This window comes from Klebsiella sp. JN_Kp122, assembly GCF_040062085.1.
Classification (GTDB): domain Bacteria; phylum Pseudomonadota; class Gammaproteobacteria; order Enterobacterales; family Enterobacteriaceae; genus Klebsiella; species Klebsiella aerogenes.
Genome location: NZ_JBEAHW010000035.1, coordinates 1 through 57,163, shown reverse-complemented (window position 1 = coordinate 57,163; position 57,163 = coordinate 1). Strand labels below are relative to the sequence as shown.

Genomic DNA, 57,163 nt, shown 5'->3' with positions numbered 1-57,163 from the left:
GAATACATTCAGACATTGTCACTCTCCACATATCTCTTTTAATGATCATCAGGCACCGGTAAATCGGCGAGCGAATGCCAGTCATCTACCGGGCGGCTAAATAAATTACGGGTGGTAAAATGATGAATTAACCACTGTTGATCTTGTTTAATAAATTCAATGACGAGCTCCGCGCTATTTAAATGCGAGCCGCCGCGGCGAAACGTTGAAGCCTGCAGCATTTTCCAGCGGCCGACCGCGCGGTTATTTTCGTCAACGCGAATATGCTCGGCCGTTAAATAATGTACGTTGATGGCGAAGTGTGACGGCTCGCTAATATAAGCGTTCATCATCCCGACGATCGCCGCTCTGCCGCAATGGCGCCCGAGCTTGTGTTGATATAATTCGCCGATGCCTTCCCAAATAGCCGTTTCGCTAAATAGCGCGCCAATTTGCCGGGCGGTATCCGGATGCGTCAGGTCATCACAGAGATGCATATACTGGCTGATGGCGTTACGGATCTGCACTACGGCTTCCAGCTTTTCCAGGCGTTGCAGCATTTCTTCATTCATTACCGGCTCCGTATAACTCATAAATAGCCTGGCTGCGGCGAGTGGCCGAAGAACATATTGCCGGCGTTGATGTACGTCAGCTCGCCCATAAAGGCGTGCTGGGTGATGACCATGGAGTCGCGGGCATAGCGCTGCAGCGGGCTGCGCATCGATATGCCCGGCATCCCGGCCAGTTTCAGCGCGCGGGTGGTAACCGAAGCAGAGACGCGGGTAATGTGGGTGGAAGAGAGGCGCATGGCGTTAATCCGCTCTTCTCCCGGTTCATCGCCGCGCAGAATCGCTTGCCAGACATCGTCGATGGCGTCGTAGAACCAGCAGCGCGCCGAACGCAGATCCGCTTCGCAGTGAGCGATTTCCATCTGCGCGAATTGGCGATCCGCCAGGCACGGCGCGCCGGTGACCGAGCTCTGGCGTTCGGCAATGGCGTAAATTTCTGATAACGCCGCGCGGGCGATACCCAGCGCGACCACCGACAGCACCTGAGTGGCCAGCGACAGTACCGGATAGCGATACAGAGGGCCTTCGAGGTTAAGTTCGCCGCCGCGAATAAAGGTCCATTCCTGCGGCACGAAGGCATTATTCAGCACTACGTCATGGCTGCCGGTACCGGAGAGGCCGACCGTATTCCAGACCGGATCGATGGTGAACTCCCCGGCGGGTAGTACCGCGATGCGCGGCAGCGGACGATCGCTGCCGTCATCGGTCAGAATACCCACGCCGATAAGTTCGGCGCCGCTGCAGCCGCTGGCGAAGCTCCAGCGCCCGCTGACGCGGTAGCCGCCATCCTGAGTCGTCGCTTTTTGCGGCGGGAAGATCCCGCCGGCAAAGACAATATCCGGCCCGTGGCGGTAAAGCTCATCGAGACTGCTCGGCGGTAGGCCGCCAAGATAAAACGGATTCATGCCGAAACTCGCCACCCAGCCGGCGGATCCGTCCGCTGTTGAGAGCGTTTCAATTAACTGACAAAACTCCGCAGGTGATATTTCATCGCCGCCGTAGCGTTTTGGCACAAGCGCGCGATAAACACCGATCTTTTTAAAGCGGGAAATAATATCCGCTGGGATATATTTCTGCTGCTCGAACTCCTCGCTGCGCTTTTTAATATCTGCGAGTAATTCGGCAAACTCTATTGTCGTGGCGTGCAGGGTCTTTTCCGCACGCGAAGTTGCAGAGGGGTTTAACATGCGATTTAGCCTCTTCCAGTTAATGAAAGTACGGTTTTATTATTTTAATTTTTCCAGCAAATACTCAGCGTAATTAAGTAAATCAAACTCTTTATTTTTATTGGCGACTAATTGCAGAGCCACCGGGCGATGATTAATTTCGCCAAGCGGAAGGCTCAGGGCCGGGTGGCCGCTTAAATTAAATGGGCGCACCAGGCGAGTCAGGTTGACCACCTTGAGCGGATCTGCCGCTTCTTCCAGCGTTGGCGGGCATTCCGGCAGGGTCGGCAGCAGAATCAGCGGGGTTTTCGCCAGTTGGGCATCCACCGCGGCGCTAAATTGCTGACGCACGCTTTCCGCAGCCTGCCGTTGCTGAGGGCCAATCTCCGCGCCGGCGCGGATCCGCCGGGCGACATCCGGCGCCAGGTTCGGCGCGTTGATGATGCTGTGAAACGCCAGCCAGTTTTCCTGGCTTATCACCGTAAGCCCGGCCTGATGCGCTTCGTTGAACCCCGGTAGTTCAGCGCTTGTCCATGCCAGCCCCGCCTGCTGCAGACGCGAGAAGATCAGTTGCTCAATTTCCGGCGTTGCCGTGCCTGCCAGATAGCTCATCGCGGGGACTTCCCGGCGCGCAGGAGGCGCTGATTCCCCCAGCGCTTTTGCCAGCGCCTGACGCAATGTGGCGATATCGCGGGCGAACAGGCCGACGCAGTCGAGCGAACTTTCCGTCGGCATGACCCCAGCGCGGCTCAGACGGCCAAAGCTCGGCTTCAGGCCAGCCACGCCGCAGCAGGCCGCGGGCATTCGCACCGAGCCGCCGGTGTCGGTGCCAACGGCGAAGTCGACTTCACCGGCCGCGACCACGGCGGCGGAGCCGCTGGACGAACCGCCGGGGATTAACTGCGGATAATGCGGATTGCGCGGCGTACCGCTATGCGGGTTGATGCCGGTGACGCCAAAGGCCAGCTCGTGCAGGGTGGTTTTGCCGCGCAGCTGGCAGCCGTTATCCAGCAGCGCCTCGACTACGGCGGCATGGCGAACGGCAGGAGGCGCATCCTGCAATACCGGGCTGCCGGCGCGGGTCGGAAAACCGGCAATATCGAGACTGTCTTTAACCGCAAACGTCAGCTCGCCTTCGCCAAGGGTGAAGCGCGAGATAAACCCGGATTCTGCGTTTTCTGCCTCTGTACGATGTTCAGTAACCATGTTTCACATCTCCGTGAGGGGGATAATTACCGCGCGAAATGACTAAAAAACGACCCGCTGGCGTTTGAGGTAATCTTGTCAGTAAAACTTGAAATTTCAAGTAATTTGTCACCTGTTTTTTACATCGTAATTGACGATAAGATGATGCTATGAAAGAGAGGTTGTTTTTTAACTCATTGATTTAAATCATTAAACATTGGTGTTTAAATTTTAATCTCTTGAAGGGCGTCACAAAAATAAATGAAAAATATAAGTTAAAAAAATGATAAAAAAGTGTGCGAAAAACGCAGGGGAGGGTAAAACAAAATGAATAACCATTTATAGTAAATGGTTATTTTCGCAGAGGATCAGTCATCGAGGTTGTGCAGAATGAGCGCCAGCACCTGATTCATCTTTTTTTCCTGCGCCGGGGTGACGCCCTTGAAGGCTTTAGCAAACACGGTTTCCGCTAATGCCCGGGCTTCGGCAACCTTGGCTTCACCGGCGGCGGTGAGTTCCGCTTCGGTGACCCGGCCATCGCTGACGCTAACGTGGGTCGTGAGCAGGCCATCATCGCGCAGACGGCCAACAATTTTGGTCACCGTCGGCATCTTACTAACGGCATATTCGGTGATCCGCGAAATACTGGCGCGGTGGTATTGGTGCACCAGCATCAGTACGCGGAAGCGGGAAAGGTCGATGTCGATTTTTTTGAGCTCGATTTCCATTAATTGGGTATAACGGGCGTAAACGTTAACCACCCAGAAGAAGGGGAACTCTTCTTTATGAAAGCGGCTTTCGTGGCTCTCTGGCGGGGTCGAAGAGTGAGTCTTATCCACAAGCATCTCCTTGCCTGATGACGATAGAATGTGCAGATGGTATGCGCATTTAGCGGTTATTGCAAAACGCAGTACTGCGAAAACCATGCGCTATGATGCCGGGAGGATGGTCTCTTTGTTAGCCGCGCGTTGTTCATCGTAGCAACCGCCTGTCGCCGGAGGTCACTCATTCTCCAGCAGACGCATAAATACCCGTAGCGCCTCGTCTAACTGCTGAAGTTGCGGGGCGGAAAGCCCCGTCAGCAGTTGTTGCTCATTCGCCACGTGGGTGGCAACCGCCTCATCGATCAGCGCTCGTCCCTCTGGCGTTAACGCGACCAGCATGCTGCGGGCATCCTGAGGATTTGCTAAGCGGGTAATCAACCCTCGTTTTTCCAGCGCCTTGAGGCGATGGGTCATCGTGCCGGAGGTAATCATCAGTGTCGAAAAGAGCTGGGTCGGCGACAGCACGAATGGCTCGCCGGCGCGGCGCAGCGTCGCCAGCATGTCGAACTCCCAACGTACCAGCCCGTGTTTAACAAACGCCGCCTCCACCCGCGGCTCCAGCAGCATGGCGCAGCGCTTGAGGCGGCCAATCGGCCCCATTGGGCTGCAATCCAGATCCGGGCGCTCGCGCTGCCATTGGGCGAGAATGCGGTCAACGGCATCCGTTGGCGGTAATTTGTCCATGTGTGCTCACTTGTCTTGATATCAAGATATTGATCGATACATACTTGCTGCACAATTTAACTTGATATGAAGATAAAATCATGGCCTTTTTTACTCGTCATCTGGCGGTCGATCTGCTGCTGACCGCGCTGGCTCCCGCCATCTGGGGAACCACTTATATCGTCACTTCGCAATTCTTGCCGCCGGACCGTCCTTTTATCGCCGCGCTGTTGCGCGTGTTGCCCGCCGGGATTGCGTTGTTACTGTGGAGCCGCCAGTTTCCGCAGCGCGGTGAGTGGTGGAAGCTGATCATTACCGGAATATTAAATATCGGCGCCTTTCAGGCGCTGTTGTTTATCGCCGCCTACCGCTTGCCCGGCGGGCTGGCGGCGGTGATCGGCGCGATTCAGCCGCTGCTGGTGATGCTGCTGGCCTGGTGCGTGGATCGCCAGCGTTCGCCGTGGCTGGCGGTGGTTTCCGCCTGCGCCGGGATCATCGGTATGGCGATGTTGCTGCTTTCTCCGCGCACGGTGCTGGATTCGTTAGGTATCGGCGCCGCTTTTCTTGGCGCCGTCAGTATGGCGCTGGGCACCTGGTTGTCGCGGCGCTGGGCGCTATCGTTGCCGGTTGTGGCGATGACCGGCTGGCAATTGTTGATAGGCGGGGTCGTGTTACTGCCCATCGCGCTGCTGGTGGACCCGCCGTTGCACAATATCACTCCATTACAGGCGGCAGGTTATGTCTGGCTGTGTGTGGCCGGAGCGATGCTGGCGTATGGATTATGGTTCCGAGGTATCAGCCGATTGTCGCCGGTGGCGGTATCGGCAATGAGCCTGCTAAGTCCGGTGACGGCGGTGCTGCTGGGGTGGATCTTTCTCGGGCAGAAAATTGAGGGGATGGCGCTGGCGGGCCTTATTGTGGTGCTGGCGAGTGTGCTCTCTATTCAGCGCGCGCTGGCGAAACGTTGACGTGAAAAAGCCCCATAAAGGGGCTCGACATTGCCGTGTTTTTTTACGTGGCGGGAGCCAGACCAGCCGTCCTGAGACGACCTGTCCGGCAGCTCCCTCTGCGACCATTCGGTTATTTAGACAGTTCCGCCGTCATGTGTACCTGATTACCGGTATAGGCTTCGGTAATGTGGTAAGAGGCGCCCTGATCTTTAGCGATAGCAGCGATTTTTGCTTCTGCGTTGTCCAGGGTATCAGAGGTCACGCTCACCGGGTGAGCCGCGAAGCTTGCGAAAGAAACCAGAGACAGCATACCAGCAGCAGCAAGTAATTTTACGTTTTTCATGGTGTTTATCCTTTTAACTTTTATGGTGGAAAGCGTTGTGCTTTCGATGGATTTATAATAAGTCTGCTAACTATAACGTACGTTGCAAAAAGTGCGATTTAGATCACATTTTTATGACGGTTTGATGACTGTAAATGGGATTTTTATTGAAAAAAACTGTGAAAACAGAATGTTATATCTCATCTTCGAGAGTGCTAATTTCCGTTGACCCGCGTTTAAGCCTCAACAGAATTTCGCCTGGCATTGATTGTGTGAATGGTTTGGTGGTTTTTTTGGCTTGTTGTGACCGCGATACTTCGCCCGCTGGCGAAGCATTGCTAACCATCGGCGCGCTACAGTGCGGCTTCATTCATTGCTGGAGGAAAAAACCATGATTGCGGTACTCTTTGAAGCACAGGTCACGCCAGCGCAGCAGGAACGATACCTCGCGCTGGCGGCGCAGTTGAAACCGCTGCTGGAAACCATCGACGGCTTTATCGCCATCGAGCGTTTTCAAAGCCTCAGTGCGCCGGGAAAGATTTTGTCGCTGTCGTGGTGGAGGGACGAACAGGCGGTGACGGCCTGGAAGCGCAATATTTGTCATCAGGCGGCGCAGCGGGAAGGGCGGGAGTCTATCTTTGCTGATTATCAGATTCGCGTGGCACAGGTACTGCGTGAATACCAGATGCAGAGTTCACGTTCTGCGTAACCAATATTAAGCGGAGGCAGTATGTTGCACCCTGCGGTTGTCATTGATGATGACGAAGCGCTGGCCGTCGCGATGGCGGCGGTTGCCTCGGCGATGGCTGACCCTTCACGAGTGAAAATACTCTGCGCGCTAATGGATGGCCGGGCATGGACGGCGACTGAGCTCTCCGGCGCGGCGGATATTTCGCCGTCGACCGCCAGCGCTCACCTTAGCCGTCTGGTCAACAGTCGCTTACTGATCTGCCTGGCGCAAGGGCGACATCGCTACTATCGGCTGGCGGGCGGCGATGTCGCCGGATTGCTGGAAAATATGATGACCATGGCGGGCAAAAGCGCAGTGCCGCTGACCACGCGAACGCCGGGAACGCTGCGTATGGCGCGTACCTGCTACGATCATCTGGCGGGTGAAGTGGCCGTCGCCATCTATGATTTTCTGCAGCAGCAAGCGTGGCTCACGGCAAATGGCACCGCGCTTACCGCGGCGGGGGAGGCGCATTTCGCCCGCTTAGGTATTACGTGCGATAGCGGATCCCGCCGCAAAGTATGCTGCGCCTGCCTCGACTGGAGCGAGCGCCGTTTTCATCTGGGCGGTGCCGCGGGCGCTGCCCTGCTGCAGTGGGGCGTGCAAAAAGGTTGGTTTATGCCGGTCCCGGGCTATCGCGAAGTGACAATCAGCGAGCCTGGGAAGCGAGCGCTGCGTCAGCACTTTGGCCTGGCGCTGTAGACCCGGCGACAGGATAGCCGTTCAGCAGTGATTCATATTGACGATTTGCTTATGCATCACCTGCGAGCTATTCATTCCCAGCTTTTTCATAATGTGAATGCGGTGGCTGTGTACCGTCTTATGATCGATATTCAGCAGCGAGGCAATTCGCTTGTTGTTATTGCAGGCGATAATAAGTTCCAGTACCTGCAGCTCTCTGGCGGTCAGCTTTCGCTGCGTGCGCAAATACCGGGTCTGCGGAGTTTCATCCTGCGTTCTGGTAATTGCCGAAAATGCGTCTAAAGAAGATTTTTCCGTCAGGATTAACAGGTTTTCCAGATCGATTAATTCCCGGCACAGATTGGCGATATCGCTTTTTACCATCAATACCAACAGTGTACAGCGCGAGAAATGAAAGCGCAGTTTGTTGAGTAATACGACCGTATCGGCGGCGGATATATCCTTGTGGATCATATTGAAGATCACCGTCTCAGCCAGGGGCGCGACGCCCCCTTGCACGATGTCCTGATAACTGGCCTGGGTGATATCCTGGTGAATATCGCTCAGATAATCATGAATAGATTGGCCAATGATATTGTCGTCAGTGTACAGCAAGATATTGTTCAAGGGCATTAAACTCTCTTCTTACGCTTGGCTTCCAGAATCAAATCGATCAGCGTTTTTTCTATTTTCTTCCTGTCATCGCTGCGGCGGAACTTAAACTGGCAGGAAATCTGATAGTAGTTTTCCGGACTCTTTTCTTCGCTATCCAGCGTGACCATCGCCACGTTCTTGATAATCAGATCAACGGTGATTTCGCCATATTCAGCCAGAGACAGAATGGCGTTTTTCAGCGTTGAGTTGTTGGCAAGGAATTTCAGATTTGGACTTTGTGCAATCAGCGCGCAGCCACCATCTGAAATATCTTTGATATCAAAAGCATAGTTTTCGCCATTTTTATGGCGCCCATGACAAAAGAAATCATTCTCATCGCGTAAACGAAATCGCGGATCTCGTCGTCTTTGTACAACCTGGATGCATTCCGGTAACGCAAATGCCACCTTATTGCTATTCTCCGCGCCGCCAGCGGAATTCTTCTGCCGCTGGGAGGTGAACTCGATCTTTCCTGAATCACTATGCAGAATAAATTTGAATTTATTCCCCGCAGGGATTTTGCTATCGCTCTGGATATGGAATTCGGCAAAATCTACACGCGCAATCTGAGTACTGATGCTTTTGTTATTAAAGAAAATTTCTATCTCTGTTTGCTTTCTCTGTTCCTCTCTGAAAATAGCAATGATTTCATACTTACTGGTTTTTATCGTTCCCTCTATCATGGGTAATCCTTGTTGAATCGTTACTGTGCATAGTTAATTTTTTTTACAGCAATAGCGACATACTGATTATGTTAACCAGATGTTTTTGTGAACGTTCGATGATATTGACTATCTTTGTAGCCAAATTGATTTGTATAAACGTCGAAGCCGATATTGTTTTTTCCTGTAATCAAGAGTGTTAACAAAAACCATGGAACAATACAAACGACAACAGCCTCCCAATTAGGAGGCCTAAGAAATAACGTAACTCAATGCAATTTATAAGGTTATTTCCTCGACGAGGAATCAGCATAACCCGATTTGTAGGATATATAGTGCCAGCAGAGATGGCCTAATTCCAGCTTAATATTAAGGGGATAGCCCTTCACGGCAAACGCCGTAAAGGGGGGAGTTGACGCCATCAACCGCTGATGCTATCCAGCTTCGCCAGTGCTCCGGCGGGGAGGGTAAGCGTTGCAGCGGCGAGATTTTCCCGTAAATGCGCCACCGATGAGGTGCCCGGAATCAGCAAAATATTCGGCGAGCGCTGCAGTAACCACGCCAGCGCCACCTGCATCGGCGTGGCGTCGAGCATGGCGGCAACCTCGTTAAGCTCTTGCGCCTGTAGCGGCGTAAAACCGCCCAGCGGGAAGAACGGCACGTAGGCGATGTTTTGCTGCGCCAGCGCGTCGATTAACGCGTCGTCACCGCGGTTAGCGATGTTGTACTGGTTTTGCACGCAGACGATGGGCGTCAGCTTCTGCGCATCGGCAACCTGTCTGGCGGTGACGTTACTCAGACCGATGTGACGAATCAGACCGCGGGCTTTTAGTTCCAGTAAGGTCGTTAGCGGTTCCTCCAGCGAACCCTCCACCGGGCCGTGGGTGCCGAGCATGCTGCGCAGATTGACCACCTCCAGCCTCTCCAGGCCGAGGTTACGCAGGTTATCTTCGACGGCCTGGGTGAGTTCCGCCGGCGACATCGCTGGTAGCCAATTGCCTTTCTCATCGCGGCGGGCGCTGACCTTGGTGACGATACACAAGTCGTCGCTATAGGGATGCAGCGCCTGACGAATTAGCTGATTGGTGATATGCGGGCCGTAGAAATCTGAGGTATCGATATGATTCACCCCGGCGGCGACGGCTTCTTGCAGAACGCGAATGGCGGCGTCGGGATCTTTTGGCGGCCCGAACACGCCGGGGCCGGCGAGCTGCATGGCGCCGTATCCAAGCCGGTAAACCTGACGGTCGCCTAAGGTCATGACCCCGGATAATGTTACGCTGGACATAATGACTCCCTCCGATGATAGGCAAGGAGTAAGTGTAATCCCGTCAGGGAGAAGCGATGGGCGAGAATGTTGGCAGAACGTGCGGCGACGCTGAAGGCGTCGCCGCGAGAGCGATTTAACTGAAGAACATCACCGAGACGCAGAGCAGGCCGACGATTAAGGTAATGAGATTACCCAGCGAACGGTAGGGCTTGAGCGCCGGAATGATATACGTCGACAACGTCGGCATGATGAACAGAATCATGGCGATAAGCGGGCCGCTGATGGCGTAAATCATCGAGATGGCGTTCGGATTGATAAAGCAGACGATAAAGGTCAGCGCCGAGACCAGCATAATCGACATGGCGCGGTTAAAGGCGCGGCTCTTACGAATGCCGAGCTGGCCGAGCGAGGTTTTAACGATTTCGCTGGCGCCTTCAATCACCCCAAAATAGGTGCCGAGGAACGATTTCGACATCGCGACCACCGCGACGATAATGCCGGTCACTGCAAGCCAGCCTGGCGCGCCCGGCGCCATGGAGAGCGCAGAGAGTATCGTCACCCCTTCATTACGCGCGGCTTCGATGTACGGCAGCGGAATGGACAGCAGGCAACTGAAGACAAAAAACAGCACGCTGGCGCAGATGATGGTGTAGGCCACCTTCATGATTTTTTTGCATTTACCCATGGCCAGCTCACCATATTTCTCCTGCTGATCGATAGCGAAGGTCGAAATAATCGGCGTATGGCTAAAAGCGAAAACCATCACGGGAATCGAGATCCAGATTTGGTGCCAGGTCTTTGCGTTCAGCTGCATCTGACTGGTGAGGTGTTCCGGTTGCCAGCTGCCAATCAGGTAGATGGAGAGGAACAGGAAACAGCCAATCAGCGGGAAGACGAGGAATCCCATCACTTTGATGGTCATATGACGCCCCATCAGGAAGATCAGATTCAGTACCAGCACCACGGCGAGGCTCAGCAGAGCGCGTACGCCAGGAGTCATCGCCACGTGTCTCGCCAGTTGTTCAGCCAGCGAATTAGTGATTGCCACGGCGTAGATCAGGATCACTACGAAGAAGGCGAGAAAGTACAGGCTGGTGATCAGATTGCCGACTTTTTTGCCGTAGTAATGATTGACCGCGCCGGTGATCCCTTCACCGGCCGCCACTTTGGCCGACAGGATGAATTGACACAGCGCTTTGTGCGGCCAGTAGGTTAACGGCCAGGCAACCAAAGCGGTAAGGAACAGCACGATGGCGCCGGCCGAACCGAGTTGAATCGGCAGGAATAGGGTGCCGGCGCCTACGGCAGTGCCATATAGAGCAAAACTCCATAGAGTTTCTTCTTTAGACCAAATTTTAGACATTATGCGAATTTATCAACCGTATAACCCAAAAAAAGGAGTGCAATTTACCACATTTATGAATCGTTTGCGGTGATAGTTTTCGGCGATAAATAAACCTGCGGATCGCCAAAGGGTTAGGCGATCCGCGCGATCGAGAACGTTAACTATTCGGCAGACTCTGCGGCTGACGATACTTCAGGACGCGCACGCGCAGCGTATCCCACGCCCAGTTAAAGAACATGGTGTAGGGCAGGAAGAACAGCATAAAGCCGATTTCCAGCATAAATGCCTGCACCAGCGACACGCCAAGCACCAGCGCGACGACGGTGACGCCGATGATGATAAAGCCGCACTCAAAGCCGATGGCGTGCAGCGCGCGCACCCGCAGCGTACGCGCCAGGCGTGAAACCGGCCACAGACGGTCGAAGGCGGCGTTATAGATCAGGTTCCAGACCATCGCCATGGTGGCGAGCAGAATGCTCAAGCCGCCCATTTCGACCACCGATCGTTGCATTAGCCAGGCGGCGGTGGGGGCCAGAATTAACGTGGCGAGACCTTCAAAGCTCACCGCGTGGAGTACGCGTTCCAGCAGTGTCTTACGCTGCAGGTGATTGGTTTTCATTTTTGGATACCTCTTGTCAGTTCTGTCATCCAGATTTACCCGGAATTTTATGGAAAAATGTGATAAACAAAAGATAGATTCCATCGATAAAGTAGATAGTTTATGCACTATTCTCCCGAAGCTCTCACCGCCTTTGTAGAAGCCGCCGCCAGCGGTTCGTTCTCTGCCGCCGCCCGGCGGATGCGTAAAAGCCAGTCCACCATCAGTACCGCGATTTCGAATCTTGAAACCGACCTGGGGTTGACTCTCTTCGATCGTTCCACTCGCCAGCCGACGCTAACCGCGCAGGGCGAGCAGGTGCTGGGCTATGTGAAAGCGATACTGGCCGCTAGTTCGCGGCTGGATGAGCTCGCCAGTTCGTTATCCGGCAATACCGAACCGCGGCTGACCTTCGTCTTGTCGGATACCCTGCACCCGGATGTACTGGAGGATTTGCTGGAACAGTTCGATCGGCGTTTTCCGCATACCGAGTTTGAATGCCTGATTGGCGAAGATGAAGACGTGGTAGATCTGCTGCAAAAAGAGCGCGCTCAGGTGGGGCTTATCGAAGCCAGGGACAGCTATCCGATGGAGATCGGCAGCATGCGCCTGCCGTTGCAAACGGCGATGGGGATTTATGTTGCGCCGGGGCATCCGCTGGCCGGTCAGGGGCGGGTTTTCTGGGATGATCTGCACGGCTGGCGTGAACTGCGGCTTAGCACTTATCTTGAGAGCGCGCCGGATCCTTCGCGCGGCCAGGTATGGTCGGCGCCCAACTATTTGCTGCTGCTGAGTATGGCGGTGCAGGGCTTTGGCTGGTGCATTTTGCCCTGCGCGCTGGTGGAAGAGTTCGCCGGTAGCGGCAAGCTTAAAGCGTTGAATATCGCCGGCTGGCCGCGGTCGATCTCGGTGGATCTACTATGGAACAAGCGTACGCCGCTGGGGGAAGCGGGCAGTTGGCTGCGCCAACACCTTGAAGGACAAGGCCGCGAGTCGTGACGGCGAACTTTGTGAACCGCCTCACTTTTTTTAAACAATTGCGAAATTTTTTGATAACAATTCTCTACTATAACGGCATCTATTGATGGTTCTTTGCGCAGAAGGTAAAGGATGAAAGATGTCGTGATCGTCGGCGCGTTGCGTACGCCTATCGGCTGTTTTCAGGGAACGCTGGCGCGTCACTCGGCGGTGGAATTGGGCAGCGTGGTGGTGAAGGCGTTAGTCGAGCGGAGCGGAATCGATCCGCAGTGCATTGATGAAGTGATCCTCGGTCAGGTGTTGACCGCGGGCACCGGGCAGAATCCGGCGCGTCAGTCGGCGATCCGTGGCGGGCTGCCGAATACCGTTTCGGCGATCACCATCAACGACGTTTGCGGCTCCGGGCTGAAAGCGCTGCACCTGGCGACCCAGGCCATCCAATGCGGCGAAGCGGATGTAGTGATCGCCGGCGGCCAGGAAAACATGAGCCGCGCGCCGCATGTGCTTACCGACAGCCGAACCGGCGCGCAGCTGGGCAATAGCCAGCTTATCGACAGCCTGGTGCATGATGGGCTGTGGGACGCTTTCAATGACTACCATATGGGCGTAACGGCGGAAAATCTGGCGCGGGAGTATGGGATCAGCCGTGAACTACAGGACGCCTGGGCGCTTAGCTCGCAGCAAAAAGCGCGGCGGGCGATAGACTCCGGGCGGTTTCGCGATGAAATCGTGCCGGTCGCCACCGAGCATAACGGCAGTCAACGGCTGGTGGATACCGACGAGCAGCCGCGGATGGATGCCAGCGCTGAAGGGTTAGCCAGCCTGATGCCCACCTTCGACCAGCTTGGGTCGGTGACCGCGGGTAATGCATCGAGTATTAACGATGGCGCGGCGGCGGTAATGATGATGAGCGAATCAAAGGCCCAGGAGCTGGGGCTGCCGATTCTGGCGCGCATTCGCGCCTTCGCCAGCGTCGGCGTCGATCCGGCGCTAATGGGTATCGCGCCGGTACATGCCACCCGGCGCTGCCTTGAGCGCGCGGGCTGGCAGCTGGATGAGGTTGACTTAATCGAAGCTAATGAAGCTTTTGCCGCCCAGGCGATCTCCGTTGGCAGAGTGCTGGAGTGGGATGAACGGCGGGTTAACGTTAACGGCGGGGCTATCGCCCTGGGCCATCCGATTGGCGCGTCCGGTTGCCGTATTCTGGTGTCGCTGGTACATGAAATGATCAAGCGCGATGCGCGTAAAGGGCTCGCGACGCTGTGTATCGGCGGCGGTCAGGGCGTTGCGCTGGCGGTGGAGCGCGCATAATACGATCTCGCGCCGTCTTCGGCGCGATGTCCAACTTCCTCGCCGATCTTCTTTTCTTCGTTTTTCTCTCTGATTTTCTCTCTTCGCGGTTATTTTTCAAAGATAACCTAAATCACTGTATTTATAGCTTTTGTACAGGTCACCAGTTCCTGGCGATGTGATCTGTTTTGCGTTTTTATCATTTTTAACCATAAAAAATGAAACGTTGTTTTAATTGTCGTTGAAAATGATTTTTCAGCGGTCTACTATGTGACCATCAGCAAAACGGAACTCTGTTTTATTTTTATGATGGGGATGTTCCAGGAGTTCTTCTTAACCTCAGAACCTTGCCTGTGGTGAGCAGGCCGTGAAAGAAAGGAACCAGATATGATTCTTGATGCATTCTCTCTTCAGGGGAAAGTCGCGGTAGTGACCGGCTGCGACACCGGTTTAGGCCAGGGCATGGCGGTTGGGCTGGCGGAAGCGGGCTGCGATATCGTCGGTATTAATATCGTTGAGCCGACGGAAACCATCGAGCGCGTTACCGCGCTGGGGCGTCGTTTTTTGAGCCTCACCGCCGACCTGCGGCAGATAGATGGTATTCCGCAGTTGCTTGAGCGCGCGGTGGCGGAATTTGGCCACATCGATATTCTGGTCAATAACGCGGGGCTAATCCGCCGTCAGGATGCTATCGAATTCAGCGAGAAGGACTGGGATGACGTGATGAACCTGAACATCAAAAGCGTCTTTTTCATGTCTCAGGCCGCGGCGAAGCACTTCATCGCTCAGGGTAACGGCGGCAAGATCATCAATATTGCCTCCATGCTGTCGTTCCAGGGCGGGATCCGCGTGCCGTCCTACACCGCCTCGAAAAGTGGCGTCATGGGCGTAACTCGCCTGCTGGCCAATGAATGGGCAAAGCATAATATCAATGTTAACGCCATTGCCCCCGGCTACATGGCAACTAACAATACCCAGCAGTTACGCGCCGATGAACAGCGCAGCGCGGAAATTCTCGACCGTATCCCGGCCGGCCGCTGGGGCCTGCCGAGCGATTTAATGGGGCCGGTGGTATTTCTCGCCTCCAGCGCATCCGATTACATCAACGGCTACACCGTGGCGGTAGATGGCGGTTGGCTGGCGCGCTAACAGACATAGTCAAACAACCCGCCAACCTGCGGGTTGTTTTCTGAACAATGATCGTCCATATCATGAGGTTTAAATAATCCATACTCGTTAGTAATGGAAAATAAAATACTCGCCATTCATCAGGGTTGTTTTGACGATCGGACAGCATTTTTTGCATAAGATAAAGTTTAATGTCCATCACAAAAACAATGCTGCCAGCCGTTTTATCCATATCTTCGCCATCTCCCGCCTGACACCTTAGCCCTGCGATCCCGTACTTTCACTGCACGCATACTCTGTTGAGGCAGGAAAAAAATGACTTCATTGACCACCGATCCGGGTTTACTCCCCAATGCGCAGCGCAACACCCGGCGCATGAACCAGTTTGTCTCCATTGCCGCCGCGGTGGCGGGTTTGTTATTCGGCCTTGATATCGGCGTGATTGCCGGGGCGCTACCTTTCATCACCGATCATTTCGTTTTATCCAGCCGTCTGCAGGAGTGGGTGGTCAGCAGTATGATGCTTGGCGCGGCGATTGGCGCGCTGTTCAACGGCTGGCTCTCTTTCCGTCTTGGCCGTAAATACAGTTTGATGGTTGGCGCGGTGCTATTTGTGGCGGGCTCTATCGGCTCGGCATTCGCCACCAGCGTCGAGATGCTGCTGGCGGCGCGTATTGTCCTTGGCGTCGCCGTCGGTATCGCCTCTTATACCGCGCCGCTCTATCTTTCTGAAATGGCAAGCGAAAACGTTCGCGGCAAGATGATCAGCATGTATCAGTTGATGGTCACACTTGGCATCGTGCTGGCCTTCTTATCCGATACCGCCTTCAGCTACAGCGGCAACTGGCGGGCGATGCTTGGCGTGCTGGCGCTGCCGGCGGTATTGCTGATTATCCTGGTGGTGTTCCTGCCTAACAGTCCGCGCTGGCTGGCGGAAAAAGGCCGCCATATCGAGGCCGAAGAAGTGCTGCGCATGCTGCGCGATACCTCGGAAAAGGCGCGCGATGAGCTGAATGAAATCCGCGAAAGCCTGAAGCTCAAGCAGGGCGGCTGGGCGCTGTTCAAAGTGAACCGCAACGTGCGTCGGGCGGTATTCCTTGGCATGTTATTGCAGGCGATGCAGCAGTTTACCGGCATGAATATCATCATGTATTACGCGCCGCGGATCTTCAAAATAGCCGGCTTTACCACCACCGAGCAGCAGATGATCGCCACGCTGGTGGTCGGCCTGACCTTCATGTTCGCCACCTTTATCGCGGTGTTTACCGTTGATAAGGCCGGGCGTAAACCGGCATTGAAAATCGGCTTTAGCGTGATGGCGTTGGGCACCCTGGTGCTGGGCTACTGCCTGATGCAGTTTGATAACGGTACCGCCGGCAGCGGCCTCTCCTGGCTATCGGTGGGAATGACCATGATGTGTATTGCCGGATACGCGATGAGCGCCGCGCCGGTGGTGTGGATCCTCTGTTCTGAGATCCAGCCGCTAAAATGCCGCGACTTCGGCATCACCTGTTCGACCACCACCAACTGGGTGTCGAACATGATTATTGGCGCGACCTTCCTGACGCTGCTGGACGCGATTGGCGCGGCAGGCACGTTCTGGCTTTATACCGCGCTGAACGTGGCGTTTATCGGCGTGACCTTCTGGCTGATCCCGGAAACCAAAAACGTGACGCTTGAACATATCGAACGCAAGCTGATGTCCGGGGAAAAGCTGCGTAACATCGGCAACTGATCACACGGATTCGCGCGGCAGCCACGGGCTGGGAACCTTAATGGTATCCCGATGGCTGTCGCCGTTAATAATATGCAGGGCGCTCAGGCGGCCAATTTCATAATGCGGTAACTGCACCGTTGACAGCGGCGGCAGGAACAGATCGCCAATCCCCACCATGTTGTCATAACCCACCACCGCCACATCTTCAGGGATTCGCAAGCCCTGCGCCAGCAACGTCTGGTAGACCATAAAAGCGATGCGATCGTTACCGCACACTACGGAATCAAACCGCGGTTTACCTTGATCAATATGGGCCAGCAACTGGCCGGGAATATCGCGATAGTGTTCGTCACCGTAGGTCATATAGCAGTGATCGAGCGTATCCGGATCGACCTGCGCCTCACGGCAGGCGCGTTCCATCCCCTGTCGGCGGCGTATCGTCGCCAGATGCCTGGCCGGAAGATGCAAACAGAGCGGGCGGCGATAGCCGGCGGCCAGCAGCGCTTTCACCGCGTCGTACTGGCCTTGCTCATCATCCGGAATATAGCTGGCGACGTTCTCGTTCAGGCTTTCGCAGTTGGCCAGCACGCAGGGCAGCGTCAACAATTTCGCCGGTAGCGGAACCTGGCGTAGCCCCATGGTGGTGTAAATGATGCCGTCCGGGCGGTGGGAAAGCAGCAGGTCAAGGATGGCATCTGGATTGTCATCCGAGAACATGTTAACCACAAAGCTGTTCCAGCCGTGGGCCCGCGCCGTCTCTTCGATAGAGAGCGTTATCTCTACCGAGAATGGAGTGGTCACCGTATCCAGCGCCAGCACGCCGATGGTGCTCGGCGTTGCCCGGGCGCCGCGAATTTTCTTCGCCGACAGGTCGGGGACGTAATTGGTCTGTTCGATAGCCGCCTGTACGCGGGCGAGCGTTTCCGCCTTCAGGCGCTCCGGGCTGTTCAGCGCGCGGGATACCGTCATCAGTGAGACGTTGGCTAGCTTCGCTACATCTTTCAGGGATGCCATGGTGATTACTCCGGTATACAACTAAGTCGCTGATGTAAAAGGATCATACGATAGTCTATCCCAGCCTGATGGTGAAGCATGGCGAGGAATAGTTGATCGCGATCTCATCTCCATTATGTTAACGTTAACTTTTGTGATTAACATCATGAATCGTCACAAAACCAGATGAGAGATGTTTTTTGTTAACGTTACCATTTGCGCATTACTCCAACACGAGAATGTCATGATGAAGATGCATCACTCTCACAGCTACCCCTTACTCAGTGCCTTACTGTTTTTCTTTTTTGTTACCTGGTCTTCTTCCGGCTCGCTGCTTTCCATCTGGCTACATCAGGAAGTGGGGCTGAAAGCTGGGGATACCGGCATTATCTACGCGGTGCTGTCGGTCTCGGCGCTATTCGCCCAGATTTGCTACGGCTTTATCCAGGATAAACTGGGGCTGCGCAAAAATTTACTCTGGTATATCACCGTCTTACTGATCCTTTCCGGCCCGGCCTATCTGCTGTTTGGCTATCTGCTGAAAATCAACGTGCTGCTTGGCAGTATTTTTGGCGGCATCTATATCGGCCTGACCTTTAACGGCGGCATTGGCGTGCTGGAGTCCTATACCGAGCGCGTAGCGCGGCAAAGCCAGTTTGAATTCGGCAAAGCGCGGATGTGGGGATCGCTGGGCTGGGCGGTGGCGACCTTTTTCGCCGGGCTGCTGTTCAACATTAACCCACAGCTGAACTTCGCCGTCGCCAGCTGTTCTGGTCTGGTTTTCTTCATGCTGCTGGCGCGGCTTAAGGTCTCTTCAGCGCCGCACGCCATGCAGGAGGCGGTCAGTGGCGGTAAAGTCACGCTGGAAGACGCGCTGCGCCTGCTGACGCTGCCGCGCTTTTGGGCGCTGGTGTTTTTCGTCGTTGGCACCTGTATTTACGGCGTTTACGACCAGCAGTTCCCGGTCTACTTCTCCTCGCAGTTCGCCACGCTCCATGAAGGGAACGCCATGTATGGCTATCTCAACTCCTTCCAGGTGTTCCTCGAAGCGGCGGGAATGTTCTGCGCCCCGTGGCTGGTCAATCGCATCGGCGCGAAAAACGGCCTGATCTTCGCCGGTATGGTGATGGCGATGCGCATGGTGGCCTCCGGGCTGGTGGAAGGCCCTGTTCTGATCTCGATTACGAAACTGCTGCACGCCGTGGAATTGCCGGTGCTGCTGGTGTCCATCTTCAAATACAACAGCCTGAACTTTGATAAACGCCTTTCTTCCACCCTGTACCTGGTTGGTTTCGCCTGCACCAGTTCGGTCATCGCCACCGTACTGTCGCCGCTGGCGGGCTATAGCTACGAAAAATACGGCTTCGCCGACTCCTATTTGATCATGGGACTGCTGGTGTTCTGCACCACCTTCATCTCCATCTTCCTGCTGCGATCCAATAAGCCCTCTTCGGATTCGCTCATGTCGCAGCCATCCACTATCTGACTGAAAAGAGAAATGAATATGATCTATTCCATTAGTAACGCGGAGCGGGAACTGCAGGCGAAAAGCGTGGATCTCAACCCGCGCTGGTATCCGCGTTATCACCTGGCGGGCCGTGCCGGTTGGATCAACGACCCCAACGGGCTGGTATGGTTCGACGGCTGGTACCACGCGTTTTATCAGCACCACCCGTATTCAAACCAGTGGGGGCCGATGCACTGGGGACATGCGCGCAGCAAGGACCTTGTGCAGTGGGAACACCTGCCGGTGGCGCTGGCGCCGGAAGGGCCGGAAGATAAAGACGGCTGCTTCTCCGGCTCGGCGGTGGTTGATGGCGATACGCTGGCGCTCATCTACACCGGCCATAAATTTCATGGCGATCCCGCGGATGAAAATAACCTGTACCAGGTGCAGTGCCTGGCGACCAGCCGCGACGGCATCCATTTTGAGCGCCAGGGGATGGTTATCGATACCCCGCCGGGGATGCACCATTTTCGCGACCCGAAAGTATGGCGTGAAGGTGAAAGCTGGTACATGGTGGTCGGCGCGCGGGTAGACGACGTCGGCCAGGTGCGGTTGTACCGTTCTGACGACCTGCGCCACTGGCAGGACGCCGGTATTCTTGCCCAGGCCGAAGCGGGGATGGGCTACATGTGGGAGTGCCCGGATTTCTTTGAACTCGATGGCAAGCGGGTGCTGATGTTCTCGCCGCAGGGGATGGCCGCGGACGGCTTTGCCCGGCGCAATTTATTCCAGAGCGGCTATCTGCTGGGGGACTGGCAGCCGGGGCAACCTTTTGTCCGCGAAGAGGCGTTTGTCGAACTCGACAGCGGTCACGATTTCTATGCGCCGCAAAGCTTCCTCACCCCCGATGGCCGACGAATTGTGATCGGCTGGCTGGATATGTGGGAGTCGCCGCTGCCGGAGCAGCAGGACGGTTGGGCCGGCATGCTGTCGCTGCCGCGTGAGTTAAGCCTCGGCGCTGATAATCGGCTGTTGATGCGCCCGGCAAAAGAGGTGGAAGTCCTGCGCCGCGACTGGTTCCCGTGGCCGGTCAGTTCGTTGAAGAATCAGCAGCTGACGATGGTAGAGCATTGTGAAACCATGGAGGTCAATCTGCATTGGGATATGGCCAATAGCTGCGCCGAGCAATACGGTTTGAGCTTTGGCGAAGGGCTGAAGGTATATGTCGACAATCAGATGCAGCGTCTGGTGCTGGAGCGTCGCTATCCGCAATATGGTTTGTGCGGCACCCGCAGCGTTCCGTTACCAGCCGGTTCGGCGCTGAAGCTGCGGCTATTTTTCGATAGCTCATCCGTTGAGGTTTTCGTTAATGACGGCGAAGCCTGCCTCAGCAGCCGTATTTATCCTGATGCCAAGCGCCGGGAATTAGCTTTATTTTCCTGGAGTGGTAGTGCGGCATTAATTGATGGCGGAGCATGGAACCTCTAATTAAATAATCATTAACCTGAATAACCCGTAAGCAAACGCTGGCGGGTTATTTAATATTCACCAAAATAATAAAACAATACCTTTAATATATAATAAGCAGGGTCTAACGATGAATAAAATCTGGGTTGGATGTCTTATCTCGTCTTTATTTATTCCCGCCGCCGGCGCGCAGCAAACGCTTTCGCTTGAGGAGCGTCTGGCGCAGATGGAGCAGCGCTTAAAAGCCACCGAGCAGCGGGCGCAAAACGCCGAGGCGGAAATCCGCGAACTGAAGCAACAGGAGCGCGCGACGGCTAAAAGCAGCGCGCCTGCGCCCGCGACGGTTGCCGCGCCCGCGCTGGCGGTGAATAAAGATGTCGATTTAAAATTTTACGGTGATGTTGAATTTAATATGGATGGCGCCAGCCGAACCGGCAGCCTGACCTCGGTAAAAACCAGCACGAATAAGAACTGGGCGCCGGGGGATAAAGAGCGCTGGGATATTAATGGGCGTATTTTGTTAGGGTTTGATGGCTTACGCAAAGGCGCTAATGGTAAATATTCCGGCTTTAGCGTACAACCGCTGGCGGATATGACCGGGAAAATGAATCTTGATGATGCCGTATTTTTCTTTGGTCAGGAAAATGACTGGAAAATAAAAATCGGGCGCTTTGAAGCTTACGATATGTTCCCGCTGAATCAGGATACGTTTATTGAATATTCTGGTAATACCGCCAACGATCTCTATAGCGACGGTTACGGTTATATCTACATGATGAAAGAGGGGCGCGGGCGTAGCAGCAGCGGCGGTAATTTCCTGCTGAGCAAATACCTCGATAACTGGTACTTTGAGCTCAACACGCTGGTGGAAGACGGTAGCTCGCTGTTTGTCGATCAAAACTACCACGGCAACGCGCTCGAAAATCATAAAAACGTGGTCTATGTGCGGCCGGTGGCGGCCTGGCAGTCCGGACCGTGGTCAGTGGCGGCGGCGGTTGAGAGTAATCTGGTGAACAATGCCTATGGCTATCAAAACCAGAACGGACGCTGGGTCGATCAGTCCAGCCGTACCGGCTACGGCCTGACCATGAGCTGGAATACGCTGAAAACCGATGCCGAGGATGGCATGGTGGTGAATCTCAGCACCGCTTATCTGGACGCGGCGGATGAAGAGGATTTCAGCGCCGGTATCAACGCGCTGTGGCATCGCGTCGAGCTGGGATATATCTACGCGCACAACAAAATCGACCAGTTCAACATGGCGGGGGTCAGCGGCGAGTGCGATGGCGACTGCGCGATTCTGACGCCGGGCCGCTATGACATCCACACGATCCATGCCTCCTGGCAACTGCCGAATATCATGGATATGCCGAACTTTAATATTTATCTCGGCGCCTATGCCTCATGGCTGGATTCGTCAGCCCAGCAGAGCGGGAACGAAGACGAACGCTACGGCGCGCGCGTGCGCTTTAAATATTTCTTCTGATGGGGTCGCCGCCCAACAGCAACAGTGGAAAGTTATCGGCAGGTTTGCTTCACTGGAGCAAACCATAAAGGAGCAGATAATGAAAACCATCGGCCTGCTGGGCGGCATGAGCTGGGAATCCACCATTCCCTATTACCGGTTAATCAATGAAGGCATTAAAGCGCGGCTCGGCGGCCTGCATTCCGCCAGCCTGTTGCTTCATAGCGTTGATTTTCATGAGATTGAAGCCTGCCAGTCGGCAGGGGAATGGGATCGCGCCGGCGAGATCCTCGCCGCGGCCGCGCTGGGGCTACAGCAGGCCGGCGCCGAGGGCATCGTGCTGTGCACCAACACCATGCATAAGGTGGCTGATGCGATTGAAGCCCGCTGCGAGGTGCCGTTCCTGCATATCGCTGACGCCACCGGGCGGGCTATCAGCGCTAAAGGCCAGCGTCGGGTCGCGCTATTGGGCACCCGCTACACCATGGAGCAGGATTTTTATCGCGGCCGTCTACAGCAGCAGTTTGCCATTGAGACGCTGATCCCGCAGGCCGAAGATCGGGCGCGCATCAATCAGATTATCTTTGATGAGCTCTGCCTCGGCACCTTTAGCGACGCCTCGCGCGACTATTATCTGCAGGTCATCAAGGCGCTGGCGGCGCAGGGGGCGCAAGGCGTTATCTTCGGCTGCACCGAAATCGGCCTGCTGGTACCGGAAACGAGTAGTCCGCTGCCGGTATTTGATACCGCGGCGATCCATGCCGCCGACGCGGTGGAATTTATGCTCTCTTAAGTACCGCCGCCAGCGGCTGTTCGATACGCGGCAGGCTGGTTTGCAGATGCTGGACAAAGGCGTCGACCAGCGCGGAACCGGGGCGATGTAGTGGGCGGATGAGGCTGACGGTAAAGGGCACATCGACGCTGAAGCGCCGCACCACCACGCCGCTCTCAGCGTAGTCGAGGGCGGTGAGCGGGTTAACCACCGAAATGCCCGCACCAGCGCGCACCAGCGCGCAGATCGACGCCGCGCTGTGGGTTTCAACCACCATCCGTCGTTTCACCTGGTGCTCCATAAACAGCGCATCAAGCAGCTGACGATAGCTGTCGGTGCGCGACAGGCTGATATAGTTTTCACCGTGGAAGTCGGCGGGGGTGAGTTCGGTTTTAACGGCCAGCGGGTGATTTTGTGGCAGCACGCAGACTTCATTTAAGGTCAGCAGCGGCGTGCGCTCGGTGCCGGCCGGCGTATGCAGCGTTTCCGTTAACCCCAAATCATGGCGCTGGGCGGACAGCCACTCCTCCAGCAGCGGCGACTCCTGCGGCACGATCTGCAGGCTGACGTCCGGATAGCGCGCCAGGAACGGCTGCAGCAGCAGCGGCAGAAATGACTGCGAAAAGACCGGCAGGCAGGCTACCGACAGCTCTCCCTGGCGGAATTCGCGCAGGCTCTCCGCGGCGCTAACGATGCGATCCAACCCGTACCACGAGCGCTGTACTTCTTCAAACAGTCGCAGCCCCTGCACCGTCGGCTGCAGACGGCCGCGGGCGCGCTCAAACAGCTTTAAGCCCAGCACTTTCTCAAAACGTGCCAGTTCACGGCTGACCGTCGGCTGCGAGGTATGCAGCATCCGCGCCGCTTCGGTTAGGTTGCCGGTGGTCATCACCGCGTGGAAAATCTCAATATGGCGTAAGTTGACGGCAGGCATGGGCGGCTCCCGGTTAGCATCAGATAGCCATATCATTTTTGCATAGACTCTCGATAAAACGATATTTTTTATTCTCTTCCCGCTGTGGCGTAATCGGAAAAAACATCGACAAACACACGTACGCACCGGAGTCCTTATGCCACGCTCGCTGAACGCCACCGATACCGATCTGACCGCCGACAATCTACTGCGCCTGCCCGCTGAGTTCGGCTGCCCGGTATGGGTCTATGACGCGCAGATTATCCGCCGCCAGATTGCCCAACTTAGCCAGTTTGACGTGGTGCGTTTTGCGCAGAAGGCCTGCTCCAATATTCATATTCTGCATCTGATGCGCGAGCAGGGCGTGAAGGTGGATTCGGTGTCGCTTGGCGAGATCGAACGCGCGCTGGCGGCAGGTTACGATCCCGTGCAGCATCCGGACGATATCGTCTTTACCGCCGATCTGATCGATCGTGCGACCCTTGAGCGGGTGAAAGCATTACAGATCCCAGTGAATGCCGGATCCGTGGATATGCTTAGCCAACTGGGCGAAGTCTCGCCGGGTCACCGCGTCTGGCTACGCGTCAACCCGGGATTTGGTCATGGCCACAGCCAGAAGACCAACACCGGCGGCGAAAACAGCAAACACGGTATCTGGTTCAGCCAGCTGCCGCAGGCGCTGGAGGTGATTCGCCGCCATTCGCTGCAGCTGGTCGGCATCCATATGCATATCGGCTCCGGCGTTGATTACGGTCATCTTGAGCAAGTATGCGGCGCGATGGTGCGCCAGGTGGTGGAGTTTGGTCAGGATCTGCAGGCGATCTCCGCCGGCGGCGGTTTATCGATCCCGTATCATGAAGGCGAAGAGGCGATCGATACCGATCACTACTTTGGCCTGTGGAATGCGGCGCGCGAGCAGATCGCCAAACATCTGGGGCATCCGGTGAAGCTGGAGATTGAACCGGGGCGTTTCCTGGTGGCGGAGTCCGGCGTGCTGGTATCGCAGGTGCGTAGCGTGAAAGAGATGGGCAGCCGCCACTTCGTGCTGATCGACGCCGGCTTTAACGATCTGATGCGCCCGGCCATGTACGGCAGCTATCATCATATTACCGCGCTGGCGGCGGACGGGCGCGACCTGAGCGGCGAACCGCAGCTGGAAACCGTGGTCGCGGGGCCGCTGTGCGAATCCGGCGACGTCTTTACCCAACAGGAGGGCGGTAAAGTGGAAACTCGCCTGCTGCCGGCGGTGGCGCCGGGCGATTACCTGGTGCTGCACGACACCGGCGCCTACGGCGCATCGATGTCTTCAAACTACAACAGCCGCCCGCTACTACCGGAAGTGCTGTTTGATAACGGCAGCGCGCGCCTGATTCGCCGTCGCCAGACCATTGAAGAACTGCTGGCGCTGGAGCTTATTTAAAGAATGGCCCCGTCGTCACCGATTCACGCAGTACCAGCGTACCGGTGAACGGCGGGATGGTTTCGATCGGCTGTTCGTTGGCGAGCTTAATCGCCTGGTCGATGGCGGTGGTGATCATATTGTCGATCGGCAGATAAACCGTTGATAATCCGGGCTCCAGCCACTTCGCGCTGGGGGCGTCGTCAAAGCCGAAGAGCGATACGTCCTGCGGAATGCGCAGCCCCGCCTGATGCAGCGCTTTCGAGGCGCCCAACGCCATATCATCGTTACAGGAGAACAGCGCGCTAAACGGCGTTTTCTCTTCTAATAATTCCCGACACAGCTCATAACCGCGGGTCATCGTTGAATCGCCGTACTTGACCCGCGCCGGTTCCCACGCAATTCCGTGCTTTTCCAGGGCGCTGCGGTAGCCCGCCAGGCGCGCTTTACCCGTTGGGGTATGCATCGGCACGGTCAGGCAGGCGATATCGCGGTGCCCTTGGGAGATCAGATAGTCGACGGCCTGAAACGCCGCTTCCTGCTGTTCGAAGAACACGCAGCGTTCCCGCGCCTGGCTAACGTCGCGGTTAATCACCACCAGCGGCGTTTCAATGGTCTCGATAAGCGACATGATTTTCTGTTCGCTCATATGGCGGGTGTAGAGCACGATGGCGTCACACTGACGGTCGGCCAACATTTGTACCGCTTCTTCTTCCCGTTCGGGCGCATCGTGGCCGTCGGTGACGATAAGCTGTTTGCCCCAGGCTTCCGTTTGGCGCGACGCCTGTTGCAGCAAGCGGCCAAAGTAAAAACCGTCGAATGTCGATACCACCAGTCCAATGCTGTTGCTGGTGCGATTCGCCAGCGAGCGGGCGAGAAAATTAGGCCGGTAGCCCAGCTCTTCCATCGCTTTGAATACCTGTTGGCGGGTACTCTCTTTTACCTGACCTGTGCCGTTCAACACGCGGGAAACCGTCGCTTTCGAGACGCCTGCGCGTATTGAGACATCCAGCATTGTTGCCATTCGTCGATTCCTGATAACCGGTGATAGGGCGCAGTTTACCACAGTCATTCAGAGGGATATGAGCCTGACGACGGCAAAGACTATCGCGATCACGCTTTTTGCGGAAATCCTGTTGAAGGCATTTTCCGACCCCGGATGCGCGGGCGCGAGCGGCGCGCTAGAATTCATCGATTCACAGGGGGAAAAAATGCAGATTCAACCGTTGTACGCCGCGCCGCAGCATGGGCCGCAGGTGGCGGAGTGGCTATGGCAGGCTTTTGCCGGCGATGCCTTACCGCAGGCGTTTTTTAGCAGTATTGTTGAACATAGCCAAACGCCGGGGGCGCTGCCGCTGACCTTTATCGCCACCGATGGCGAGGCGCTGCTGGGTACCGTGGGGCTGTGGCGTTGCGATTTGATAAGCCGTCAGGATCTGTTTCCATGGATGGCGGCGCTGTTTGTCGCCGAAACGGCGCGCGGGCAGGGGCTGGCCGGGAAGCTGCAGCGGCACGTCATCGACTATGCCCGCCAGTGCGGTTATCCGCAGCTTTATCTCTATTCCGCCTGCCGCGATTTTTATGAGCGCTTTGGCTGGCGCTATATCGGCGAGGGCCTGGATTACCCGGCCACCGCCGTGAGCCTGTACCGCTATGACTTGTCACTTTCCGCGGGCGTTATCACCGAGTGACGGCGCACCAGCGTCGGGCTGAAGAGGTGAGTGATTTCCGGCGCCGGACGCTGTTCTGCTAGTGCCAGGGCCAGCTCCGCCGCCTGGGTCGCCATGGTGACGATCGGATAACGTACGGTGGTCAGGCGGGGGCGCACGTAGCGCGAGATCAGCACATCATCGAAGCCAATCAGCGAAATTTCCTGCGGCACCTCGATACCGTTATCGTTGAGCACCCCCATCGCGCCGGCGGCCATTGAATCGTTGTAACAGGCGACGGCGGTAAAGTTTCTGCCGCGGCCTAATAGCTCGGTCATCGCCAGCTCGCCGCCGCTTTCGTCAGGCTCGGCGAAGGTGACCAGCCGGTCATTGACGGCCAGGCCGCTCTCCTTCAGGGCATCGTAATAACCCTGCAGCCGGTCTTCAGCATCGGAAATCGCGTGGTTGGAGCAGATATAGCCAATGCGGCTGTGGCCCTGCTGAATCAGATGGCGCGTCGCCAGCCAGGCGCCGTAGCGGTCATCGAGCGCCACGCTGCGTTGCTCGAAACCCGGCACGATGCGGTTAATCAACACCATGCCGGGGATCTGTTTCATCAGCCCCGCCAGCTCATCGTCGGGGATCATTTTGGCGTGCACCACCAGCGCCGCGCAGCGGTGACGGATTAGCTGTTCAATCGCCTGACGTTCCTTTTGCACGTTGTGGTAGCCGTTGCCGATAAGCAAAAAATTACCGGTGCTGTAGGCCACCTGCTCGACGGCTTTGACCATCGCGCCGAAGAAGGGATCGGAAACGTCGCCCACCACCAGGCCGATGGTTTCCGTTGACTGCTGCGCCAGCGCGCGGGCGTTGGCATTGGGGTGGTAGTTCAGGGTTTCCATCGCCGCCGTCACCGACTGACGAGAGGCTTCACTCGCTTTTGGCGAGTTGTTGATAACGCGTGAGACGGTAGCGACGGACACTCCTGCGAGTCGGGCTACATCCTTAATTGTCGCCATACCGGACCTTTTTTAGGGTAAGCGTTTACATAATAGTTATGTTACGGGAAAGCGCAGCGGATTCAAGGCTACCGCTATTCTGGTTGATACAAATGTGACGCAGACAGAGATTAGCAGTGACAAAGTTACACAGCACAATGCGTGGGATGCAACGGTGAAAAGAGAATTCTCATCTTTGCTTACACTTTGCGATTAGCTGTTGCGAATGTTCGCTGGTTTCGTTGAGTGATGCATTGATACTCTGACTATCCCAGAGGTATTGATAGGTGGAGTCAACGTCATGTTGACCACTTAATTACACCAACCTGCGCAGATGCGCAGGTTTTTTTTTGCCTGTTATTCATGCTGTTACAGATAGCGAGAATCGTAATACCTGGTTGCACTTAGGCTCATTCCCTTGCGTTTTCGCGCTGGCGTAATTGCAGGCAAAAACGCGACAATCAGGGTCCCAGAGGTATTGATTGGTGAGTTTCTTAAGTACGCACTTCGTACTGATTATCTTGCACCGGCCTGCGCGGATGCGCAGGTTTTTTTATTCTGAATTTTATCCCCCCACACTGCTTTTCCCCTCCTTCTCATGTAACCTGCTTGGATTACTAAATCAGCCACGCGGAGTCGTTATGCTGTTGGGATTTTTTCGATTACTGTTCAAAGGATTGTACCGGGTGCGATTGACCGGAGACACTCAGGCGCTTTATCAGGAAAAAGTATTAATAACGCCTAATCATGTCTCATTTCTCGACGGTATTTTACTGGCGCTCTTTTTGCCTGTGCGGCCGGTGTTTGCGGTCTATACCTCGATTAGCCAGCGCTGGTTTATGCGGGCGCTGACGCCGCTTATCGACTTTGTTCCGCTGGACCCCACCAAACCGATGTCAATTAAGCATCTGGTGCGCTTGATTGAGCAGGGACGCCCGGTGGTTATCTTCCCGGAAGGGCGTATTTCGGTCAGCGGTTCGCTGATGAAAATCTATGACGGCGCGGCGTTCGTGGCGGCGAAGTCGAAAGCGACCATTGTGCCGCTGCGAATTGAAGGCGCCGAACTTACGCCATTCAGCCGCCTGAAGGGGCTGGTAAAACGCCGCCTGTTCCCGCGTATTCAGCTCCATTTACTGCCGCCGACGCATCTGCCGATGCCGGAGGCGCCGCGCGCCCGCGATCGGCGAAAAATCGCTGGCGAAATGCTGCACCAGATCATGATGGAAGCGCGGATGGCGGTGCGCCCGCGTGAAACGTTATATGAGTCGCTACTGGCGGCGCAGGACCGCTTTGGCGCGCGCAAAAACTGCGTGGAAGATATTAATTTCCAGCCGGATACCTACCGTAAACTGTTGACCAAAACGCTGTTCGTCGCGCGTATTCTGGAAAAATACAGCGCGCAGGGCGAGAAAATCGGCCTGATGCTGCCTAACGCCGGTATCAGCGCGGCGGTGATTTTCGGCGCGATTGCCCGCGGGCGAATCCCGGCAATGATGAACTATACCGCCGGCGTCAAAGGACTCAGCAGCGCGATTACCGCCGCGGAAATCAAAACCATTTTTACCTCCCGTACCTTCCTCGATAAGGGCAAACTCTGGCACCTGCCTGAGCAGTTGACTCAGGTGCGCTGGGTGTTTCTGGAAGATCTGAAAGGCGATGTCACCACTGCCGACAAGCTGTGGATATTTGGTCATCTGCTGGCGCCGCGTCTGGCGCAGGTCAAGCAGCAGCCGGAAGATGCGGCGATGATCCTCTTTACCTCCGGCTCGGAGGGGAATCCAAAAGGGGTGGTGCATAGCCATAAAAGCCTGCTGGCTAACGTCGAACAGATTAAAACCATCGCCGATTTTACCGCCAACGACCGCTTTATGTCGGCGCTGCCGCTGTTCCACTCCTTCGGCCTGACGGTCGGCCTGCTGACGCCGCTATTCACCGGCGCGGAAGTATTCCTCTATCCAAGCCCGCTGCACTATCGGGTGGTGCCGGAGCTGGTTTACGATCGTAACTGTACCGTTTTGTTCGGCACCTCAACCTTCCTCGCCAACTATGCCCGCTTTGCCAACCCGTATGATTTTTATCGCCTGCGCTATGTGGTGGCAGGGGCGGAAAAACTGCAGGACAGCACCAAGCAGCTGTGGCAGGACAAATTTGGTCTGCGCATCCTTGAAGGCTACGGCGTGACCGAATGCGCGCCGGTGGTCTCCATCAACGTCCCGATGGCGGCGAAAGTCGGCACCGTCGGGCGCATTCTTCCGGGAATGGATGCCCGATTGCTGGCGATGCCGGGCATCGAACAGGGAGGCCGACTGCAGTTAAAAGGGCCTAACATCATGAAAGGCTATCTGCGGGTAGAAAACCCCGGCGTGCTGGAAGCGCCGACGGCGGAAAACCAGTACGGTGAAGTGGAGAGCGGCTGGTACGACACCGGCGATATCGTCGTCTTTGACGAACAGGGCTACGTCCGCATTCAGGGCCGCGCCAAGCGCTTCGCCAAAATCGCCGGCGAGATGGTCTCGCTGGAGATGGTCGAGCAGGTCGCTTTGGCGGTCTCGCCAGACAAAATGCACGCCACGGCCATTAAGCAGGACGCCAGCAAAGGCGAGGCGCTGGTGCTGTTTACCACCGATAATGAACTCAATCGCGAAAAGCTGTTGCGCTACGCACGTGAACATGGCGTACCGGAACTGGCGGTGCCGCGCGATATTCGTTGGCTGAAACAGCTGCCGGTACTGGGCAGCGGCAAGCCGGACTTTGTCACCCTGAAAGGCATGGTAGAAGAGGCGGAGCATTCAAATGAGTGAGTCAGTGCACACTAACGCTTCACTGTACTCGAAAGGGATGATGGCGGTGATCTGCGCCCAGTTCCTGTCGGCCTTCGGCGATAATGCGCTGCTGTTCGCCACCCTGGCGCTGATGAAACAGCTCTACTATCCGGAGTGGAGCCAGCCGGTGTTGCAGATGTTGTTTGTGGGCGCTTACATTCTCTTTGCGCCGTTTGTCGGTCAGTTTGCCGATAGCTTCGCCAAAGGCCGGGTGATGATGGTCGCTAACGGCCTGAAGCTGCTCGGCGCCGGGTGTATTTGCTTTGGCGTCAATCCGTTTATCGGTTATACGCTGGTGGGTGTTGGCGCGGCGGCCTATTCGCCGGCGAAATACGGTATTCTGGGCGAACTGACCACCGGCGATAAGTTAGTGAAGGCTAACGGACTGATGGAGTCGTCGACCATCGCGGCTATCCTGCTAGGGTCGATGGCGGGCGGCATTCTTGCGGACTGGCACGTGCTGGCGGCGCTTATCGTTTGTGCGCTGGTTTATGGCGGCGCGGTGGTCGCTAACCTGTGGATCCCGAAACTACCGGCGGCTCGTCCTGGGCAGTCGTGGAGTTTCAGGCCGATGACCCATAGCTTCTTCAGCGCCTGTACAACGCTGTGGCGTAATAGCGAAACGCGTTTCTCGTTGATGGGCACCAGCTTGTTTTGGGGCGCGGGGGTGACGCTGCGCTTCCTGCTGGTGATTTGGGTGCCCGTAGCGCTTGGGATCACCAGCAACGCGATGCCGACCTACCTCAATGCGATGGTCGCCGTCGGGATTGTGGTTGGCGCTGGCGCGGCGGCGAAGCTGGTAACGCTGGAAACCGTCTCGCGCTGTATGCCCGCCGGGATATTGATTGGCGTCGCGGTGATTGCCTTCGCGGTGCAGCAGTCGCTATTGCCAGCATTTGGCCTGCTGCTACTGCTCGGTGTGTGCGGCGGCTTCTTTATTGTGCCGCTGAACGCGCTGCTGCAGGAGCGCGGGAAACATACCGTTGGCGCAGGTAACGCCATTGCGGTACAGAACCTCGGCGAAAACGTGGCGATGCTGCTCATGCTGGGGCTGTACTCGCTGGCGGTCAGCGTTGGGATCCCGCCGGTTGGCGTGGGGATAGGGTTTGGTGCGGTCTTTGCGCTAGCCATCGCCGCATTGTGGTGGTGGGGACGGCGTAAATAACGCCCCGGAGGGGGACGGACTCACAAATGTCTGCTCTCCAGTAGCCCGGGTAAGGCGTTTACGCCGCTACCCGGGTTTTACCCTCTTAAGGCGCTGGGTAGGTATATACCTTATGCACCGCTTCAATCTCCGCTAACACCTCTTCGCTCAGCTCAAGATGCAAACTTTCGACGTTGGTCTTGAGCTGCTCCATGGTCGTGGACCCGAGCAGGGTGCTGGCGACAAACGGCTGGCGGCGCACAAAGGCCAACGCCATTTGCGCCGGATCGAGATTGTGGCGTTTGGCAATGTCCACATAAGCGGCCACCGCTTTCTGCGCCTGCTCGCCGCTGTAGCGGGTAAAGCGGCTGAATAGCGTATTGCGTGCGCCAGCCGGCTGCGCGCCGTTGAGGTACTTACCGGTTAGCGTACCGAACGCCAGGCATGAATACGCCAGCAGCTCTACGCCCTCATATTGGCTCACTTCCGCCAGCCCCACTTCGTAGCTGCGGTTAAGCAGGCTGTACGGGTTTTGAATCGTGACGATGCGCGGCAGGTCGTGCTTATCGGCCAGATGCAGATAGCGCATGACGCCAAAAGCGGTTTCGTTAGAGACGCCGATATAGCGAATTTTCCCGGCGCGCTGGAATTCGGTGAGGGCTTCCAGCGTATCGAGCAGGGTGACCACCGGCGCGGAGTCGCTCCAGGTATAGCCCAGCTTGCCGAAACAGTTGGTCTGGCGCTGTGGCCAATGTACCTGATAGAGGTCGAGATAATCGGTTTGCAGACGCTTCAGGCTGTCGTGCAGCGCGTCGCGAATGTTTTTGCGATCCAGCGCGTGGTTCGGGCGAATGCTGCTGTCGTTATTGCGCGCCGGGCCGCTGACTTTAGAGGCGATAACCAGCTTTTCGCGGTTGCCGCGTTTTGCCAGCCAGTTGCCGACGTAGGTTTCGGTCAGACCCTGGGTTTCCGGGCGCGGCGGGACAGGATACATTTCGGCGACATCAATCAGGTTAATTCCCTGACTTACGGCGTAGTCGAGCTGTTCATGAGCGTCGGCCTCGCTATTTTGTTCACCAAACGTCATTGTGCCCAGCCCCAGCGTGCTGATTTCAAGAGAACTGTGTGGGATACGGTGATACTGCATAGCCGGCTTCCTTATTTTTATCAACAAGGTCAGGAGTTTCCCGACAAAACTATCTCCCCACAAACTTCAAAGCGCTTGCAGGCTGATGGGAATAACAACATGGCAGAGGGAGAGAAAAAGAGAAAGGGAAAATATCAAAAAAGCCGGGTCTGGAGATCCTGAAGGGGGTTGCCCTGGGATATAGCAGGGGGATCCCGACTCTTTTCTGTTGCTGTGGTTGTCGGAAATTGTGCTTTTAACCGACGAAAAGCTTAACGCTTAATAATTTGTGACACGTCGTCGCGGTTGATCTGCATTTTATTGCCTTGCTGATCTTCGTAGCTTATCAAACCGGTGTCATCGTCAACCGCCGGTTTACCGTCGGTAAGAATCATACGTCCGTCTTTTGTCGCCATGACATAATCGCTGCTGCAACCGGAAACCGAGAACGCCAGTCCTACGGCGGAAATCAATACTGCCCATTTTTTCATCGTCATTACCTCACTTATGGCCGCACCTCGTACCAGTATATTAATAGCCTGATTTGTGAGACATAAAAAGCAGTAAAGTCTTAAAAAGAATTGCAGCCCGCTTCCGGACTGCAATTTTGTGGCTTACAGCGGGTTTTTCTTATTGCGCATCAGGTTGAGAGTTTCGACCGCAATGGAGAAGAACATCGCGAAGTAGATGTAACCTTTCGGCACATGCACATCGAAGCTCTCCAGCATCAGGGTGAAACCGACCAGGATCAGAAACGACAACGCCAACATTTTGACCGACGGGTGACGGTCAACGAAGTCGCCGATCGGACGTGCGGCAAACATCATCACCCCAACCGCAATCACCACCGCGGCCATCATAATGAACAGATGATCGGAGAGGCCGACGGCGGTGATGACTGAATCAAGACTGAAGATGATATCCAGCAGCATGATCTGCACGATGGCGCCAAAGAAGGAGTGGACGTTGCTTTTAAGACCTTCTTCCTCGCCTTCAATCGATTCGTGGATCTCTTTACTCGCTTTCCAGATCAGGAACAGGCCACCGAGCAGCAGGATCAGATCGCGAAACGAGATCTCCTGACCGAATACGGTGAAGAGTGGATTGGTGAGCTTAACGACCCAGGCGATAGACGCCAGCAGGCCGAGACGCATCAGCATTGCACCCATCAGCCCGATACGCCGCGCATGGGCGCGTTGGGCGGTGGGCAACTTAGCGACAACCAGAGAGAGAAAAATAATATTATCGATCCCGAGAACGATCTCCAGCAGCGTCAGCGTGCCGAGCGCCAGCCAGGCGTTAGGATCGGTTATCCATGCAAATAACATTGTTCAAAGTCCTGCAAAAATAAAGTCGTAATTATATGCAGGCGTTGCGGCAGAACAAAAAATTATTCATGCCCTAATAGAAAATGACGCGCCAGCAGTGCGGCGGTAAAGTTCTTTTTCAGATAAAAGCCGCGCGGCAAAGTGAGGATTGGCTCGCCGTGGGCGCCGATCGCTTCCGTTAGCGCCTTGCTGTTGGCCGCTTTAGGGCGTAGTTGCAATACCTCGCCGTGGCGGGCGGTGATGCGTTCAACCTGGCCGAGTACGATCAAATCCATCAACTCTTCCCAGTCCATGCGCAGCTGGCGATCTTCTTCCTCGTCTGGCGTCCATAATAGCGGCGCGCCGACGCGGCGTTGCGCGAGCGGGATCTCGCGTTCGCCTTCTACCGGGATCCACAATACGCGCTGTAGCTTATGCCGCACGTGGCTGCTTTCCCAGGTCACGCCGCTATTGCCGGTTAGCGGCGCCACGCAAACAAATGTGGTCTCCAGAGGACGGCCCTGACGGTCAATGGGGATGGTTTTCAGCTCCACGCCTAAGGCGGCGAAATCCTGCTCCGGTTTGCTCCCGGCGCTGGCGCCCAGCCAAATTTCCAGCAGAATGCCAATCCAGCCTTTATCGCGTTTCAAATCGCGGGGAATGGGAACCCCCGCCAGCGCCGCCAGTTCCCCCAGCGAATAACCCGCCAGCCGCTGGGCCTGAGCAAGAAGTTGCTCCTGACTTTGCGGCGGAGCGGTAAGTGGAGCAATGGCTGGCATGATGGAAAACCTCTGGTTAAAAAGTGAGCGCTATTTTTATGCGTTGTGGATAGAGTTTACCTTTTTATGGGTAACTATACCAATGTGATGATTTATATATGTTTTTTGTCCCGTTTCTTCGCTTGTGAAAACAGTGAAAACGGGTTTTCCAGAACTGGTCACTGACAATGAACAGGATCTTACACCATGTTATCCACAGAAAAATGGGATAACTGGGGAAAAGCCCCACTACTGGTTCGATTTACAGCCTTGACGTGCGACGAAAATCGAATTTTTAGACAAAATGTGCCCGACGAGTGTGCTTTATCTGTGGATAAAAGCGGCATTGTTCGATCTTTCATCAGTTGCCGGATCGCATATGTGATGATCATCACGTTATGCTGTAATTTGTCGGTGTGAACTATGATAACTTAATGAATAGTATGTCATTATTAAGAAGCCCTATCTCTACGTCGTTCGGACTACTCTGGGTTTTCCCTGGTTAATTCCGTACTTCTTCACAACTCTATCCACAGAAAAAGTGAATAAAATGGCCCGGGGATGGCGTTCACTGTTTATAACTCGGGTGATTACTGTGAGTTATTCAAATGTTATTCGTTATCACGCCACACAGAGAGTGGTTTACCGTTTCCAACGAGTGTGAAACAATCATTCACATTGAAGCTTATTTTGAGGTAGTCCGGTGATTGATGACGATGGCTACCGCCCAAATGTCGGCATTGTAATCTGTAACCGCCAGGGCCAGGTGATGTGGGCCCGGCGCTATGGTCAGCACTCGTGGCAGTTCCCGCAAGGGGGCATTAATCCAGGCGAGTCCGCCGAGCAGGCAATGTATCGGGAATTGTTCGAAGAGGTTGGGTTAAGCCGCAAAGATGTGCGGATCCTGGCCTCAACCCGTAACTGGCTGCGTTACAAGCTGCCTAAACGTTTGGTGCGTTGGGACACAAAGCCGGTTTGTATCGGTCAGAAGCAGAAGTGGTTTCTTCTACAACTGGTCGGCAGCGATACGGCTATTAATATGCAAACCAGCAGTACACCTGAGTTTGATGGCTGGCGATGGGTAAGTTACTGGTACCCGGTTCGTCAGGTGGTGTCGTTTAAGCGCGACGTTTACCGCCGGGTGATGAAAGAGTTCGCGGGTGTGACAATGTCGCTCGCTGAAACCACACCAAAGCCACAAAGCGCGCCTGCTTATCGACGTAAAAGAGGTTAAGCCACGCACATTATGCTCACTCGGTTGCGAGAAATAGTCGAGAAGGTCGCCAGCGCGCCGCGTTTAAACGAGGCGCTGGATATCCTGGTGACGGATGTCTGTAAAGCGATGGAAACGGAAGTTTGTTCGGTTTATCTGGCTGACAACGATCGACGCTGCTATTACCTGATGGCCACGCGCGGGCTGAAAAAACCCCGTGGGCGCACAGTCGCACTCGCATTTGATGAAGGTCTTGTCGGCCTGGTGGGGCGGCTGGCCGAACCTATCAACCTCGCCGATGCGCAGAAGCATCCCAGCTTTAAATACATCCCGGCTGTTAAGGAGGAGCGTTTTCGCGCCTTCCTTGGCGTGCCGATCATCCAGCGGCGTCAGCTGCTGGGTGTGCTGGTAGTCCAGCAGCGTGAGCTGCGCCAGTTCGATGAAAGCGAAGAGTCCTTCCTTGTCACCCTCGCCACCCAGATGGCGGCGATTCTCTCCCAATCACAGTTAAATGCGCTGTTTGGGCAGTATCGTCAGACCCGCATCCGCGCGCTGCCGGCATCATCCGGGGTGGCGATTGCCGAAGGCTGGATGGATGCCAGCCTGCCGTTGATGGAGCAGGTCTACGAGGCCTCGACGCTGGACACCGCTTCCGAGCGCGAACGTCTCACCGGCGCGCTGGAAGAGGCGGCGAATGAGTTTCGTCGCTACAGCAAGCGCTACGCCGCCGGGGCGCAAAAAGAGACGGCGGCTATTTTTGACCTCTATTCGCACCTGCTATCCGATGCGCGCCTGCGCCGTGAGCTATTCGACGAAGTCGACAAAGGCTCCGTCGCCGAATGGGCGGTGAAAAAGGTCATTGAAAAATTTGCCGAGCAGTTTGCCGCCCTCAGCGATGGCTATCTGAAAGAGCGGGCGGGGGATTTACGTACTCTCGGACAGCGGCTGTTGTTCCATCTCGACGACACCACCCAGGGGCCGAACACCTGGCCTGAGCGCATTATTCTGGTGGCCGACGAACTGTCGGCTACCACGCTTGCGGAAGTGCCGCAGGACCGCTTGGTCGGGGTGGTGGTGCGCGACGGCGCGGCCAACTCCCACGCGGCGATCATGGTGCGCGCGCTGGGCATCCCGACGGTAATGGGCGCCGATATTCAGCCGTCGCTGCTGCATGGCCATATGCTGATCGTTGATGGTTATCGCGGCGATCTATTGGTCGATCCCGAACCGGTGCTGCTGCAGGAATATCAGCGGTTAATCAGCGAAGAGAACGAACTGAGCCGGCTGGCGGAAGACGATCTCGAACGCGCTTCCGAACTGAAAAGCGGCGAGCGAGTAAAAGTGATGCTCAACGCCGGTCTGAGCCCGGAGCATGAAGAGAAGCTCGGCAGCTTTATCGATGGTATCGGGCTTTACCGCACCGAAATTCCGTTTATGTTGCAAAGCGGCTTCCCCTCCGAAGAGGAGCAGGTCGCCCAGTATCAGGGCATGCTGCAGATGTTTAACAGCAAGCCTGTAACCCTGCGTACGCTGGATATTGGCGCCGATAAGCAACTGCCGTATATGCCGATCAGCGAAGAGAACCCGTGCCTTGGCTGGCGCGGGATCCGTATTACGCTCGATCAGCCGGAAATCTTCTTGATCCAGGTGCGCGCCATGCTACGGGCCAATGCCGCTACCGGCAACCTCAGCATACTGCTGCCGATGGTCACCAGCCTCGAAGAGGTTGACGAAGCCCGCCGCCTGATTGAGCGCGCCAGTCGCGAAGTCGAGGAGATGATTGGTTACGCTATTCCGCGCCCGCGCCTTGGGGTGATGCTGGAAGTGCCGTCAATGGTCTTTATGCTGCCGCAGTTGGCAAACCGCATCGACTTTATCTCGGTCGGCACCAATGACCTGACGCAATACATCCTCGCGGTCGACCGCAATAATACCCGCGTCGCCAATATGTACGACTGCCTGCATCCTGCGGTATTGCGGGCGCTGGCAATGATCGCTCATGACGCCGAGCGTTTTGGTATCGATCTGCTCCTGTGCGGCGAAATGGCGGGCGACCCGATGTGCGTCACTATCCTGGTAGGACTCGGCTATCGCCATTTGTCGATGAACGGCCGTTCGGTCGCGCGCGTGAAATATCTGCTACGCCGTATCGATATCGAAGAAGCGCAGGAGCTGTCACGGCGCAGTCTGGAAGCGCAGATGACCACCGAAGTGCGCCACCAGGTGGCGGCGTTTATGGAGCGCCGCGGTCTCGGCGGTCTGATCCGCGGCGGACGGTAACGTAGGTCGGGTAAGGCGTTAGCCGCCACCCGACCAAAAAACGGCACCGCGAGTAGCGAACCCGGGGAAAAAACCGCACGCTGTTAGCATCCGTATACATATCTTTTACACGTTCGGCGCGGATCGCACTACATGCTTATGCTATCATTCGCCTCCTTCGGAGTGCCCGTTTTAAGCGGGCACGGATCATCACCGCTGTCCACTTTCGGCGGAATAACAAGTCTTTATGGTGACAGATGAATAGTGGCTACCTGCATTTTCCGGAGTTCGATCCGGTAATATTTTCCATTGGACCGGTCTCTCTCCACTGGTACGGCTTAATGTACCTGGTTGGTTTCGTCTTTGCGATGTGGCTGGCCACCCGTCGGGCCAATCGTCCGGGCAGCGGCTGGACGAAAAATGAAGTGGAAAACCTGCTCTACGCGGGGTTCCTCGGCGTATTCCTCGGCGGCCGTATCGGCTATGTGATGTTCTACAACCTGCCGGTCTTCCTTAGCGACCCGCTATATCTGTTCCGCGTCTGGGATGGCGGCATGTCGTTCCACGGCGGCCTGATCGGCGTGATTCTGGTGATGATTATCTTCGCCAAACGCACCAAACGCACCTTCTTCCAGGTCTCCGATTTCATCGCGCCGCTGATCCCGTTTGGCCTCGGCGCCGGGCGTCTGGGCAACTTTATCAACGGTGAACTGTGGGGCCGCGTTGACCCGAACTTCCATTACGCGATGATTTTCCCGGGCTCGCGCGCTGAGGACCTGGCGCTGCTGCCGTCGCACCCGGAATGGCAATCATTATTCGATACCTACGGCGCGCTGCCGCGTCACGCCTCGCAGCTTTATGAGCTGGCGCTGGAAGGCGTGGTGCTGTTCCTGATCCTGAACCTGTTTATCCGTAAACCGCGCCCGACCGGTTCCGTTTCCGGTCTGTTCCTGATTGGCTACGGCCTGTTCCGCATTATCGTGGAATTCTTCCGTCAGCCGGACGCGCAGTTTACCGGCGGCTGGGTGCAGTACATCAGTATGGGGCAGATTCTTTCGATCCCGATGGTGCTTGCGGGTATCATTATGATGGTTTGGGCTTATCGTCACCGTCCGCAGCAACAAAACTCTTGAGGAACCATGAAACAGTATCTTGATTTGATGCAGAAAGTGCTCGCCGAGGGCACGCCAAAAAATGACCGCACCGGCACTGGCACCATCTCTATTTTCGGCCACCAGATGCGTTTTAACCTGCAGGAAGGCTTCCCGCTGGTGACCACCAAGCGCTGTCATTTACGCTCCATCATCCATGAACTGCTGTGGTTCCTGCAGGGCGACACCAACATTGCCTATCTGCACGAAAATAACGTCACAATCTGGGACGAGTGGGCGGATGAGAATGGCGATCTGGGGCCGGTCTACGGCAAACAGTGGCGCTCCTGGCCCGCGCCGGACGGTCGCCATATCGACCAGATCAGCACGGTCATGGAACAGCTGAAAAACGACCCCGACTCTCGCCGTATCATCGTGTCGGCATGGAACGTCGGTGAGCTGGATAAAATGGCGCTGGCGCCGTGCCACGCGTTCTTCCAGTTCTACGTCGCCGACGGCAAGCTCTCCTGCCAGCTGTATCAGCGTTCCTGTGACGTGTTCCTCGGCCTGCCGTTCAACATCGCCAGCTATGCGCTGCTGGTGCATATGGTGGCGCAGCAGTGCGATCTGCAAGTGGGCGATTTTGTCTGGACCGGCGGCGACACTCACCTGTACAGCAATCACCTGGAGCAGACCAACCTGCAGCTGAGCCGCGAACCGCGTCCGCTGCCGAAGCTGGTCATTAAGCGCAAACCGGCGTCGATTTTCGACTACCGTTTTGAAGACTTCGAAATTGAAGGTTATGACCCGCATCCGGGTATTAAAGCGCCAGTGGCGATTTAACCTCTCTGTAGTGATGACAAACCGGCGCCAGCAGCGCCGGTTTTTTTATGCCCTTTGCAGAGTTTTGCGAGCCTGATTCCTGACGCCGCTCAACATCCTGCAACTGGCGAATTTTTTCCCGAGCCGCGACGCGAACCGTAGATTTACCATTCGAATGGATGGTCAGAGCAACGCATACTCGACGCCATGAACAGACAGCATGGCTACACCCTAATTGAAATGCTGGTCACCATGATGCTGGTGATCATCCTCAGCGCCAGCGGTATGTACGGCTGGCAGCGCTGGCAACAGCAACAGCGCCTGTGGCAGGTCGCCTGTCAGGTGCGCGATTATCTCGTGCTGCTGCGCGATGACGCCAACTGGCACAACCGCGAGCGCGTCATTCGCGTCGGACAATCGCCCGCCGGCTGGTGTCTGAGCTCAAGCGGCGTGGAGGCTGACTGTCACGCGAAAACACCTTTCACCCTGCAGCCGCTATGGCCGGGGATTACGCTGCAACATTTGACGGCGGGCATTGGTTTTTACGGCCTGCGCAACAGCGCCTGGGCCGGCCATATCCTGCTGCAAAGCGATGGCGGAGCGTGGCGGATTGTTGTCTCTAACTGGGGGCGCATACGCCTGTGCCGGGAAGGAGAGGAATTATGCCAGTAGCGGCGCGTGGTTTTTCGCTCATTGAAACGCTGATTGCCATGGCGATTGGCGCGGTATTACTGCTCGGAGCCGCTCGTTTCCTTCCGGCGCTACAGCGCCAGGTTCTTCGCCAAACGCAGCAGCAGGCGCTGGAAAATGAGCTATGGCAGCGGGTCTATGCATTAGCCAAACATTTGCAGCGCGCCGGATATTGCGCAGGTCAATGTCATGGTCAGGCGCTGGTGATTGCCAGCGGCGGGCAGTGCGTCATCGTTCGCTGGGATGGCAACAGCAACGGCATTTGGGAACTGGCGCCGGAGGCCGATGCCGATTCCACCGGTTTTCGTCTGCGCGATGGGGCGCTGGAAACGCGGCGCGGCGTCGCTGACTGCGGCGGTAAAAATTGGGAGAAAATGACCAATCCCGCCGCTCTCACGGTCACGTGCTTTCACGTTGAGCGGCAGGTGATAAGCGGGTTTTCTCCTGAACTTATCGTTACCCTGGGGGCGCAGGCGCAATCGGACTCGCGTATTTCCGCCGAGGCGCAATATCGGGTGACGGGGTTCAACCTGTGAAACGCCAGCGCGGAGTTTCATCGCTGCTGATGGTGCTGCTGTTACTGGCGCTGGGCAGCCTGCTGTTGCAGGGGATGAATCAGCAGCAGCGATCTCTGCTGGCGCAGGTGAGCGCCGAAACCCAGGCGATTCGCGATACGGCCGCCGCGCAGTCGGCGCTGCAGTGGGGCAAAGGGGTGAACTGGCCGCTGCAGAGCGATGTGGTGTGTCAACAGGAAAACAGCCAACGCTGGCGAGCGTGCCTGCGGCTTTTTAATGATGGCCGCGCGCTGCTTATCGCCGGCAGCGGCACAGTACAGCTGTGGCAGTCAGCATGGGTTGAACAGGGCGTGCTGCGCTATTTAGCGCATGGCTGGAGCGATTTTTGCCCGTTAATGGAGAGTGCGTTATGCCTGATGCCGTAGCGCGCCAGCGCGGTTTTAGCCTGGCGGAGTCATTATTAGCGATGGCGCTGTTAATCATGACCATCGCGGCACTTGGCGGTTATCACCGCGGGCTGGCCAGCGGCGCCGCTCAATTGAACGCCTTCCGCCAGCAGTGGCGGGAGGCGTGGCGCTTTAGCCAGCTCGTTCCCCCGGCACAGCCCGCGCAAGGGCAAATAAGCCGCTTGCAGACATCCAGGCAAAGTTGTGTCAGCATCACGGTAACGATCACCATGCCCGCCGCTAAGCGGGTGCAGATGAACCGGCTACATTGTCCGGCAAATCAGTAGTCAGGAGCGAATATGTTAAGGGTGTACCACTCAAACCGTCTGGATGTGCTTGAAGCGTTGATGGAGTTTATCGTCGAGCGCCAGCGGCTGGATGACCCTTTCATGCCGGAAATGGTGCTGGTGCAAAGTACCGGTATGGCGCAATGGCTACAAATGACGCTGGCAAAGCGCTTCGGCATTGCGGCGAATATCGAGTTTCCGCTGCCGGCCAGCTTTATCTGGGATATGTTCGTTCGCGTGCTAGACGATATTCCCGGCGAGAGCGCCTTCAGTAAACAGAGCATGAGCTGGAAGCTAATGACTCTGCTACCGCAGTATCTCGACGATGACGCCTTCACATTGCTGCGCCACTATCTGAGCGATGACAGCGACAAGCGTAAGCTATTCCAGCTAGCCGCGCGGGTAGCCGATCTGTATGACCAGTATCTGGTCTATCGCCCGGAGTGGCTGATGCGCTGGGAAGCCGATGAACGGGTTGACGGGCTGGGCGACGCTCAGCAGTGGCAGGCTCCGCTGTGGAAAGCGTTAGTCGAATACACCGCGGAGCTTGGGCAACCGCTGTGGCACCGCGCTAATCTGTACCAGCGCTTTATCAGCGCGCTGGAAAATGCTGACCAGCCGCCAGCCGGGCTGCCGTCGCGGGTCTTTATCTGCGGCATCTCCGCGCTGCCGCCGGTGTATTTGCAGGCCCTGCAGGCGCTGGGCAAGCACGTCGATGTCTATGTACTCTTCACTAACCCCTGTCGCTACTACTGGGGCGATATTAAAGATCCGGCGTTTCTTGCCAAACTGATGTCGCGCCAGCGCCGCCACCACCGCGAGGCGCGCGAGCTGCCGCTGTTCCGCGACACCGAACAGGCGCCGGGGTTGTTTAATGATGATGGCGAGCAGGATGTTGGCAACCCGCTGCTGGCCTCGTGGGGCAAGCTCGGGCGCGATTATATCTATCTGCTGGCCGGGCTGGAGCGCTATGAAGAGCTGGACGCCTTTGTCGATATCGCCCCCGATAACCTGCTGCATAACCTTCAGGCCGATATTCTGGATCTGCGCAACGCCGCGGTGGCAGGGCGCACCGCGCAAGAGTTCGCCAGCAGTAAGAGCAAGCGTCCGCTGGCGACTGACGACCGCAGCCTGGCTATCCACGTCTGCCATAGCCCGCAACGCGAAGTGGAAGTGCTGCATGACCGGCTGCTGGCGATGCTGGAAGAAGACCCGGAGCTGACGCCGCGCGATATTATCGTCATGGTCGCCGATATCGACAGCTACAGTCCCTATATTCAGGCGGTATTCGGCGCAGCGCGCGGCGAACGCTGGCTGCCGTGGGCGATTTCCGACCGTCGGGCGCGGGAATCGCACCCGGCGCTACAGGCGTTTATCACGTTGCTTTCTCTGCCGGACAGCCGCTTCGCCAGCGAAGATGTGCTGGCGCTGCTGGATGTGCCGGTGCTGGCGGCGCGCTTCAATATCAATGAAGAGGGGCTGCGCTACCTGCGCCAGTGGGTCAATGAATCCGGCGTACGTTGGGGTATGGATGACGACAACGTGCGCGAAATGGATCTCCCGGCGACCGGTCAGCACACCTGGCGTTTCGGTTTAACACGTATGCTGCTGGGATATGCGATGGACAGCAGCCAGGGCGAGTGGCAGTCGGTGCTGCCCTATGATGAATCCAGCGGGCTGATTGCCGAACTGGTGGGGAATCTCGCTTCGCTGCTGATGCAGCTCAATCTGTGGCGCCGCGGTCTGGCACAGGATCGCCCGCTGACAGAGTGGCTGCCGGTGTGCCGCGATCTGCTCACGGATTTCTTCCTGCCAGACAGTGAAACCGAAGCGGCGCTGGCGCTGATTGAACAGCAATGGCAAGCCATCATCGATGGCGGGCTGGATGCGCAGTACGGGGCTGCCGTGCCGCTATCGCTGCTGCGCGATGAGCTGGCGCAGCGCCTCGATCAGCAGCGCATCAGCCAGCGTTTCCTGGCCGGGCCGGTGAATATCTGCACCCTGATGCCGATGCGTTCTATTCCCTTCAAAGTTGTCTGCCTGCTGGGGATGAACGACGGCGTCTACCCACGCACCCTCGCGCCGCTGGGTTTCGATTTAATGAGCCAAAAACCGCAGCGCGGGGACCGTAGCCGTCGCGACGACGACCGCTATCTGTTCCTGGAAGCGCTGATGTCGGCCGAACAGAAGCTATACATCAGCTATATCGGCCGCTCTATTCAGGATAATAGTGAGCGTTATCCTTCGGTGCTGGTACAGGAACTGGCGGACTATATCGGTCAGAGCCACTGCCTTGAAGGCGATGAAGCGCTGGACTGCGATGCCAGCGAACGCCGCGTTAAAGAGCACATTACCCATCTGCATACGCGCATGCCTTTTGATGCCGCCAATTACCTGCCGGATGAAGATCAGAGCTATGCAAGAGAGTGGCTGGCCGCCGCCAGCCAGCAGGGAGAGGCGCATAGTGAATTTATCCAGCCGCTTGCGCCGCTCGATATCGACACGCTGCCGTTCGAACAGCTGTTACGCTTTTGGCAGCATCCAGTGCGCGCTTTCTTCCAGCAGCGTCTGCGGGTGAATTTCCGCTCTGAAGAGAGCGAGATCCCCGAAGATGAGCCTTTCGTGCTTGAAGGGCTAAGCCGTTACCAGTTGAACCAACAGTTGCTGAATACGCTGATTGAACAACAGGATGCGTCAGCGATGTATCGTCGTTTTCGTGCGGCGGGTGAGCTACCTTATGGCGCGTTTGGCGAACTGGCGTGGGAGGCGCAGCGTCAGGAAATGCAGAACCTGGCTGAGCGGGTTATCGCCAGTCGTCAACCCGCGCAAAGTATGGAGATTGACCTACAGTGCAACGGTATCAATCTCACCGGCTGGCTACAGCAGGTACAGCCGGATGGGCTATTGCGCTGGCGTCCGTCGCTGCTGAGCGTCTCTCAGGGCGTGCAACTTTGGCTGGAACATCTTGTCTATTGTGCTAGCGGCGGTCTCGGCGAAAGTCGCTTGTTCGTGCGCAAGGAAGGCGAATGGCGTTTCCCGCCGCTGGCGGCTGAGCAGGCGCAGACGTATCTGAATCAGCTGGTAGAAGGCTACCTGCAGGGGATGTCAAAACCGCTACTGCTGTTGCCGGAAAGCGGCGGCGCGTGGCTAAAAGCCTGTTACGACGCGGAAAGGGATATCATGTTAATGGATGACGATACGCAACAAAAAGCGCGTAGCAAGTTCCTTCAGGCCTACGAAGGTAATATGGTGGTGAGCGGCGAAGGTGCCGATATCTGGTACCAGCGCCTGTGGCGCACCCTTGAGCCTGCGTACTATGAAGAAATTATCGCGCAGGCGCAGCGTTATCTGTTGCCGATATTTCGTTTCCATCAGTCCGAATAAAATTGTAATAGTATAAAAATTGCGCAAAAGAAGGTTGTTCATTTATTATGCGCAGCGAATCACGGACTGATGTTTTAAATACCCGGAAGATGGCCCGAGCCTGATGATGGGTATCCACGCTGACGCTATGCAGCGCGAAGTTTGTTAATGATGAGGTCCGTGAATGCCCCGCAGTTTATGGTTCAAAGTTCTTGTTGTAGTGGTCGCCCTTTGGGCGCCGTTAAGTCAGGCAGACACCGGATGGCAACCGATTCAGGAAACCATCCGTAAAAGCGAAAAAGATCCCCGTCACTATCAGGCTATTCGCCTGCAAAACGGCATGGTCGTGCTGCTGGTATCCGATCCGCAGGCGGTAAAATCGTTGTCGGCGCTGGTGGTGCCGGTGGGTTCATTACAGGATCCGGCCGACCATCAAGGGCTGGCGCACTATCTCGAGCATATGACCTTAATGGGCTCGCAGAAGTACCCGCAGCCTGACAGTCTTGCTGAATTCCTCAAAATGCACGGCGGCAGTCATAATGCCAGCACGGCGCCGTATCGCACCGCGTTCTACCTTGAAGTGGAAAACGATGCTCTCAACGGCGCTGTCGATCGGCTGGCCGATGCCATTGCCGCGCCGCTGCTGGATAAAAAATATGCCGAACGCGAACGTAACGCGGTCAACGCCGAATTGACTATGGCGCGTACCCGGGACGGGATGCGCATGGCGCAGGTGAGCGCCGAAACCATCAACCCTGCGCATCCGGCTTCACAATTCTCCGGCGGTAACCTCGATACACTGAGCGATAAGCCTGGCAGCCCGGTGCTTGATGCGCTACACGCTTTCCGCGACCGCTGGTACTCGGCAAACCTGATGAAGGCAGTTATCTACAGCAATAAGCCGCTGCCTGAGTTGGCAAGCATTGCCGCCGCGACCTACGGGCGGGTGCCTAATCATGACATCAGCAAGCCGGAGATTACCGTACCGGTCGTGACCGATGCGCAGAAGGGCATTGTGATTCACTACGTGCCGGCGATGCCGCGTAAGGTGCTGCGCGTTGAATTCCGCATCGATAACAACAGCGCTCAGTTCCGCAGCAAGACCGATGAGCTGGTGACCTATATGATTGGCAACCGCAGCCCCGGCACTTTATCCGACTGGCTGCAGAAGCAGGGGCTGGCGGAAGGGATTCGCGCGGATTCCGATCCGGCGGTCAACGGTAATAGCGGCGTGCTGGCGATCTCCGCTACCCTCACCGATAAAGGCCTGGCGCACCGCGATGAAGTTACCGCCGCTATTTTCAGCTACCTGAATTTGCTGCGTACTCAGGGGATTGATAAGCGCTACTTTGATGAATTAGCCCACGTGCTGGAGCTCGATTTCCGTTATCCGTCGATTAACCGCGATATGGATTATGTGGAGTGGTTGGCCGATACCATGATTCGCGTGCCGGTAGAGCACGTACTGGACGTGGTTAATATCGCCGACCGCTATGATGCCCAGGCGATTAAAGACCGTCTGGCGATGATGACCCCGCAAAATGCGCGTATCTGGTACATCAGCCCGAATGAGCCGCACAACAAAACCGCTTATTTCGTCAATGCGCCTTACCAGGTTGATAAAATTAGCCCCCAGACCTTCGCCGACTGGCAGCAAAAATCTGCGGCCATCAAGCTGCAGCTGCCGGCGCTGAACCCGTATATTCCGGATGATTTCACGCTGATTAAGAGCGATAAGGCCTACCCGCATCCGGAGCTTATCGTCGATGAGCCGACGCTGCGCGTGGTGTATGCCCCCAGCCAGTACTTTGCCAGCGAACCGAAGGCCGACGTCTCTCTGGTGCTGCGTAACCCGCAGGCGATGGACAGCGCGCGCCGGCAGGTGATGTTCGCGCTGAATGATTATCTGGCCGGCATTGCGCTTGACCAGCTCAGCAACCAGGCCGCGGTAGGTGGAATCAGCTTCTCGACCGGCGCCAACAACGGTCTGATGGTTAACGCCAACGGCTATACCCAGCGTCTGCCGCAGCTCTTTACCGCGCTGCTGGACGGCTACTTTAGCTATACGCCGACCGAAGAGCAGCTTGAGCAGGCGAAGTCCTGGTATGCCCAGATGATGGATTCGGCGGACAAAGGCAAAGCCTATGACCAGGCGATTATGCCGATTCAGATGCTGTCGCAGGTACCCTATTTTGAGCGCAAAACGCGCCGCGCGCTGCTGCCGTCCATCACTCTGAAAGAGGTGATTAACTATCGCGATAACCTGAAAGCCAGGGGGCGGCCGGAGCTGCTGGTCATCGGTAACATGAGCGCCCGGCAGTCCACCGATCTGGCCCGCCAGATCCAAAAACAGCTTGGTGCCGATGGTAACGAGTGGTGTCGCAACAAAGACGTGCTGATCGACAGCAAGCAGCTGGCAATGTTTGAAAAAGCAGGCAGCAGCACCGACTCCGCGCTGGCGGCGGTTTTCGCGCCGCCAAACGTCGATGAATACAGCAGCATGGCCGCCAGTTCACTGTTGGGGCAGATTATTCAGCCCTGGTTCTACAACCAGTTACGTACTGAAGAACAACTCGGCTATGCGGTATTCGCCTTCTCAATGAATGTGGGCCGCCAGTGGGGGATGGGCTTCCTGCTACAGAGTAGCGATAAACAGCCTGCTTTCCTCTGGCAGCGCTTCCAGGCTTTCTTCCCGACGGCGGAAGCCAAACTGCGGGCGATGAAGCCGGAAGAGTTTGCCCAGATCCAGCAGGCGGCGATTAGCCAGATGCTGCAGGCGCCGCAAACGTTGAGCGAAGAAGCATCAAAGCTGAGCAAAGATTTCGATCGCGGTAATATGCGCTTCGATTCACGTGATAAAGTAGTGGCTCAGATGAAACTGCTGACGCCGCAAAAACTTGCCGACTTCTTCCATCAGACGGTGGTGGATCCGCAAGGCATGGCACTGTTATCCCAGGTTTCCGGCAGCCAGAACGGCAAGACGGAATACGCCGCCCCTGAAGGCGGTAAGGTATGGGAAAGCGTCAGCGCATTGCAAAAATCCTTACCCCTGATGCGAGAGAATGAATGACCGAAACCGCTGAGTCTCTTGACCCACTCCGCTTGCCCCTGACGGGCGAGCGGCTGATAGAAGCCTCCGCGGGCACCGGAAAAACCTTTACCATCGCCGCGCTATATCTACGGCTGCTGCTGGGGCTGGGGGGGGAATCTGCTTTCCCCCGGCCGGTCAGCGTGGAAGAGCTGCTGGTGGTTACCTTTACCGAAGCGGCGACGGAAGAGCTGCGTGGGCGCATCCGCAGCAATATTCATGAACTGCGGATCGCCTGTTTGCGTGAGAGTTCCAGTAATCCTCTGTATGCCTCTCTGCTCGCGGAAATCGCCGATAAAAACCAGGCGGCGCAAACGTTGATGCTGGCGGAGCGGCAGATGGACGAGGCGGCAGTCTTTACCATCCACGGCTTCTGTCAGCGGATGCTAAGCCTCAACGCCTTCGAATCCGGCATGCTGTTTGAACAGCAATTGATCGAAGACGAATCCCGCCTGCGTTATCAGGCCTGCGCCGACTTCTGGCGTCGCCACTGTTATCCGCTGCCGCGCGATATCGCCGCGGTGATCCATGAACAGTGGAAAGGACCACGCGATCTGCTCAAGGCGATCGACCGCTGGCTGCAGGGCGAAGCGCCGCAGCTAAAATCGCCGCCGCCCGCGGAAGAGACGCTGGCAAGCCGCCATCAGCAAATCCTGGAACGTATCAATGCGCTGAAGCAGCAGTGGCGGGAGCAGGTTAGCGAAATTGAAAACGTGCTGGAAAACTCAGGGCTCGATCGCCGCAAGTTCAACCGCGGCAACCAGGGCAAGTGGATCGAAAAGGTCAGCGCCTGGGCGCAGGAAGAAACGCTGAGTTATCAGTTGCCTGATGCGCTGGAAAAATTCTCGCAACCGTTCCTCATTGAGCGCACCAAAGACGGCGGCGAACCACCGTTGCATCCGTTATTCAGCGCGGTAGAGGCGCTGCTCGCCTCACCGCTTACCTTAAACGATCTGGTTATCGCCAGGGCGATGGTGGAGATCCGTGAAGCGGTCGCCCGCGAAAAGCGGCGTCGAGGCGAACTGGGCTTTGACGACATGCTCAGCCGCCTTGACGACGCGCTGCGCGGCGACAGCGGCGAAGCGTTGGCCAGCGCTATTCGTCAGCGTTTCCCGGTGGCGATGATCGATGAGTTCCAGGATACCGATCCGCAACAGTATCGTATCTTCCGCCGCATCTGGCGTCGCCAGCCGGATACGGCCCTGCTGCTGATTGGCGACCCGAAACAGGCGATTTACGCCTTCCGAGGCGCCGATATTTTCACCTATATGAAAGCGCGTGGCGATGTCGCTGCCCACTATACGCTGGATACCAACTGGCGTTCGGCGCCGGGCATGGTACAGAGCGTAAATCGTCTGTTCGGCCTGAGTGATAATCCATTCATGTTCCGCGAGATCCCATTCTTGCCGGTGAAGCCAGCCGCTAAAAATCAGACGTTGCGCTTTACCATTGATGAGAAGCCGATCCCGGCGATGAACATGTGGTTAATGCCTGGCGAAGCCGTCGGTTCTGGCGATTATCAGTCTTTTATGGCGCAATTGTGTGCGACGCAGATCCGCGACTGGCTCAGCGCCGGCCAGCAGGGGCGCGCGCTGCTGTGGCGCGGCGAAAAAGCCGAGCCGGTGCGCGCCTCCGATATCACCGTGCTGGTGCGTAACCGTCTCGAAGCGGCGCTTATTCGCGATGCGCTGCAGCTCTTGTCGATCCCGTCGGTCTATCTCTCAAACCGCGACAGCGTTTTTGAAACCCCGGAAGCGCAGGAATTACTGTGGGTTCTACAGGCGGTACTGGCGCCAGAGCGTGAAAACACGCTACGCAGCGCGCTGGCGACGTCGATGTTTGGCCTTAATGCGCAGGATATCGAAAACCTCAATCAGGATGAACGTGCCTGGGATGCGCTGGTAGAGGAGTTCAGTGAATACCGGCAGATCTGGCGCCAGCGCGGCGTGATGCCAATGCTGCGCGCGCTGATGGGGGCACGTCATATTGCCGAAAATCTGCTGGCGACCCACGGCGGCGAACGCCGTTTGACCGATATTTTGCACATCAGCGAATTGTTACAAGAGGCGGCTAATCAGCTGGAGAGCGAGCACGCGCTGGTGCGCTGGCTGACGCAACATATCGCCGAGCCGGACAGCAATGCTTCCAGCCAGCAGATGCGTCTGGAGAGCGATAAGCATCTGGTGCAAATCGTCACTATCCACAAATCAAAAGGACTGGAATATTCGCTGGTCTGGCTGCCCTTTATCGCGCGCTTTCGCAAACAGGATCAGGCGTTCTATCACGACCGCGATTCCTTTGCTGCGGTACTCGACCTCGGAGAGGGGGAGAATAGCCTTGAGCTGGCGGAAGCCGAGCGTCTGGCGGAGGATTTACGCCTGTTGTATGTGGCCCTGACCCGCGCGGTGTGGCACTGCAGTCTCGGGGTTGCGCCGTTAAGTACCCGCCGAAGCGATAAACCTGGCAACAGCGATTTTCATCACAGCGCCCTCGGCCGTCTGCTGCAGGACGGCGAGCCGATGGACGCGGCGGGATTGACCGCGCGGCTACAGGCATTATGCCACGATGATATTGCGCTATGTATTCCCGATACCATGGACCAGACACCGTGGCAGGCGCCGGAAAACGCGCTACCGTCGCTTTCGGCGCGGACGGTTGAACGCCAGGTGAGTGACGACTGGCGGGTGACCAGTTATTCCGGCCTGCAGCAACATGGTTCCAGCGCCGGTCAGGAGCTGCTACCGCGTCTCGATATCGACGCCGCGGGCGTTGGCGAGGTGGCGGAAGAGCCGCAGCTCACGCCTCATCAGTTCCCACGCGGCGCGTCGCCGGGGACTTTCCTGCATAGCCTGTTTGAGGATCTCGATTTCAGTCAGCCGGTACCGGTTGACTGGATGGCGCAAAAACTACAGTTGCACGGTTTTGGCGAAGAGTGGGCGCCGGTGTTGAGCGAATGGCTGGACGGCGTGCTGCGAACACGCCTGCCGGGGGCTGAAATCGCCCTGAATCAGCTGGGCGTGCGGGATAAACAGGTGGAAATGGCCTTCTATCTACCGATTGAACAACCGCTGGATCCGCTGCAGCTGGACGCGCTGATCCGCCGCTATGATCCGCTGTCGGCTGATACCCCGGCGCTCGATTTCCGCCAGGTCCGCGGCATGCTGAAAGGGTTTATCGATCTGGTATTTCGTCATGATGGTCGTTATTACCTGCTGGACTACAAATCTAACTGGCTGGGCGAAGATCGCGAAGCCTATACCCAGCAGGCGATGATCCAGGCGATGCGCCTGCATCGTTATGATCTGCAGTACCAGCTGTATAGCCTGGCGCTGCACCGTTATCTGCGTCACCGTATTGCCGATTATCACTACGAGCGGCACTTTGGCGGCGTCATTTATCTCTTTTTACGCGGCATGGACGGGCAGGAAGGCGGGCAGGGGATCTTCACCACCCGCCCGGCGCAGCCGCTGATTGACGGCCTCGACGCGCTATTTGCCGGTGTTGCCCAGGAGGTGGACTCATGACCATGGATGAACTGCTGCTGGCCGCCGCCGAGCAGCGTTTGCTGCGACCGCTGGACGTACAGTTTGCGCTGATGGTGGCGCAGGATGCCCCTCCGGCAGTGAAGCTGGCCGCCGCGCTGTTGAGCCGGGATGCCGGAGAAGGTCATGTCTGCCTGCCGCTGTCGCGCCTCAACGCTGAAGAAGCGCTAAGCGGCAAGGCCGGCGAGATCCGCGACCAGTTGCTGGCGATGGCCGGAGAGCCGCAGGACTGGCCTCAATTGTTGCTTTCTTCGTCAGCGGTGAGCCGCGGCGACGAACCGACGCCGATGATTTTATGTGGCGACAGGCTGTACCTGAACCGCATGTGGCGTAATGAACTCACCGTCGCCCGCTTTTTTAATGAGACGAACCGGGTACTGGAGGTTGATGAAGGGCGGTTAACGGCAACCCTGAATGAACTCTTTCCTGCGACCGACGATATCGACTGGCAAAAAGTCGCTGCGGCGGTGGCGCTGACCCGGCGCATTTCGGTGATCTCCGGCGGTCCCGGCACCGGCAAGACCACTACCGTCGCGAAGCTGCTGGCGGCGCTGATTCAGATCAACGACACGTCGCGCTGTCGAATTCGGCTGGCGGCGCCGACCGGCAAAGCCGCAGCGCGCCTGACGGAATCCCTTGGGGCGGCGTTAAGAAAACTTCCGCTTAGCGATGAGCAAAAAGCGCTGGTTCCCGCCGATGCCAGTACCTTGCATCGCCTGCTGGGGGCGCAGCCCGGCAGCCAACGCATGCGCTACCACGCCGGGAACCCGCTGCATCTGGATGTGCTGGTGGTCGATGAAGCCTCAATGATCGACTTACCGATGATGTCGCGTCTGATTGATGCTTTGCCGGAACATGGGCGGGTGATTTTTCTCGGTGACCGTGACCAGCTTGCCTCCGTGGAAGCCGGGGCGGTGCTTGGCGACATCTGCGCCTGGGCGACATCCGGTTATACCGCGGCGCGAGCGCAAGAACTGTCGCGTTTGACCGGCGCAACGGTGCCGGCGGGGGAGGGGCAGATGGCCGGGGCGTTGCGCGATAGCCTGTGCCTGTTGCAAAAAAGCTACCGCTTTGGCAGCCATTCCGGTATTGGCAGCCTGGCGCGGGCGGTCAATGCCGGTGCGCGCGCAGAAGTGAAAGCAACATTACGCCAGCCGTTTGAGGATATCGTTCTGCAGCCGCTCAGCACCACCGAGGAGTATGAAGCGATGCTGATGGCGGCACAGGAGGGCTACGGTCGTTATCTGCAACTGCGCCGCGAGCAGGCCGCGCCGGAGCAGATGATTGCCGCCTTCGGCGAATTTCAGCTGCTGTGCGCGCTGCGTGAAGGGCCTTACGGGGTAAGCGGCGTGAATGAACAGCTGGAGCAGATGCTCCACCGTAAGCGGGCGATTACGCTACCGCGCCATTCACGCTGGTACGATGGCCGCCCGGTGATGATTTCCCGTAACGATAGCGCGCTGGGGCTGTTTAACGGTGATATTGGTATTGCGCTGGAAAGGGACGGCGAACTTCGCGTGTGGTTCCCAATGCCGGATGGCAGCATTAAATCGGTGCAGCCAAGCCGCCTGCCGGAACATGATACCGCCTGGGCAATGACGGTGCATAAGTCGCAAGGGTCGGAGTTCGATCATGCGGCGCTGATCTTGCCTTCTCGTAGCGTACCGCTGGTGACCCGCGAGCTGGTTTATACCGCGATTACCCGCGCCAAACGGCGCCTGTCGCTTTACGCCGACGAGCAGGTACTGGCGCAAGCCATCGTGACGCGCACCGAACGGCGCAGCGGCCTGGCGGAGATTTTCGCGCATGGCGGAAAGCCCGGATAAGGCGCAGCCGCCATCCGGGGGAGCCCTGCTGGCGCTACGTTGCGATGTCGTCGGGTAGCCCGGATAAGGCGCAAGCCGCTATCCGGGGAGTTATCCGTCAGCCCAGGTCTGCCATCAATACCTTCGAACGGCGCTGATAGTTGTACATCTGTTTTTTACTCTCCGGCAGCAAATCAATATCCACCGGGGTGAAGCCGCGTTCCTGGAACCAGTGGATACTGCGAGTGGTCAACACGAATAGCTTGCTGAGCCCCATCTGCTTCGCCTGGGCGGCGATACGGCTCAGCAGTACCTCGCCGCGTGACGAACTACGGTAATCCGGATGCACCGCTACGCAGGCCATTTCGCCGATTTTCTCTTCCGGGAATGGATAGAGCGCGGCGCAGGCGATGGTGGTGTTATCGCGCTGGATGATGGTGAATTTATCAATCTCCATTTCCAGCTGTTCGCGCGAGCGGCGCACCAGAATGCCTTGCTGCTCCAGCGGGCTGATAAGATCGAGGATGCCGCCGATATCGTTAATGGTTGCCCGGCGGATCTGCTCGGCGCTTTCCATGACGATCTGCGTACCGATACCGTCACGTGAGAATAGCTCCTGCAGCAGCGCGCCATCTTCCTGATAGCTAATTAAATGGCAGCGACGCACGCCACTGCGGCAGGCTTTCACCGCCCCGCGCAGGAAGCGTACGGTACCGGAATTATAATCTTCTTCCGCTTCCAGCTCCTCTACCCGCGCCTGCGCCTCGTTAGGGAACAGCTCGGAAACGATCTCGCCGTGCTGGTCGTAGACCCCCTGCGACGAGCAGAAGCCGATCATCTTTTCAGCTTTCAGCTTTACCGCCAGTTGGGTGGCTATCTCTTCAGAAGTGAGGTTGAAGCTCTCGCCGGTGACGGATACCGCGACCGGGCCCATGAGCACGATTGCGCCGCTGTCCAGTTGGCGATGAATGGCTTCTTCATCGATGCGGCGAATACGGCCGCTGTGGCAGTAATCGACGCCATCATCGACGCCAAGAGGTTGAGCAATAATAAAATTGCCGCTCACCACGTTGATATGCGCCCCCTGCAGGGGCGTATTGCCGAGGCTCATCGACAGGCGGGCGGTAATTTCTAACTGCAGCATACCGGCGGCCTGCTTAACCAGCTCAAGGGTTTTGGCGTCGGTGACGCGGGTCTGCTTGTGGTAAACCGGCTCGTGGTGGTGTTCCGCGAGATTAGCGTCAATTTGCGGACGCGCGCCATAGACCACCACCAGGCGAATACCGAGGCTGTGCAATAAGCCAATGTCATTGACTATGCTGGAAAAGTTATCGTGCTCGATGGCTTCTCCGCCCAGCATGATGACAAACGTTTTTCCCCGGTGCGCGTTTATATAGGGAACAGAATGGCGGAATCCCTCGACCAGTTCAGTGCGACGCTCCTTCACCATGACAAACCCTCAATGCATGATTATTCGTAATAAGTGTATTTTTATTCTGTTTTGCTTCGTGGCGCAACCCCTAATTTGTCACTAATTTGCGAAAACATTGTGACAAAACCTTGGGTGTCAAAGTTTGTTTACCCTTTTATAGATGACAGGTTATGCGGCTTTGGTTAAAGTTTCTGGTCAATCTGTTCATTTTGGCTTCAAACACGTTTTTTTGCTTGGGAGTGGCATGTCGGGATACAAGTCGGGATTAAGCCGCCGTCGTTTTTTACAAGGGGCGGGCGCCATGTGGTTAATGAGTGTGAGTCCGGTCGGTTTGGCCGCCGCCGCGCAGGTAGTCGCGGTGCGTATCTGGCCGTCGTCGACTTACACCCGCGTCACGGTGGAATCCAATCATGTACTGAAATATCGGCAGTTTGCGTTAAGCAATCCTGAGCGAGTGGTGGTTGATATTGAAGGCGTTAACCTGAACTCGGTTCTGAAAGGGATGGGCGGGCAGATTCGCGACGACGACCCGTATATTAAATCCGCGCGCGTGGGCCAGTTCGACCCGCAAACCGTGCGGATGGTGTTTGAACTGAAACAAAACGTCAAACCGCAGTTGTTTGCGCTGGCGCCGGTCGCCGGTTTTAAAGAGCGTCTGGTGATGGATCTTTATCCCTCTACGGCCACCGATGTGCAGGATCCGCTACTGGCGCTGCTGGAAGATTACAACAAAGGCGATCTGGAACGTCAGGTACCGCCGGCAGAAAGCGGGCCGCAGCCGGGGAAAGCCGGGCGCGATCGTCCTATCGTTATCATGCTCGATCCCGGCCACGGTGGTGAAGACTCCGGCGCGATTGGTAAATACCGAACTCGTGAGAAAGACGTGGTGCTGCAGATTGCCCGTCGATTGCGCGCGCTCATTGAGCGTGAAGGTAATATGAAGGTCTATATGACCCGTAACGAAGACGTGTTTATTCCGTTGAAGGTGCGTGTCGCCAAGGCGCAGAAGCAGCGTGCCGATCTGTTCGTTTCGATTCACGCCGATGCCTTTACCAGCCGTCAGCCGAGCGGCTCTTCGGTGTTCGCGCTCTCGACCAAGGGCGCTACCAGTACCGCCGCAAAATACCTCGCGCAAACGCAGAATGCCTCGGACTTAATCGGCGGCGTCAGCAAGAGCGGCGATCGTTACGTCGACCACACCATGTTCGATATGGTGCAGTCATTGACCATCGCCGACAGCCTGAAATTTGGTAAAGCGGTGTTGCAAAAAATGGGCAATATCAACAAGCTGCATAAAAATCAGGTGGAGCAGGCGGGCTTTGCGGTACTGAAGGCGCCGGATATTCCTTCAATTCTGGTCGAAACGGCTTTTATCAGTAACGTCGAAGAAGAGCGTAAACTGAAGACCGCGAAATTCCAGCAGGAAGTGGCGGAGTCGATTCTGGCGGGGATCAAAGCCTACTTTGCCGATGGGGCGACGTTGGCCAGACGTGGATAAAAAAATAGCGCCTTCGGGCGCTTTTTTTTTATAGCGGTATTTACGGACGGTAGAAACAAAAAAACACCCTTAAGGGTGTTCATTGTGTTGGTTGCGGGGGCCGGATTTGAACCGACGACCTTCGGGTTATGAGCCCGACGAG

Annotated in this window: 50 protein-coding genes (1 of these 50 cut by a window edge); 28 read left to right on the top strand and 22 right to left on the bottom strand. The window is 56.6% G+C overall.

The window, feature by feature from the left end; translation table 11 throughout:
• From ABLU78_RS14325 to ABLU78_RS14300, 6 genes are all read right to left on the bottom strand, one after another.
• A protein-coding gene (locus tag ABLU78_RS14325; protein WP_015369889.1) for an aromatic ring-hydroxylating dioxygenase subunit alpha crosses the window boundary here: on the bottom strand, nt 1-16 show its beginning. Its footprint begins 1,289 nt before the window's first position; 16 of the gene's 1,305 nt are visible here — the first part of the coding sequence; the start codon lies at nt 14-16; the stop codon falls past the left edge of the window.
• Nucleotides 17-38: 22 nt separating this feature from the next.
• On the bottom strand, nt 39-551 hold the full coding sequence (locus tag ABLU78_RS14320; RefSeq protein ID WP_015369890.1) for a nuclear transport factor 2 family protein: 513 nt from the start codon (nt 549-551) through the stop codon (nt 39-41).
• A 17-nt stretch (nt 552-568) separates the two neighbouring features.
• Complete coding sequence (locus ABLU78_RS14315) at nt 569-1,735, bottom strand: acyl-CoA dehydrogenase family protein (RefSeq protein ID WP_015369891.1); 1,167 nt, start codon at nt 1,733-1,735, stop codon at nt 569-571.
• 39 nt (nt 1,736-1,774) lie between these two features.
• Nucleotides 1,775-2,920: an amidase family protein gene (locus ABLU78_RS14310; RefSeq protein WP_048229405.1), complete on the bottom strand. Its 1,146-nt coding sequence runs from the start codon at nt 2,918-2,920 to the stop codon at nt 1,775-1,777.
• 347 nt (nt 2,921-3,267) lie between these two features.
• The gene (locus ABLU78_RS14305; protein WP_015369893.1) at nt 3,268-3,738 is read right to left on the bottom strand and encodes a MarR family transcriptional regulator; all 471 of its coding nucleotides are present in this window, start codon (nt 3,736-3,738) and stop codon (nt 3,268-3,270) included.
• A 162-nt stretch (nt 3,739-3,900) separates the two neighbouring features.
• A complete protein-coding gene (locus ABLU78_RS14300) occupies nt 3,901-4,407 on the bottom strand; it encodes a MarR family transcriptional regulator (protein WP_032712453.1) in 507 nt (168 codons plus the stop codon).
• A gap of 80 nt (nt 4,408-4,487) precedes the next feature.
• Between ABLU78_RS14300 and ABLU78_RS14295 the strand changes: the two genes are divergently transcribed.
• Nucleotides 4,488-5,354, top strand: a complete 867-nt coding sequence (locus ABLU78_RS14295) for an EamA family transporter (protein WP_032712452.1) — start codon at nt 4,488-4,490, stop codon at nt 5,352-5,354.
• A gap of 112 nt (nt 5,355-5,466) precedes the next feature.
• On the opposite strand, the gene ABLU78_RS14290 is transcribed toward ABLU78_RS14295, so the two are convergent.
• Nucleotides 5,467-5,679, bottom strand: a complete 213-nt coding sequence (locus ABLU78_RS14290; RefSeq protein ID WP_015369896.1) for a YdgH/BhsA/McbA-like domain containing protein — start codon at nt 5,677-5,679, stop codon at nt 5,467-5,469.
• A gap of 370 nt (nt 5,680-6,049) precedes the next feature.
• On the opposite strand from ABLU78_RS14290, the gene ABLU78_RS14285 reads away from it, so the two are divergent.
• Both ABLU78_RS14285 and ABLU78_RS14280 read left to right on the top strand, forming a co-directional pair.
• Nucleotides 6,050-6,367 (top strand): antibiotic biosynthesis monooxygenase, encoded by a 318-nt coding sequence (locus tag ABLU78_RS14285; RefSeq protein ID WP_032709056.1) that lies wholly within the window; start codon nt 6,050-6,052, stop codon nt 6,365-6,367.
• A 21-nt stretch (nt 6,368-6,388) separates the two neighbouring features.
• Nucleotides 6,389-7,090: a winged helix-turn-helix domain-containing protein gene (locus ABLU78_RS14280; RefSeq protein ID WP_015369898.1), complete on the top strand. Its 702-nt coding sequence runs from the start codon at nt 6,389-6,391 to the stop codon at nt 7,088-7,090.
• Nucleotides 7,091-7,111: 21 nt separating this feature from the next.
• Here the strand turns inward: ABLU78_RS14280 and ABLU78_RS14275 are convergent, their stop codons facing one another.
• From ABLU78_RS14275 to ABLU78_RS14255, 5 genes are all read right to left on the bottom strand, one after another.
• Complete coding sequence (locus ABLU78_RS14275) at nt 7,112-7,702, bottom strand: helix-turn-helix transcriptional regulator (protein ID WP_015703343.1); 591 nt, start codon at nt 7,700-7,702, stop codon at nt 7,112-7,114.
• The gene (locus tag ABLU78_RS14270) at nt 7,702-8,406 is read right to left on the bottom strand and encodes a hypothetical protein (RefSeq protein WP_015369900.1); all 705 of its coding nucleotides are present in this window, start codon (nt 8,404-8,406) and stop codon (nt 7,702-7,704) included. Before ABLU78_RS14270 ends, ABLU78_RS14275 begins: the two co-directional genes overlap by 1 nt.
• A 400-nt stretch (nt 8,407-8,806) precedes the next feature.
• The gene (locus tag ABLU78_RS14265) at nt 8,807-9,673 is read right to left on the bottom strand and encodes an aldo/keto reductase family oxidoreductase (protein ID WP_015369901.1); all 867 of its coding nucleotides are present in this window, start codon (nt 9,671-9,673) and stop codon (nt 8,807-8,809) included.
• 115 nt (nt 9,674-9,788) lie between these two features.
• Entirely contained in the window at nt 9,789-11,018 is a 1,230-nt protein-coding gene (locus ABLU78_RS14260) for an amino acid permease (RefSeq protein ID WP_015369902.1), read from the bottom strand.
• A gap of 139 nt (nt 11,019-11,157) precedes the next feature.
• On the bottom strand, nt 11,158-11,619 hold the full coding sequence (locus ABLU78_RS14255) for a multidrug/biocide efflux PACE transporter (RefSeq protein ID WP_020078027.1): 462 nt from the start codon (nt 11,617-11,619) through the stop codon (nt 11,158-11,160).
• A gap of 102 nt (nt 11,620-11,721) precedes the next feature.
• Here ABLU78_RS14255 and ABLU78_RS14250 point away from each other — a divergent pair, with 102 nt between their 5' ends.
• The 4 genes from ABLU78_RS14250 to ABLU78_RS14235 all read left to right on the top strand — a co-directional run bounded on the left by ABLU78_RS14250 (nt 11,722) and on the right by ABLU78_RS14235 (nt 16,728).
• Nucleotides 11,722-12,597 carry a LysR family transcriptional regulator gene (locus tag ABLU78_RS14250; RefSeq protein WP_015369904.1) on the top strand — a complete coding sequence of 292 codons (876 nt, stop codon included), beginning with the start codon at nt 11,722-11,724 and terminating at the stop codon, nt 12,595-12,597.
• Between the two features lie 111 nt (nt 12,598-12,708).
• A complete protein-coding gene (locus ABLU78_RS14245) occupies nt 12,709-13,887 on the top strand; it encodes an acetyl-CoA C-acetyltransferase (RefSeq protein ID WP_015369905.1) in 1,179 nt (392 codons plus the stop codon).
• Between the two features lie 366 nt (nt 13,888-14,253).
• A complete protein-coding gene (gene kduD / locus ABLU78_RS14240; protein ID WP_015703339.1) occupies nt 14,254-15,015 on the top strand; it encodes a 2-dehydro-3-deoxy-D-gluconate 5-dehydrogenase KduD in 762 nt (253 codons plus the stop codon).
• A gap of 294 nt (nt 15,016-15,309) precedes the next feature.
• The gene (locus ABLU78_RS14235) at nt 15,310-16,728 is read left to right on the top strand and encodes a sugar porter family MFS transporter (protein ID WP_045363496.1); all 1,419 of its coding nucleotides are present in this window, start codon (nt 15,310-15,312) and stop codon (nt 16,726-16,728) included.
• Here ABLU78_RS14235 and ABLU78_RS14230 read toward each other — a convergent pair whose 3' ends face one another.
• Nucleotides 16,729-17,724: a LacI family DNA-binding transcriptional regulator gene (locus ABLU78_RS14230; protein ID WP_015369909.1), complete on the bottom strand. Its 996-nt coding sequence runs from the start codon at nt 17,722-17,724 to the stop codon at nt 16,729-16,731. It abuts the gene before it with no gap.
• Between the two features lie 223 nt (nt 17,725-17,947).
• Here ABLU78_RS14230 and ABLU78_RS14225 point away from each other — a divergent pair, with 223 nt between their 5' ends.
• The 4 genes from ABLU78_RS14225 (at nt 17,948) to ABLU78_RS14210 (ending at nt 22,875) form a co-directional block, all read left to right on the top strand.
• A complete protein-coding gene (locus ABLU78_RS14225; protein WP_015369910.1) occupies nt 17,948-19,189 on the top strand; it encodes an MFS transporter in 1,242 nt (413 codons plus the stop codon).
• A gap of 18 nt (nt 19,190-19,207) precedes the next feature.
• Complete coding sequence (locus ABLU78_RS14220) at nt 19,208-20,638, top strand: glycoside hydrolase family 32 protein (RefSeq protein ID WP_048229795.1); 1,431 nt, start codon at nt 19,208-19,210, stop codon at nt 20,636-20,638.
• Nucleotides 20,639-20,747: 109 nt separating this feature from the next.
• Entirely contained in the window at nt 20,748-22,103 is a 1,356-nt protein-coding gene (locus tag ABLU78_RS14215) for a carbohydrate porin (protein ID WP_048229402.1), read from the top strand.
• A 79-nt stretch (nt 22,104-22,182) separates the two neighbouring features.
• Entirely contained in the window at nt 22,183-22,875 is a 693-nt protein-coding gene (locus tag ABLU78_RS14210) for an aspartate/glutamate racemase (protein ID WP_032709052.1), read from the top strand.
• Here the strand turns inward: ABLU78_RS14210 and ABLU78_RS14205 are convergent.
• On the bottom strand, nt 22,862-23,788 hold the full coding sequence (locus tag ABLU78_RS14205) for a LysR family transcriptional regulator (protein WP_015703333.1): 927 nt from the start codon (nt 23,786-23,788) through the stop codon (nt 22,862-22,864). The two genes, ABLU78_RS14210 and ABLU78_RS14205, sit on opposite strands and share 14 nt — an antisense overlap.
• A gap of 136 nt (nt 23,789-23,924) precedes the next feature.
• Between ABLU78_RS14205 and lysA the strand changes: the two genes are divergently transcribed.
• Entirely contained in the window at nt 23,925-25,187 is a 1,263-nt protein-coding gene (gene lysA / locus ABLU78_RS14200; protein WP_048229400.1) for a diaminopimelate decarboxylase, read from the top strand.
• Here the strand turns inward: lysA and ABLU78_RS14195 are convergent.
• Complete coding sequence (locus tag ABLU78_RS14195) at nt 25,180-26,181, bottom strand: LacI family DNA-binding transcriptional regulator (protein ID WP_161798777.1); 1,002 nt, start codon at nt 26,179-26,181, stop codon at nt 25,180-25,182. The genes lysA and ABLU78_RS14195 overlap by 8 nt on opposite strands.
• A 196-nt stretch (nt 26,182-26,377) precedes the next feature.
• Here ABLU78_RS14195 and ABLU78_RS14190 point away from each other — a divergent pair, with 196 nt between their 5' ends.
• Entirely contained in the window at nt 26,378-26,857 is a 480-nt protein-coding gene (locus tag ABLU78_RS14190; protein WP_015703332.1) for a GNAT family N-acetyltransferase, read from the top strand.
• Here ABLU78_RS14190 and galR read toward each other — a convergent pair.
• Nucleotides 26,818-27,834 (bottom strand): HTH-type transcriptional regulator GalR, encoded by a 1,017-nt coding sequence (galR, locus tag ABLU78_RS14185; protein WP_015703331.1) that lies wholly within the window; start codon nt 27,832-27,834, stop codon nt 26,818-26,820. The genes ABLU78_RS14190 and galR overlap by 40 nt on opposite strands.
• A gap of 620 nt (nt 27,835-28,454) precedes the next feature.
• Between galR and aas the strand changes: the two genes are divergently transcribed.
• Nucleotides 28,455-30,614 (top strand): bifunctional acyl-ACP--phospholipid O-acyltransferase/long-chain-fatty-acid--ACP ligase, encoded by a 2,160-nt coding sequence (gene aas, locus ABLU78_RS14180; protein ID WP_015703330.1) that lies wholly within the window; start codon nt 28,455-28,457, stop codon nt 30,612-30,614.
• Nucleotides 30,607-31,800: a lysophospholipid transporter LplT gene (gene lplT / locus ABLU78_RS14175; RefSeq protein ID WP_048229398.1), complete on the top strand. Its 1,194-nt coding sequence runs from the start codon at nt 30,607-30,609 to the stop codon at nt 31,798-31,800. Before aas ends, lplT begins: the two co-directional genes overlap by 8 nt.
• An 85-nt stretch (nt 31,801-31,885) precedes the next feature.
• Here the strand turns inward: lplT and ABLU78_RS14170 are convergent, their stop codons facing one another.
• The 5 genes from ABLU78_RS14170 to ABLU78_RS14150 form a co-directional block, all read right to left on the bottom strand.
• Nucleotides 31,886-32,926: an NADP(H)-dependent aldo-keto reductase gene (locus ABLU78_RS14170; protein WP_048229396.1), complete on the bottom strand. Its 1,041-nt coding sequence runs from the start codon at nt 32,924-32,926 to the stop codon at nt 31,886-31,888.
• 251 nt (nt 32,927-33,177) lie between these two features.
• Nucleotides 33,178-33,396 (bottom strand): YgdI/YgdR family lipoprotein, encoded by a 219-nt coding sequence (locus tag ABLU78_RS14165; protein ID WP_004867116.1) that lies wholly within the window; start codon nt 33,394-33,396, stop codon nt 33,178-33,180.
• 123 nt (nt 33,397-33,519) lie between these two features.
• Nucleotides 33,520-34,233 carry a TerC family protein gene (locus ABLU78_RS14160; RefSeq protein WP_015369923.1) on the bottom strand — a complete coding sequence of 238 codons (714 nt, stop codon included), beginning with the start codon at nt 34,231-34,233 and terminating at the stop codon, nt 33,520-33,522.
• Between the two features lie 62 nt (nt 34,234-34,295).
• Nucleotides 34,296-34,991, bottom strand: coding sequence for a DNA mismatch repair endonuclease MutH (mutH, locus tag ABLU78_RS14155; RefSeq protein WP_015369924.1), 696 nt, complete (start codon nt 34,989-34,991; stop codon nt 34,296-34,298).
• Between the two features lie 64 nt (nt 34,992-35,055).
• Nucleotides 35,056-35,220, bottom strand: coding sequence for a hypothetical protein (locus ABLU78_RS14150; protein WP_223575784.1), 165 nt, complete (start codon nt 35,218-35,220; stop codon nt 35,056-35,058).
• 453 nt (nt 35,221-35,673) lie between these two features.
• Here ABLU78_RS14150 and rppH point away from each other — a divergent pair, with 453 nt between their 5' ends.
• The 12 genes from rppH (at nt 35,674) to recD (ending at nt 54,112) form a co-directional block, all read left to right on the top strand.
• Nucleotides 35,674-36,204 carry an RNA pyrophosphohydrolase gene (rppH, locus tag ABLU78_RS14145; RefSeq protein WP_015703328.1) on the top strand — a complete coding sequence of 177 codons (531 nt, stop codon included), beginning with the start codon at nt 35,674-35,676 and terminating at the stop codon, nt 36,202-36,204.
• Between the two features lie 12 nt (nt 36,205-36,216).
• A complete protein-coding gene (gene ptsP / locus ABLU78_RS14140; RefSeq protein ID WP_348820600.1) occupies nt 36,217-38,463 on the top strand; it encodes a phosphoenolpyruvate--protein phosphotransferase in 2,247 nt (748 codons plus the stop codon).
• 236 nt (nt 38,464-38,699) lie between these two features.
• Nucleotides 38,700-39,575 carry a prolipoprotein diacylglyceryl transferase gene (gene lgt, locus ABLU78_RS14135; protein WP_015369928.1) on the top strand — a complete coding sequence of 292 codons (876 nt, stop codon included), beginning with the start codon at nt 38,700-38,702 and terminating at the stop codon, nt 39,573-39,575.
• A gap of 6 nt (nt 39,576-39,581) precedes the next feature.
• Complete coding sequence (gene thyA, locus ABLU78_RS14130; RefSeq protein ID WP_015369929.1) at nt 39,582-40,376, top strand: thymidylate synthase; 795 nt, start codon at nt 39,582-39,584, stop codon at nt 40,374-40,376.
• Between the two features lie 186 nt (nt 40,377-40,562).
• Entirely contained in the window at nt 40,563-41,027 is a 465-nt protein-coding gene (locus ABLU78_RS14125) for a prepilin peptidase-dependent protein (protein WP_048229393.1), read from the top strand.
• On the top strand, nt 41,018-41,581 hold the full coding sequence (locus ABLU78_RS14120) for a prepilin peptidase-dependent protein (protein WP_045363484.1): 564 nt from the start codon (nt 41,018-41,020) through the stop codon (nt 41,579-41,581). Before ABLU78_RS14125 ends, ABLU78_RS14120 begins: the two co-directional genes overlap by 10 nt.
• Nucleotides 41,578-41,985, top strand: coding sequence for a DUF2509 family protein (locus ABLU78_RS14115; RefSeq protein WP_042897652.1), 408 nt, complete (start codon nt 41,578-41,580; stop codon nt 41,983-41,985). The genes ABLU78_RS14120 and ABLU78_RS14115 overlap by 4 nt, the downstream gene beginning before the upstream one ends.
• Entirely contained in the window at nt 41,970-42,293 is a 324-nt protein-coding gene (locus ABLU78_RS14110) for a prepilin-type N-terminal cleavage/methylation domain-containing protein (RefSeq protein WP_045414422.1), read from the top strand. Before ABLU78_RS14115 ends, ABLU78_RS14110 begins: the two co-directional genes overlap by 16 nt.
• 12 nt (nt 42,294-42,305) lie before the next feature.
• Entirely contained in the window at nt 42,306-45,677 is a 3,372-nt protein-coding gene (gene recC, locus ABLU78_RS14105) for an exodeoxyribonuclease V subunit gamma (protein ID WP_047045622.1), read from the top strand.
• Nucleotides 45,678-45,840: 163 nt separating this feature from the next.
• Nucleotides 45,841-48,726 (top strand): pitrilysin, encoded by a 2,886-nt coding sequence (ptrA, locus tag ABLU78_RS14100; RefSeq protein ID WP_048229390.1) that lies wholly within the window; start codon nt 45,841-45,843, stop codon nt 48,724-48,726.
• On the top strand, nt 48,723-52,268 hold the full coding sequence (gene recB, locus ABLU78_RS14095) for an exodeoxyribonuclease V subunit beta (protein ID WP_015703321.1): 3,546 nt from the start codon (nt 48,723-48,725) through the stop codon (nt 52,266-52,268). Before ptrA ends, recB begins: the two co-directional genes overlap by 4 nt.
• On the top strand, nt 52,265-54,112 hold the full coding sequence (gene recD, locus ABLU78_RS14090; protein ID WP_032712437.1) for an exodeoxyribonuclease V subunit alpha: 1,848 nt from the start codon (nt 52,265-52,267) through the stop codon (nt 54,110-54,112). The genes recB and recD overlap by 4 nt, the downstream gene beginning before the upstream one ends.
• A gap of 97 nt (nt 54,113-54,209) precedes the next feature.
• Here the strand turns inward: recD and argA are convergent, their stop codons facing one another.
• The gene (gene argA, locus ABLU78_RS14085; RefSeq protein WP_015369939.1) at nt 54,210-55,541 is read right to left on the bottom strand and encodes an amino-acid N-acetyltransferase; all 1,332 of its coding nucleotides are present in this window, start codon (nt 55,539-55,541) and stop codon (nt 54,210-54,212) included.
• Nucleotides 55,542-55,767: 226 nt separating this feature from the next.
• Here argA and amiC point away from each other — a divergent pair, with 226 nt between their 5' ends.
• Nucleotides 55,768-57,021 carry an N-acetylmuramoyl-L-alanine amidase AmiC gene (gene amiC / locus ABLU78_RS14080; RefSeq protein ID WP_020078045.1) on the top strand — a complete coding sequence of 418 codons (1,254 nt, stop codon included), beginning with the start codon at nt 55,768-55,770 and terminating at the stop codon, nt 57,019-57,021.
• Nucleotides 57,022-57,163: the final 142 nt, after the last annotated feature.

What these genes read in the sequence shown, in the direction of transcription:
- ABLU78_RS14320 (WP_015369890.1), bottom strand. Translation starts at nt 551, where the DNA reads ATGAATGAAGAAATGCTGCAACGCCTGGAAAAGCTGGAAGCCGTAGTG.
- ABLU78_RS14315 (WP_015369891.1), bottom strand. Translation starts at nt 1,735, where the DNA reads ATGTTAAACCCCTCTGCAACTTCGCGTGCGGAAAAGACCCTGCACGCC.
- ABLU78_RS14310 (WP_048229405.1), bottom strand. Translation starts at nt 2,920, where the DNA reads ATGGTTACTGAACATCGTACAGAGGCAGAAAACGCAGAATCCGGGTTT.
- ABLU78_RS14300 (WP_032712453.1), bottom strand. Translation starts at nt 4,407, where the DNA reads ATGGACAAATTACCGCCAACGGATGCCGTTGACCGCATTCTCGCCCAA.
- ABLU78_RS14295 (WP_032712452.1), top strand. Translation starts at nt 4,488, where the DNA reads ATGGCCTTTTTTACTCGTCATCTGGCGGTCGATCTGCTGCTGACCGCG.
- ABLU78_RS14290 (WP_015369896.1), bottom strand. Translation starts at nt 5,679, where the DNA reads ATGAAAAACGTAAAATTACTTGCTGCTGCTGGTATGCTGTCTCTGGTT.
- ABLU78_RS14285 (WP_032709056.1), top strand. Translation starts at nt 6,050, where the DNA reads ATGATTGCGGTACTCTTTGAAGCACAGGTCACGCCAGCGCAGCAGGAA.
- ABLU78_RS14280 (WP_015369898.1), top strand. Translation starts at nt 6,389, where the DNA reads ATGTTGCACCCTGCGGTTGTCATTGATGATGACGAAGCGCTGGCCGTC.
- ABLU78_RS14275 (WP_015703343.1), bottom strand. Translation starts at nt 7,702, where the DNA reads ATGCCCTTGAACAATATCTTGCTGTACACTGACGACAATATCATTGGC.
- ABLU78_RS14270 (WP_015369900.1), bottom strand. Translation starts at nt 8,406, where the DNA reads ATGATAGAGGGAACGATAAAAACCAGTAAGTATGAAATCATTGCTATT.
- ABLU78_RS14265 (WP_015369901.1), bottom strand. Translation starts at nt 9,673, where the DNA reads ATGTCCAGCGTAACATTATCCGGGGTCATGACCTTAGGCGACCGTCAG.
- ABLU78_RS14260 (WP_015369902.1), bottom strand. Translation starts at nt 11,018, where the DNA reads ATGTCTAAAATTTGGTCTAAAGAAGAAACTCTATGGAGTTTTGCTCTA.
- ABLU78_RS14255 (WP_020078027.1), bottom strand. Translation starts at nt 11,619, where the DNA reads ATGAAAACCAATCACCTGCAGCGTAAGACACTGCTGGAACGCGTACTC.
- ABLU78_RS14250 (WP_015369904.1), top strand. Translation starts at nt 11,722, where the DNA reads ATGCACTATTCTCCCGAAGCTCTCACCGCCTTTGTAGAAGCCGCCGCC.
- ABLU78_RS14245 (WP_015369905.1), top strand. Translation starts at nt 12,709, where the DNA reads ATGAAAGATGTCGTGATCGTCGGCGCGTTGCGTACGCCTATCGGCTGT.
- kduD (WP_015703339.1), top strand. Translation starts at nt 14,254, where the DNA reads ATGATTCTTGATGCATTCTCTCTTCAGGGGAAAGTCGCGGTAGTGACC.
- ABLU78_RS14235 (WP_045363496.1), top strand. Translation starts at nt 15,310, where the DNA reads ATGACTTCATTGACCACCGATCCGGGTTTACTCCCCAATGCGCAGCGC.
- ABLU78_RS14230 (WP_015369909.1), bottom strand. Translation starts at nt 17,724, where the DNA reads ATGGCATCCCTGAAAGATGTAGCGAAGCTAGCCAACGTCTCACTGATG.
- ABLU78_RS14225 (WP_015369910.1), top strand. Translation starts at nt 17,948, where the DNA reads ATGATGAAGATGCATCACTCTCACAGCTACCCCTTACTCAGTGCCTTA.
- ABLU78_RS14220 (WP_048229795.1), top strand. Translation starts at nt 19,208, where the DNA reads ATGATCTATTCCATTAGTAACGCGGAGCGGGAACTGCAGGCGAAAAGC.
- ABLU78_RS14215 (WP_048229402.1), top strand. Translation starts at nt 20,748, where the DNA reads ATGAATAAAATCTGGGTTGGATGTCTTATCTCGTCTTTATTTATTCCC.
- ABLU78_RS14210 (WP_032709052.1), top strand. Translation starts at nt 22,183, where the DNA reads ATGAAAACCATCGGCCTGCTGGGCGGCATGAGCTGGGAATCCACCATT.
- ABLU78_RS14205 (WP_015703333.1), bottom strand. Translation starts at nt 23,788, where the DNA reads ATGCCTGCCGTCAACTTACGCCATATTGAGATTTTCCACGCGGTGATG.
- lysA (WP_048229400.1), top strand. Translation starts at nt 23,925, where the DNA reads ATGCCACGCTCGCTGAACGCCACCGATACCGATCTGACCGCCGACAAT.
- ABLU78_RS14195 (WP_161798777.1), bottom strand. Translation starts at nt 26,181, where the DNA reads ATGCTGGATGTCTCAATACGCGCAGGCGTCTCGAAAGCGACGGTTTCC.
- ABLU78_RS14190 (WP_015703332.1), top strand. Translation starts at nt 26,378, where the DNA reads ATGCAGATTCAACCGTTGTACGCCGCGCCGCAGCATGGGCCGCAGGTG.
- galR (WP_015703331.1), bottom strand. Translation starts at nt 27,834, where the DNA reads ATGGCGACAATTAAGGATGTAGCCCGACTCGCAGGAGTGTCCGTCGCT.
- aas (WP_015703330.1), top strand. Translation starts at nt 28,455, where the DNA reads ATGCTGTTGGGATTTTTTCGATTACTGTTCAAAGGATTGTACCGGGTG.
- lplT (WP_048229398.1), top strand. Translation starts at nt 30,607, where the DNA reads ATGAGTGAGTCAGTGCACACTAACGCTTCACTGTACTCGAAAGGGATG.
- ABLU78_RS14170 (WP_048229396.1), bottom strand. Translation starts at nt 32,926, where the DNA reads ATGCAGTATCACCGTATCCCACACAGTTCTCTTGAAATCAGCACGCTG.
- ABLU78_RS14165 (WP_004867116.1), bottom strand. Translation starts at nt 33,396, where the DNA reads ATGAAAAAATGGGCAGTATTGATTTCCGCCGTAGGACTGGCGTTCTCG.
- ABLU78_RS14160 (WP_015369923.1), bottom strand. Translation starts at nt 34,233, where the DNA reads ATGTTATTTGCATGGATAACCGATCCTAACGCCTGGCTGGCGCTCGGC.
- mutH (WP_015369924.1), bottom strand. Translation starts at nt 34,991, where the DNA reads ATGCCAGCCATTGCTCCACTTACCGCTCCGCCGCAAAGTCAGGAGCAA.
- ptsP (WP_348820600.1), top strand. Translation starts at nt 36,217, where the DNA reads ATGCTCACTCGGTTGCGAGAAATAGTCGAGAAGGTCGCCAGCGCGCCG.
- lgt (WP_015369928.1), top strand. Translation starts at nt 38,700, where the DNA reads ATGAATAGTGGCTACCTGCATTTTCCGGAGTTCGATCCGGTAATATTT.
- thyA (WP_015369929.1), top strand. Translation starts at nt 39,582, where the DNA reads ATGAAACAGTATCTTGATTTGATGCAGAAAGTGCTCGCCGAGGGCACG.
- ABLU78_RS14125 (WP_048229393.1), top strand. Translation starts at nt 40,563, where the DNA reads ATGAACAGACAGCATGGCTACACCCTAATTGAAATGCTGGTCACCATG.
- ABLU78_RS14120 (WP_045363484.1), top strand. Translation starts at nt 41,018, where the DNA reads ATGCCAGTAGCGGCGCGTGGTTTTTCGCTCATTGAAACGCTGATTGCC.
- ABLU78_RS14110 (WP_045414422.1), top strand. Translation starts at nt 41,970, where the DNA reads ATGCCTGATGCCGTAGCGCGCCAGCGCGGTTTTAGCCTGGCGGAGTCA.
- recC (WP_047045622.1), top strand. Translation starts at nt 42,306, where the DNA reads ATGTTAAGGGTGTACCACTCAAACCGTCTGGATGTGCTTGAAGCGTTG.
- ptrA (WP_048229390.1), top strand. Translation starts at nt 45,841, where the DNA reads ATGCCCCGCAGTTTATGGTTCAAAGTTCTTGTTGTAGTGGTCGCCCTT.
- recB (WP_015703321.1), top strand. Translation starts at nt 48,723, where the DNA reads ATGACCGAAACCGCTGAGTCTCTTGACCCACTCCGCTTGCCCCTGACG.
- recD (WP_032712437.1), top strand. Translation starts at nt 52,265, where the DNA reads ATGACCATGGATGAACTGCTGCTGGCCGCCGCCGAGCAGCGTTTGCTG.
- argA (WP_015369939.1), bottom strand. Translation starts at nt 55,541, where the DNA reads ATGGTGAAGGAGCGTCGCACTGAACTGGTCGAGGGATTCCGCCATTCT.
- amiC (WP_020078045.1), top strand. Translation starts at nt 55,768, where the DNA reads ATGTCGGGATACAAGTCGGGATTAAGCCGCCGTCGTTTTTTACAAGGG.